Below are 56,666 nucleotides of genomic sequence, written 5' to 3'. Positions count from 1 at the left end.
ACTACGACGACTGGCGCCGCTGACTCGAAGCAACGCCTGAAGGGGGAGGACTGCGTTCCTCCCCCTTCAGGCGTTGCCGCGCGTTGACGGGATAACGCCGAAAAGGCTTACAGCACACCAGCGTCCCGCATCCGAGCGATGCGGGACGCTGGTTTGTGTTCGTGACGCGGGCCCCGTGCACGCGGCACGCGGGCCGTGTCTACGGCGCGGACTCAGAACCGCGGGTGCTCGCCCACCAGCACGGCACGCAGGGCGTCGGAGTCCTTCGCCTTCTTGACGGTGCCCAGCGTCCAGCACTCGATGTGCCGGGCGGTCAGCACGGCCAGCGCGCGGTCCACGTCCTCGGGCGCGACGACGGCGACCATGCCGACGCCCATGTTGAACGTCTTCTCCATCTCGACCCGCTCGACCCGGCCGCGCTGGGCGATCATCTTGAACACCGGCGCCGGGTTCCAGGTGCCGCGGTCCAGCTCGGCCACCATGCCGGCGGGCAGCACCCGGCCGAGGTTCGCGGCCAGCCCGCCGCCGGTGACGTGCGCGAACGTGCGCACGTCGGTCTCGGCGATCAGCGCGAGGCAGTCCTTGGCGTAGATCCGGGTCGGCTCGAGCAGCTCCTCGCCGAGCGTGCGGCCGAACTCCTCGACGTGCCCGGTGAGCGACATCCGGTCGATGTCGAGCAGCACCTTGCGCGCCAGGCTGTAGCCGTTGGAGTGCAGGCCGGACGAGCCCATGGCGATCACCACGTCGCCGGGGCGCACCCGGTCCGGGCCGAGCACCGCGTCGGCCTCGACCACGCCGACGCCGGTCGCGGACAGGTCGTAGTCGTCCGGATCCATCAGGCCCGGGTGTTCGGCGGTCTCGCCGCCGAGCAGGGCGCAACCGGCCCGCACGCAGCCCTCCGCGATGCCGGACACCAGCTCGGCCACCTTCTCCGGAACGACCTTGCCGATGGCGATGTAGTCCTGCAGGAACAGCGGTTCGGCGCCGCACACGACCAGGTCGTCGACGACCATCGCGACCAGGTCGAGGCCGACCGTGTCGTGCTTGTCCATCGCCTGCGCCACCGCGATCTTGGTGCCGACCCCGTCGGTGGACGCGGCGAGTAGGGGTTCGCGGTAGCCGCCCTTCAGCGCGAACAGCCCGGCGAACCCGCCGAGGCCGCCCTGAACCTCGGGACGACTCGCCTTCTTCGCCAATGGCCCGAACAACTCGACTGCGCGGTCACCTGCCTCGATATCCACGCCTGCCGCAGCGTAAGAGGCACCACCACTGGGGGTCTGTTCAGTCATTTTCGGGGAGAGCTCCAAACCGAATCGGCGGATAGATGCCTGCTCACGCTACCGGAGCCGGATAACGGCCTTACAGCTGTCCCGCCTCTCCGCGCCTTTTGCCGGACGTAGGAGCCGCGAGACTTGTCAACCGGGCTTGCCGTAAGTCGGTCGTCCGGTTTGGACGTACCCGACGAGTTACCCATGTCCATACGAAATAACTTGTCACGCTATTTCGTATGGACATCACCCTGCTTACTCGAGCGCCGCGGTCGCGAACAAGGCGGCGCTCTCCGCCCGGCGCCTGCGCTGCTCCACCGGGTCGGGCACCGGTACCGCGGCCACCAGGCGCTGCGTGTACTCCTCGGTGGGCGCGCGCAGGATGCGATCTCGATCGCCCTGCTCGACCACCGCGCCGTTGCGCAGCACCACGATCCGATCGGCCAGCTGGTCGACCACCGCGAGATCGTGGCTGATGAACAGGCAGGCCCACCCGCATTCGCGCTGCAGCTGCCCGAACAACTCGAGCACCGCCGCCTGCACGGAGACGTCGAGCGCGCTGGTCGGCTCGTCGGCGACGAGCAGATCCGGATCCAGGACCAGTGCCCTGGCCAGACTCGCGCGCTGACGCTGGCCGCCCGACAGCTCGTGCGGGTACCGGCGCTCGGTGCCCGCGGGCAGCTGCACGTCGTCGAGCAGTTTGCGCACCCGTGCCTTGATCTCGGCCGAGCTGCCCGTCTTGTGCACGAGCAGCGGCTCAGCGACGCACTCGCCGACGGTGAGCCGCGGGTTGAGCGAGCTGGCCGGATCCTGGAACACAAACCCGAAGCGCCGCCGGATGGGCCGCAGCTTGCGAGCGGACATGCCCGCGATGTCCTGCCCGCGCACCTTGACCACGCCCGAGGTCGGGCGCTGCAGGGCCGCGACGCAGCGGCCGATGGTCGACTTGCCCGAGCCGGATTCGCCTACCAGGCCGAGGGTTTCGCCCAGCCCGATGCACAGGTTCACGTCGTCGACCGCGCGGAACACCGGCCGCCCGAACGAGCCGGGGAACTCCACCACCAGATCGCACACCTCGAGCACCGGCTCGGCGGCCGGGGCCGCCTCCTCGGTCGGGCCGTGCGCCAACTGCTCGGTGCCCAGGTGCGGCACCGCCGCGAGCAGCGCCCTGGTGTAGTCCTGCTTCGGACTGGCGAACAGCTCGTCCACCGGAGCCTGCTCGACCACCTTGCCGTTGCGCATCACCACGACGCGGTCGGCCAGGTCGGCCACCACGCCCATGTTGTGCGTGATCAACACGATGGCGCTGCCGATCCGGTCGCGCAGATCGCGCAGCAGCTCCAGGATCTCCGCCTGCACCGTCACGTCGAGCGCCGTGGTCGGCTCGTCGGCGATGATCACCTTCGGCTCGCAGGCGATGGCGATGGCGATCACCACGCGCTGCTTCTGCCCGCCGGAGAGCTGATGCGGGTAGTAGTTCACCCGATGCTCCGGGTCGGGCAGGCCGACCATGCGCAGCAACTCGATCGCGCGCGCCTTCGCGTCCTTCTTGCTCATCTGCGAGTGTGCGCGCAGCGCCTCGCCGATCTGGAAGCCGACGGTGAACAGCGGGTCGAGCGCGAGGCCCGGCTCCTGGAACACCATCGAGATCGCGCCGCCGCGCAGCGCGGTGAGCTGTCGCTCGTTCATCGAGGTGATGGCCTCGGTGCCGAGGGTGACCAGGCCGCGCACCCGCGCGGTCAGCGGCAACAGCCCCATCGCGGTGCGCGAACTCACCGACTTGCCCGAGCCCGACTCGCCGACGATGGCGAGCACCTCGCCGGGGAACACCTCGTAGGAGACGTCGGTGACCGCGTAGACGGGTCCGGCGTCGGTGGCGAAGGTGACCGACAGCGACTCGATGGACAGCGCCGGACGGCCGCGCTCGGCGACCTCCGGTGACGGGTTACTCATGGTGTCTCCTTGCCCAGATCCACTGGGGACGCGGGCGCTTTCGGGGCGCCGGGCTCGACTTCGCTCGCGTCGGGTTCGGCCGGGACCTCGATGCCCGCGACGGTGATCGCGTCGCCCGGCGCCGCGGCGACGGCGCGACGGGTGCGCAGCACCGGGTTGAGCACCTCGTTGAGGCTCTCCCCCACCAGGGTCATGCCGAGCACCACGAGCACGATGGCGAAGCCGGGGAAGATCCCGGTCCACCAGATGCCGTTGGAGACATCCGAGAGCGCCTTGTTCAGGTCGTAGCCCCATTCGGCGGCCTGGGTCGGCTCGATGCCGAACCCGAGGAAGCCGAGGCCCGCGAGGGTGAGGATGGCCTCGGACCCGTTGAGCGTCACGATCACCGGCAGCGACTGGGTGACGTTGGCGAAGATGTGCCGGAACAGAATTCGCCCCGTCGACGCGCCGGTGACCCGGGCGGCGTCGACGTAGGGTTCGTTCTTCACCGAGACGGTCGCGTTGCGCACCACCCGGAAGTACTGCGGCACGAAGACCGCCGTGATCGCCACCGCCGCGGAGAGCACGCCGCCGAGGCTGGTCGACCGGCCGCCGGCGACCACGATGGACACCACGATCGCGAGCAGCAGCGTCGGGAAGGCGTACATCGCGTCCATGAACAGCACGAGGACCCGGTCGAACCAGCGGCCGAGGTAACCCGACAGCAGGCCGAGCGGCACACCGATGCACAGCGACAGCACCAGCGAGATCGCGATGACGAACAGCGCGGTCCGCGCGCCCCAGATCACCCGGGAGAACACGTCCTCGCCGCGCACCGAGGTGCCGAACCAGTGCTGCGCCGAGGGCGCCTGCTGGCGGACGAAATCGACTCCGTCCGAGGCGCTTTGCGCGAAACCGTAGGGCGCGATCAACGGCGCGAAGATCGCCGCGAGCACGAACACCGCGACCAGCCCCAAGCCGAGCAGCAACGTCGCGCGCTGCAGGCCGGCGGTCATGGAGAACAGTCGCAGGCCCGGTATGCCGCGCCGCGCCGAGGGCGGTATCGGCGGAACGACCGATGGCTCGTTCAACAATTCCGGTGCGGTCATCAGAACCTCACCCTCGGATCGATCAGTGCCACAAGCGTATCCACCAGGAAGCTCATCAGCGCGATGAAGATGGCGATGAACGCGACGATGCCCTGGACCGCGACGAAGTCACGGGCGCCGAGGTAGGTCGCGAGCTGATACCCGAGCCCCTTCCACTCGAAGGTGGTCTCGGTCAGCACCGCGCCGCCGAGCATCATGGCGATCTGCATGCCCATCACGGTGACGATCGGTATCATCGCGTTGCGGAACGCGTGTCGCCCGGTGACCACCCGCCGCGACAGGCCACGGGCCCGCGCGGCGTCCACGTAGTCCGAGCGCAGCGTCTGGATCAGGTTGATCCGCACCAGCCGCAGGAAGATGCCCGCGGTGAGCAGTCCGAGCGCGATGGCCGGCAGCACAGCGTGTTTCAGCACGTCGATGATGTTGCCGGTGTCGCCGTAGAGGAACCCGTCGATCAGCATGATGTTGGTCTTCGGCGAGACGTGCTGCAGCTGCAGTTCGACATTGGTGCTGGCCCTGCCCGCCACCGGCAGCCAGCCCAGCTTCACCGCGAAGATCAGCTTGAGCAGCAGGCCGACGAAGAACACCGGCGCCGCGTAGGCCAGGATGGCGAACAGGCGCAGGCCGGTGTCCGACACCGAATCACGGTGCGTCGCAGCGTATCTGCCGAGCGGGATGCCCACGGCGAAGGCGACGATGAGCGCCCAGAACATCAGCTCGAGCGAGGCGGCGCCGTAGGTGGTGATCACGTCGCTGATCTGCCGATTGTCTTGCGAGCGACCGAAATCCCCGCGCAGCAGCCCGGAGATGTAGTCCCAGTACTGCGACAGGATCGGCCGGTTCAGGCCTGCCGCCTCTTTGCGAATCTCGATCTGCTCCTGGGTCATTCGCCCACCCATGGCCGCGCTGATCGGATCACCGGCCACGCGCATCAGGAAGAAGACGACGGTCGCCAGGATCCACGCGGTCACCGGGATCAGCAGCAGTCGCACGCCCAGGTAGCGCAGCAGCGCGAGCTGACGCGAGTCGCTGCGGCCCTTCCCCGGTCGTGGCACGCCGAAGCGCCGGGCCCGGGCCGGCGCTTGCTTCGTTTCTGGAGCAGCTATCGTCCCGGGCCCGGCTTCGCCGGATGTCACTTGCTCAGCACCGTGTAACGGAACTTGAAGGACGCGTCGAGAGTCTGGTCGACGCCCTGCACGTTCTTGCCTGCGACGGCGATCTGCTTGCCGGACAACAGCGGAAGGATCGGCACATGGTTCTGTGCCAGGTCCACCTGGACCTTCTTGAGTATCTCGAGCCGCTTGTCCTTGTCGGTCGCCGTGGTCTCGGCGAGCAGCTGCTCGGTGATGCTCGGGTTCTCGAAGTGCGACTGCAGGAAGTTGTTCGGCGCGAAGAACGGGGTCAGGTAGTTGTCCGGGTCCGGAAAGTCCGGGAACCAGCCGAAGTGGTAGAGCGGGTAGGAGTCGCGGGCGCGCTCCCGCTGGTAGCTGACCCACTCGGTGGACTGCAGGTTCACCCGGAACAGGCCGCTCGCCTCGAGCTGCGACTTGATCGCCGCGTACTCCTCGGAGCTGCTCGAACCGTAGTGGTCCGGGTTGTACTGCAGGTTCAGCTCGACCGGGGTCGCGACACCGGCGTCGGCGAGGAACTTCGCTGCCTTCTCCTTGCTCGGGTTCGCGCCGTAGATGTCCTTGTACGGCTCGACCGCGCTCGGAACGCCCTGCGGCACCGACGAATACGCGGGCAGGTAGGTGCCCTTGTACACGCCCTCGGCCAGCGCGGCGCGGTCGACGGTGGAGGCGATCGCCTTGCGCACGGCCAGCTTCTGCTCCGGCGTGCCGCCGGGCATGGTGTTCATGTTGAACACGATGTAGCGCAGCTCGCCACCGGGGCCCTCGTGCACGGTGACCTTGCTGTCGCCGCGCAGCGAGCCGATATCGGTCGGCGTGAAGGAGCGGTAACCGACGTCGAGCGACCCGTTCTGCAGGTCGAGCTTCATGTTGTCGGTGGTGGCGTAGTACTTCGTCGACACGGTCTTGGTCTTCGGCGTGCCGAGGATGCCGTTGTAGTCCGCGTACGCCGTGTACTCGACCAGCTTGTTCTTGTCGTAGCTGCTGATGGTGTACGGGCCCGAGTAGCCCTTGTTCTTCACCACGTCCTCGTCGGCCATCACCTTGTCCGGCGAGTAGACCTTCTCGTCGACGATCGGGCCCGCCTGGGTCGGCAGGATGGCCGGGAAGGTCTGGTCGTTGGCGACCTTCAGCACGAAGTTGACCGTGCGGTCGTCCGGGGCCTCGGTCTTGTCGAGGTTGCCGAGCAGCGAGGCGGGGCCGTTCGGATCGTTGATCTTGATCATCCGGTCGAACGAGAACTTGACGCTCTTGGCGGTCAACGGGTTCCCGTTGGCGAACTTCAGGCCCGCCTTCATGGTGCAGGTGTACACCGTGGGGGAGGTGAACTCGCACTTCTCCGCGGCGTCGGGCTTCGGGGTCGCGTCGCCGGGCGCGAAGTTCAAGACGTACTGGTAGAACTGCGTCTCCGCGACCAGGGAGCCGTTGTCGTAGGCGGCCGCCGGGTCGAGCGAGAAGATTTTGTCCGTGGTGCCGGCCACCAGGCCACCACCCTCACCACCGTCACCGGTCCGGCCGGAACCGCAGCCGGCCAAGGCGGACGCCACCAGCGTCGCCAGGCCGACGGCCGCGATGGTTCGCGTCCGGGTCCGGCCCCCAGGTGTTCTAGAAACCAACATCAGGGCCCCACTTCTCGAGCGCCGCACCGCGCTGCCCTGGATCGCAGGGCAGGTGCGGACACAATGAACTTCCGATCTGACGGGCACCGTACCCACGAACCATTTCCGGCACGTTGCGTTTTCACAGAAAAAATCACCGGGGCGTGTCCTGGCGTTGCAAATAGTGCACGCCGGGGGCCAGATCACCGGACGAATGTCCAGGAACGCCTGCGATAGCCGCGTGCGATGTCGCGAGGACGCCATGACACGTCGAGAGACAGAAATCGGTCCGGATCCGCGACGCGCCTGGTCGACCCGCCGCGCGCCTACCGCGCTCGGGCATGAATCGGCGCGCCGGATGGCGTGCGCCGAGGGAAAGAGGTCCGTAGGAGATCCGGACGACAGGGTGTCGGAATTACCGGCACTCGCCGGAACGGCCGCGAATCACGACCGTCCCGTACAGGGTGGCTCAGCGAGTCGAGGACGACTCACCGCGAAGGACGACTCAGCGGATCAAGGACGACTGAGCGCGCTGGCGTTCGCGTTCTCGCCCAGCAGCACGGACTCCGGCCGCCCGGTCAGCATGCCCTCGAGCACGTTCTTGCCGATGGCCGCCTCGGTGGGCAGCGCGATCGGGTAGTCGCCGTCGAAGCAGGCGCAGCACAGCCGCGAGCGCGGCTGCTCGGTGGCCGCGATCATGCCCTCGGTGGAGATGTAGCCGAGGGTGTCCGCGCCGATCGAGCGGCGCACGCCCTCCACCATTTCGAGGAAGGCGGCGGAGTCGTTCTCCGGCCGCTGCGCGGACTCCGCCACCGCATGCTGCCCGGACTCCGCTACTACGTCCTTCAGTCGCTGCGCGGGCTCCGCTCCGGCACCATTGGCGATCAACTCGGCGGGCGAGGCGAAGTCGATGCCGTAGAAGCACGGCCACTTCACCGGCGGCGAGGCGATCCGGACGTGAATCTCCAGCGCGCCCGCCTCCCGCAGCATGCGGATCAGCGCGCGCTGGGTGTTGCCGCGCACGATGGAGTCGTCCACCACGATCAGCCGCTTGCCGCGGATGACCTCACGCAGCGGGTTGAGCTTGAGGCGGATGCCGAGCTGGCGAATGGTCTGGCTCGGCTGAATGAACGTCCGCCCGACGTAGGCGTTCTTCATCAGGCCCTGCCCGTACGGGACGCCCGAACCCTGCGCGTAGCCGACGGCGGCCGGGGTGCCGGACTCGGGCACCGGGATCACCAGATCGGCCTCGACCGGATGCTCCTTGGCGAGCCTGCGGCCGATCTCGACCCTGGTGGCGTGCACCGAACGACCGGAGATGGCGCTGTCCGGCCTGGCCAGGTACACGTACTCGAAGACGCAGCCCTTGGGCTCGGGGTTGGCGAAGCGCATCGAACGCACGCCCTCGGCGTCGATCGCCAGCAGTTCGCCGGGCTCGATCTCCCGGACGAACGCGGCGCCGACGATGTCGAGCGCGGCGGTTTCGCTGGCAACGACCCAGCCACGGTCCAGCCTGCCCAGGCACAGCGGGCGAACGCCGTGCGGGTCGCGCGCGGCATAAAGGGTGTGCTCGTCCATGAAGGTGAGGCAGAACGCGCCCTTCAGCGTCGGCAGCAGCTCCATCGCCGCCTGCTCGATGCTGGAGTCCGCGGAGGCGTGCGCGAGCAGCGCGGTCATCACGTCCGAGTCGGAGGTCGCGGCCATCGGCTGCGGGCGGCCGTTGACCACCGGCGCGCCGATCAGCCCGAGTTCCCTTGCACGGCTTGCCAATTCGGCGGTGTTGACCAGATTGCCGTTGTGGCCCAAGGCAAGTCCGGAGCCGACCGAGGTGGTGCGGAAGATCGGCTGGGCGTTCTCCCAGGTCACGCCGCCGGTGGTGGAGTAGCGGCAGTGCCCGACGGCGATGTGGCCCGGCATGGCGGCCAGCGTCTGCTCGTCGAACACCTGACTGACCAGGCCGAGATCCTTGAAGACCAAGATCTGCGAGCCGTCGGAGACCGCGATGCCCGCCGCCTCCTGACCGCGGTGCTGCAGCGCGTACAAGCCGTAGTACGTGAGCTTCGCCACGTCCTCGCTCGGCGCCCAGACTCCGAACACACCACACTCCTCGCGTGGCTCGTTCTCGACCTGATCGGGGGTGGCTGATGTGCTGTCGATCGGCAGTTCGACCTTGGTCACCGTTTGCTCCCTGTTCGGGCGGGCTGGGGGCACGTTTCATTCTACGGGTGAAACTTCGATCGCGATCACCGCCACCGCATCCGAGTAGCAATCGGATGCGGCGCACGAGCCCGGGCGATCCGGCGGCGACAGCTGTTACGGTGCGAGCCGTGACGACTACCGACAGCGCGGATTCAGGCAGCGGGGCGGGATCGACCACCGGGACACTCCCGCCGCAGCGCAGGCCGTGGGCGCGCATGGTGCTGTTTCCGATGGCCGTGCTCACGCTGCTGACCGCGCTGCTCGGCCTGATGTATCTGGACTACGTCGTCGATCCGGAGAAGAACCTGCACGATTTCCCCATCGCGCTGGTGAACCAGGATGTGGGCGATGTCATCAAGACGGCCGACCGCCAGCAGCAGGTGAACTTCGGCAATCAGATCAGCGACGCCCTGACCAAGGGCGTGCCCTCGGACAAGGTCGACCTGCGGGTGATCAGCATCAGCGAGGCCGAGCGGCAGCTGCAGTCCGGCGAGGTCTACGGCGCACTGGTCATTCCGAGCGACTTCAGTAAGCGGCTGGGCATCCTGGGCGTGGGCAGCGTCATCCCCGGCGAGATGGAGCGCCCGATCATCACCCTGCAGACCAATCCGCGCACCGGCGCCTTCGGCACCCAGATCGTGCTTCGGGTGGGCAACCAGGCGCTGACCGAGGTGAACAAGCAGGTCGGCAAGCAGCTCACCGACCAGGTGACAGAGCAGTTGAAGCCGCAGCCGGGCGGGCCGCCCGCGCCCGAGCTGTCCGGCGCGGCCCGGGTCGCGCTCGCCGATCCGGTGAAAGTCGTTGTCCAGCAGTATCATCCGCTGCCCGACGGCACCGGGCAGGGGCTCAGCGCGTTCTTCTACGCGCTGCTGCTGTTGCTCGCAGGCGTGGTCGGCGCCATGGTGATCCACACGATGATCGACGCGCAGCTCGGCTTCATCCCCACCGAGTACGGGCCGTGGTTCGTGCACTACCCGCCCACGCCGATCTCGCGCTTCCGCACCCTGCTGATCAAGTGGGGCGTCATGGTGGTGACCGCGAACATCGTCTCGGCGGTCTTCCTCAGCGTCGGCCTGGCCCTCGACATGCCGATCGACCATCCGCTGGCCCTGTTCCTCTACAGCGCGCTCGCCATCATCGCCGTCGGCGTCACCGGGCTGTCCACGCTCGCCGCCATCGGCTCCGCGGGCCTGCTGGTGAACCTGATCCTGTTCATCATTCTCGGCCTGCCCTCCTCCGGCGGCACCGTCCCGATCGAGGCGACCCCGCAGTACTTCGGCTGGCTGGCCTCCTTCGAACCGATGCACCAGGTGTTCCTCGGCATTCGCGCCATTCTCTACTTCGACGCGAGCTTCGAGGCCGGGCTCGCGCGCGGCGTGTGGATGGCGGTCATCGGCCTCGGCCTCGGGCTGATCTTCGGCGCGGTCATCACCCGCTTCTACGACCGGAAGGGTCTGCACCGCAGCAACCGCATGGCGGCCTAGGCCCGGTGTCGAAGTCCGGCCGGATGCATCCGGTGGCTGGATCGTCGCCTGGCAAGGCGGAGGAGGAGCCGATACCGGGTTTGTATCGGCGACGACGACAACGCGGCCAGGCGGCGATCCAGCCACCGGAGGCGCCGGATGGGACTTCGACACCGGGCCTAGGTCAGTCGCCGGAGGGGCGCGCGACGGGCAGCCAGCGGGCCACCTCGGCGGCGCGGCTGCCCGACGCGGTGAGCGCGCCGGAGTCGAGTGCGGAGGCGAAATCCAGTAGGCCGGTGGCGAGCAGCAGCCAGGTGCGCGGGTCGGTCTCGACCACGTTCGGCGGGGTGCCCCTGGTGTGCCGCGGCCCCTCGATGCATTGGACCGCGACGAACGGCGGCACCCGCACCTCCACGGAGTGACCGGGGGCCGAGGCCGCCAGGGTGCGGGCGGTCGAGCGCACCGCCGCCGCGAGTTCGGTGCGCGCGGGCGCGTCCACCGAATCGTCTCGCAGCCACTCACTCACCGCATCCACCGCCGACCGCAGCTCGGCCGGGCTCACCGATTGTCGCGCCACCTCGCCGAGATTACCGACCGCCGGCCGCGCGCGCCGACGCGTGCGCACGGTGTGGGTCCGGTCAGTCGCCGAGCCCGCGGCGGATGGCCAGCTCGATCGGCGAGTACGCACCGTCCGGCCGTTCCAGCACGCAGGGGCCGCGCGACAGCAGCGGTGGTTGCGCCAGGAAGCGCGCGGTCCGGCCCCGATGTCGTTGCGCGGCATGGACCAGAAAGGGGTGACACAGGTAGACGTCACCGGCCCGGCCGGTCGCCGCCACCTCGGGCAGGTCGGCGGTCGCGGGCGCGTAGGCGAACTGCGTCAGGTCCGCGCCCGCTTCTCCGAAGGGGGCCAGCAACGAGGGCACCCGCAGGTGCGAACCGACCCGGATTCGGGTCGGCGCGTCGTCGTCGCCGATATCGGAGAACAGGAACAGCATCAGCAGGGCGCGGCCCTTCGAGAAGAGATTCACCCGCCAGGTGAGGTAGTCGCTGGGGTCGTCGCCGGGGAAGCTGACGTCGATATGCCAGCCGTCGTCACCGGGCGCCCCACCGACTGGGAAGCGAATCGGAAAGGTGCCGAGGCTGTTTCGCGGTAGCCAGCGTCCCTGGCCGACAAGTTGGTCGAAGGCCGTCATCAGTGCCGGCGCAGTGGCCGCCCGCGCGAACGGTTCGTCGGCGAAATCGCCGAGCCGAATCACCGGCTGCGTCCACGTCGACCGGTCTTCGGGATCGCACCCGGTCGCGCGCCACAGAATGGCCCGGCCCGCGGCGGCCACCTCGCTCGGAAATGCCTGCTCCACTTTGACGAACCCGTCACTGATGAATGATTCGATCTGACCGTCGTCGAGCATTGGTTCCTTTCGTCGCCCCAACGATGGACGACCGCACGGCCGCAGCGCCACCGATTTTCGGCCACACGCGCGGAACTGGAGACCGGGTTACGGCCCGGCCCAGCGGTTTTCAGTTGGTCTTCGGGGTGGCGCGCATACCGACGTAACAGGCTTCGGTGCCGTCGGCGAGGGTGGCGAAGACCACGGGCATGTAGTCCTCGCTGAAGGAGGGGCCCGCGCCGGAGGCGGCGAAGACGGTCGCGGAGACCGGGGTGAGGTCCATGCTCAGCGGCGGGGACATGTCCTTCATGTCGTCGACGAACTCGTACAGCATGTGCGCGGAGCCGTCGGCCCGCTTGCCGACCGTGATGACCACGCCCGCGCGCCGGTAGGTGCCGATGAACGGATCGATGGCCACCGCGACCGGCGGCTCGGCCGGCGCGAACGCCTCCGGCATCCGGACCCCGGCCAGTTCGGCGAGCAGCTCACGGAACAGCGCGGCGTAAAGTTGGCGCGCGCCACCGCCATTGGTGAGCAGTGCGACGGCGACCCCCGCCTCGGGGATGGCCCGCAGGTAGGCGTATTGGCCGATCGCGGCGCCGTCGTGGCCGAAGCCCTTGATGCCGTTCCAGTCGTACAGGGTCCAGCCGAGGCCCCATCCGTCCGCGCTGACGGTCCACTTGTCCGGCACGTCGATCTCCCGATGCCGCATCGCCGCAACGGCTTCCGGCGAGAGCAGCGCGGTCCCGTCGGCGGCGCGGCCACCGTCGAGATGCATGCGCGCGAACCGCACCATGTCCCCCGCCGAACTGATGACCCGCGCCGCGGGGGCGACCGAGCGCGGCATGATGTCCCACTCCGGCGCCGGATCCGGGTACCGCCCCGGCTCGCCGAGGTGGCTCATCGCGGTACGGAATCTCAGCGCCTGCTCCGGCAGCGTGACCAGGCGTTCGAGGCCGAGCGGCACGGCGAGCAGGTCTCGCACGGCCTCGTCGAAGGTCCGGCCGGTGAGCACCTCGATGATCCGGCCGAGCACGACATAGCCGAGGCTGCCGTAGGACATCGCCGTGCCCGGCTTGCAGTCCAGCGCGACTTCCCTTGCCGCCCTGACGTATTCGGCCAGGCAATCGTCGCCGCGACCGCCGTCGTAGTTGAAGTCGTTGGTGACGCCGCCGGTGTGGCTGAGCAACTGGCGGACGGTGATCTTTTTCGTCGCCTCCTCGTCCGGCGTCGCGAACTCGGGCAGCACGTCGACGACGGGCACGTCGAGGTCGAGCCTGCCCTCGTCGACGAGGCGCATGATCATCGTCGCGGTGTACACCTTGGCGACCGAGCCACACAGGAACACCGAGTCGGTGGTGACCGGAACCTCGGTGCCGCGATGCAATACGCCGCTGGCCATTTCGTACACCTCGCCATCCACCAGGATGGCCAGTGCCGCCCCCGGCACGTGGTGCGCCGCGCGGAGTTCGTCGAGCCGCCGCTGCCACCGCGCCACGGCGAATTCGCGCCCGGCCGAGTCGGCGCCGCCCCACTCCCCCCGCGCCTTCCAGTCACCCTCGGCGCTCCAGCTCACGTTGTTCGACATCGTCTTCTCCTGCTTCGAAACCAGTTACCGCGTACATCGTTCTCGCGTTGCGAACATTGTACTCACAGCGGAACGCTGTGCGCAAGTGGATGGCCTGTATTTCTGTATGCGCTGGTGAAGGGGTTTGCCCAGCGTCGGAATCGACGTAACCGGGCACCTTGCTAGTGAATCCAGCCGACCCGCGTGGGCACGCCCACGCAGATTCGAGCGGGCCTACTTATCGGCGGACTCGATGAGCCGGGCGATGCGGGGCGCGAGTGCGCCGCCCATGTTGACGGCGGCGTGGAGCAAGGCCGGTGCGGTGATGCTCTCGGTACGGCGGCGCAGCCAGCCGAACGCGACGCCGCCCGCCGCCGTGACCGCGACGGTGGCCGGAACGCTGTCGCCGGCGACGCGGGCGGGGTGGACGTGCCAGAGGCCGAAGGCCAGTGCGCCGAGAGCGGTTCCGGCGCGGGAACCGAAAGCGTTGTCCAGCAACGGATTCAAGGTGGCACGGAAGATCATTTCTTCGCTGTAGACCGTGCCGACCGGAATGTGTACCGCGATCCACTCGGCGGGTGCGACCTCCGGGCCGCGATCGGGTACCGCGCGCAAACTTTTCCGCAATGACGGAATAGCAAGGGCCACACCGTATCCCGCTGCTACTAGTGCGGCCGAGACGAGGCCGTACCGAAAGCCCTTCGCGCAGCGCCAATTCGGCGTGCCATGGAAGGCGGCGGCGTATGCGGTGGCGAAGCCGGCGTTGGCGGCGGTCCTGCCGCGGACACCGAGCCCGAGTCCGGGCAGCGCCCAATTGCTCCAGGCCAACGGAAGGCCGACGGCAGCAACGGCTTTCGGAAAGCTACTCATTTGGTCTTCCGCTCGAAGTCCTCGGCCGCGTCGATCTCCGCCCTGATCCGATCCGACAGCCCGGAGTTCCACTCCGGCGGCGCGGCGACGGCGGCCCACCCGTCGAGCACGAGGCTGCCGTAGCGGTGCCCGTGGCCGTCGGTGACGCCCTGCGCGTTGGTGAGATCGGCGGCGACCTGCCAGAAGGTGACGAACGGCCACCAGCGCATCTGCGAGGACACGTCCGCGCCGCGCGGCTCGGACAGCCAATCAGGTTGGGAGAAAATGAGATCGGTCGACCACCAGACGATCGGATCCGACGCGTGCTGCAAGTACGCGATCCGCGGCGGCCGCCACTCGGTGGACGGGCGCGCGAGATCGGCGCTGTCCGAGGCGAATCGCACGACCAGGCCGTCGGCGTACACCGGCTCCACCTCGCGCGAGCCGGGGTCGCGCCGCGACACGAACTGCTTCCACAGGCGATTCGAGTTGGGCGGCCCGACCCACAGCGCGCCGTCCACCTTCGCGCGCAGGTCGGCCAGCCCGTCGAAGGCTGCCTCGGAGCCCTGCGAGCCGAGGCTCTCCCCGTACACCAGCAGCTTCGGCCGCTGCTCGCGCGGCCGCGCGCTCCAGTGCCGGTAGATGGCGTCGAACATCGCCCGGCCCGCCGTCGTCGCCTTGCCGCGGTCCGCGAGGAACGACAGCACGCTGGGCAGGTACGAGTACTGCGAGGCGACGATCGCGCTGTCGCCGCCGTACATGTACTCGATCGCCCCGGCGGCCATGGCGTTCACCCACCCGGTACCGGTGGTGGTCACCACCACCAGCACCTTCCGGTCGAACGCCCCGGTGCGCTCCAGCTCCGCGGCCGCCAGTTCCGCCGGATCCTGGCCCGCCTTCGCCGACTCCAGGCCGACGTAGGCGCGGATCGGCTCGCGGGCGGGCCCGCCGGTCACCTCGCTGATCTTGCTCGCGGTCGGCCCGTGCGAAACGAACCAGCGCCCTTCGTAACCCAGCGTCTCCCACTTCGCCAGCGACGCCGGGCTACCCGAGCGCTCGGGCCGCACCGGCTGGATCGCGTTCGCGGAGGTGTGGTCGTTGCGCACGCTGAACGCCGAGTTCGCGACGGCGAAGAACGCCCGCGAGGCCACGCCGTTGAAGATGGTCACCACCGCCACCACCAGCACGAGGAACCCGGCGGCGGGCGCGAGTTCCCGCGGCACCCGCACCCACCGGTTGAGCAGCCTGGCCAGGAAACGGATGATCTCGCGCACCGTCCGGTACACCGCGACGACGGCCATGCCGACGGACACGCTCAGCAATCCGGTCCGCAGATACGCGGGCGTCGTGGTGCCCTCCATGCCCATCAGCGCGGTGATCTCGCGCTGCCAGCGCGCCGACTGCACGAGCATCAGCGCCGCACCCAGCGCGGCGCTGATCAGGATCGCCGACTTCACCGCATAGCGCACCCAGGTCGGCGGCGGCGGAATCTTGGTGAGCCTGGGCCGCACCCACAGCCGGAACAGCCACTCCAGCACGCAGCCGAGGCCGTAACCGAGCGCGGCGTTGACCCCGCTGATCAGCCCCTGGAACAGCCAGTCACGCGGCAGCAGCGACGGCGTCACCGACAGCGCGAAGAAGATCGTCGCGAAGACCAGCCCGACGTAGTTCAGATCGATGATGTCCTCCGCGCGCCGCACGAGGACGACGCCGCGCGCACGCAGCTTCGTCAAGGTGGAGGCGGTCTGGAGCACGAGAGCTCAGCGCGTGCGGAGGTCGGGCGCCGGCGGCGTCGGCTGGTCCGTAGCGATCATCACCCGAACAGTATGGCGGGCCGGACCGAGCGGCGCGCTCTCGCCCGTGCCCGACGCGGCCGGACGGTCGGCGAAGACAACTACCCACGGCGCTCGAGTAGTTGTACTGGGTTGCGCGCGTACGCATGTCGGCAGACTTTTGCCCATGAGCACTCCCAACGCACAGCCGAGATCGACCTCGGCCTTCATCGCGCAGGCCGCGATCGCGTTCGGCGTCAGCTTCCTCGGGGTCGGCGTCGGCGTCTGTTATCTCCCGCTCGACATGTGGCAGCGCGGTTTTCTCGCGATGTCCCTGCTGTTCCTGGTGACCAGCACCTTCACCCTGGCGAAGGTGGTGCGTGACCAGCACGAGGCCGCGACCGTGCACGGTCGCATCGATCAGGCACGGCTGGAAAAGCTGCTCGCAGAGCACGATCCGTTCAACACCGTGTCCTGACGCGCCTGGGCGGGCCTTGTACACGAGGGGTCCCGGCCCGCCCAGGTCCGCGTCACTTGCGTGAGCGCTCGCGAATCGCGGACTCCGCCAAGTACTTCCGGATTCGATCCGACAGATCCGCCGACCAGTCCGGCGGCTCGGCGAGCGCGGCCCAGGCATCGAGCACCAGCGTGCCGTAGCGGTGGCCGTGGCCGTCGGTGACGCCCTGCGCGTTCGGCAGGTCGGCGGCGACCTGCCAGAACGTGACGATCGGATACCACGCCATGGTCGGCGACACGTCCGGCCCGCGCGGCTCGCGCAGCCAATCCGGCTCCTCGAACAGCAGATCCGGCGACCACCAGACCACCGGATCGGACGCGTGCTGCAGGTAGGCGATACGCGGCGTGAGCCAGGCGCTCGACGGTCGCCACAGGTCGCCGCGACCGTCGGCGAACCGCACCACCAATCCGTCCGCGTAGGTCGGCAGCACCTCGGGCGAGCCGGGGTCGCGCCGCGTGACGAACTCGCGCCACAGCCGATTCGAGTTGGGCGGCCCGACCCACAGCACCCCGTCGGCCCTGGTGCGCAGGTCGGCCAGGCCGGTGAACGCGCCCTCCGAGCCCTGCGCGCCGAGGCTCTCGCCGTAGACGAGCAACTTGGGCCGCGCCTGCGCCGGACGGGCCGACCAGTGCTCATACACCTTGTCGAACACCAGCTTTCCCATCCGCGTCGCCTTCTCCCGGTCCGAGAGGAACGAGAGCACGCTCGGCAGATACGAGTACTGGGTGGCCACGATCGCGGTGTCGCCGCCGTACATCATCTCGACGGACTCGGCGCTGGTCGAGTCGACCCAGCCGGTGCCCGTCGTGGTCACCACTACCAGCGCCTTGCGCTCGAAGGCGCCGGTGCGCTCCAGTTCGGCGACGGCCAGCTCGGCCTGCGCCTCCGGTTCGTCCGCCGACTCCAGGCCGGTGTAGACCCGGATGGGTTCGCGCGCGGGTTTGCCGGTGACCCTGGCGATGTCGGCGGCGGTCGGCACGTACGACACGAACCAGCGGCCCTCCGAGCCGAGCGTCTCCCACTTCGCCAGCGAATCCGGGCTGCCGGACCGTTCCGCGAGACTCGGCTGTACGGCATTGGGCGAGGTGTGGCTGTTGCGCACGCTGAACGCCGAGTTCGCCGCCGCGAAAAAGCCTTTGGCCAGCACGCCGTTGAACAGCGTCACGGCGACGACGGTGACGATCAGGAACCCGATGGGCAGTGCGAACTCGCGCGGGACGCGCACCCGCGCGGTCAGCTCCCCCGCGACCCACCTGACCAGCCACCTGACGACGCGGAACACCCCGATCACCAGGGCGATCACGGCCGCGCTCAGCGCGCCGGTGCGCAGGAAGCCGGTGGTCGTGATGTCGTCCATGCCCATCAGCTCGGTGATCTCGCGCTGCCACCGCGCCGACTGCACGAGCATCACGATCGCGACGACGACGCAGCCGAGCACCACGGCCGCCTTGACCGCCCACGGCACCCACCCGGGCAGCTCGGCGAAAACCCTTGTCACCGAGGCGGGTAACTGGATCCGCGGCCGAATCCACCGGCGGAACAACCACTCCAGCACGCAGCCGACGCCGTAGCCGATGGCCGCGTTGATCCCGCCGACCAGCCCCTCGAACAGCCAATCCCGCGGCAGCAGTGAGGGAGTCAGCGACAACGCGAAGAACAGGGTGGCCACGGCCAGCCCCACATAGTTCGGACGAAAGAAGCGCTCGGCGGCACCGGCAATCCTGCCCGCGCCGCCGCGCTCGGTTACTGAGACCTCTCTAGCCCCAGTCGTTGTCAAACCGCGCTTGCCCCGAACAACTTCGGCAGCGTGCCTTCGTGCGCGGCCCGCAGCTCGTCCATGGGGACGGAGAACTGTCCTTGCACCTCGATGGAGTCAGAACCCTGGTCCACCACGCCGATCCGCGTCCACGGCAGGTCGCGGGCGGTGCACATCTTGGTGAACCGGGTCTCCTCCGAGCGCGGCACCGCGACGAGCACCCGGCCCGCCGATTCGGAGAACAAGGTCACGAACGGGTCGGCGTCCTCGGGAATCAGGACGCGGCAACCGGTTTCGCCCGCCAGCGCGGCCTCGACGACCGTCTGGATCAGGCCGCCCTCCGAGAGGTCGTGCGCGGCGCTGATCATGCCGTCGCGCGAACCGGCGGTGAGCACCTCGGCCAGCAGCTGCTCGCGCGCGAAGTCCACCTTCGGCGGCACGCCGCCGAGGTGATCGTGCACGACCTGCGACCAGATGGAGCCGTCGAACTCGTCGCGAGTGTCGCCGAGCAGGATCAGCGTCTCGCCGGGCTCGAGGCCGAGACCGGTCGGGATGCGCCGGTGCACGTCGTCGATGACGCCGAGCACGCCGACCACCGGGGTGGGCAGGATCGCGGTCTGGCCGGTCTGGTTGTAGAAGCTGACATTGCCGCCGGTGACCGGAATGCCCAGCGCCACACAGCCGTCCGCGAGGCCGCGCACGGCCTGCTGGAACTGCCACATCACGCCGGGATCCTCGGGCGAGCCGAAGTTGAGGCAGTTGGTGACGGCCTTCGGGGTCGCGCCGGTGGTCGCGACGTTGCGGTAGGCCTCGGCCAGCGCGAGCTGCGCGCCGGTGTACGGGTCCAGCTTGGTGTAGCGGCCGGACGCGTCGGTGGCCAGCGCGATGCCGCGGCCGGTCTGCTCGTCGATCCGGATGACGCCCGCGTCCGCGTGCTCGGCCAGCACCGTGTTGCCGCGCACGTAGCGGTCGTACTGCTCGGTGATCCACTTCCGGCTGCACAGCTGCGGGCTGGCCAGCATGCGCAGCAGCGTCTCGCGCAGTTCGTCGCCGGTCTTCGGGCGGGTCAGCTTGTCGGTGCCGTCCGCGATCAGCGCGTCCTGCTCGTCGGGGCGCTGGACCGGGCGCTCGTACACCGGGCCCTCGTGCGCGACGGTGCGCGGCGGCACGTCGACCACGGTCTCACCGTGCCAGGTGACGACGAGCCGGTCGCCGTCGGTGACCTCGCCGATCACGGTGGCCAGGGTGTCCCACTTGCGGCACACCGCCATGAACGCGTCCACGTTCTCGGGGGTGACCACCGCGCACATGCGCTCCTGCGACTCGCTGGAGAGCACCTCGGCCGGGGTCATCCCGGTGGCCCGCATCGGCACCCGGTCGAGCTCGATGTGCATGCCGCCGTCGCCCGCCGCGGCGAGTTCGGAGGTGGCGCAGGACAATCCGGCGCCGCCGAGGTCCTGGATGCCGACCACCAGCTTGGCCGCGTACAGCTCGAGACAGCACTCGATGAGCACCTTCTCGGTGAACGGGTCGCCGACCTGCACGCTGGGCAGCTTTTTCCGTCCGGTGCCCGACTCGTCGCCGGAGAAGGTGTCCGAGGCGAGCACGGAGACGCCGCCGATGCCGTCGAGGCCGGTGCGCGCGCCGAACAGAATGATCTTGTTGCCGGTGCCGGAGGCGAAGGCCAGGTGCAGGTCCTCGACCCGCATCACGCCGGCGCACAACGCGTTGACCAACGGATTGCCCTGGTACGACGCGTCGAACACGGTCTCGCCGCCGATGTTCGGCAGGCCGAGCGAGTTGCCGTAGCCGCCGACGCCGCGCACCACGCCGTCGACCACGCGCCTGGTGTCGGCCGCGTCCGCCGCGCCGAAGCGCAGCTGATCCATCACCGCGATCGGCCGGGCGCCCATCGCCATGATGTCGCGCACGATGCCGCCGACACCGGTCGCCGCGCCCTGATACGGCTCGACGTAGGACGGGTGATTGTGGCTCTCCACCTTGAACGTGACGGCCCAGCCGTCGCCGACGTCGACCACGCCCGCGTTCTCGCCGATGCCCGCCAGCATCGAGGACCGCATCTCCTCGGTGGTGGTCTGGCCGAAGTAACGCAGGTGCACCTTCGAGGACTTGTAGGAGCAGTGCTCGCTCCACATCACCGAGTACATCGCCAGTTCGGCGGCGGTCGGCCTGCGGCCGAGGATTTCCTTGATGCGCGCGTACTCGTCGTCCTTCAGACCCAGCTCTTTATAGGGTTGCGGCACGTCGGGAGTCGCTGCGGCTGCGCTGACGGTGTCGACCTGCGAAGTCACGGGGTATCTGGGTCCTTTCGACATGATCGACCCGGCCATGTCAGGGGCCTTGTGGGGCCGGGAGCGCGAAGCTGGGGATTCGCCTGGAAGTTTAGCCGTGACCGTCGATGGGCAGCGGGGCGCATCGGCCGCGCGCCCGGTTCGCCGGATTCGTGTGCGCCAGGTCACAGCGCGGAACGGAGACGGCGCGCGCCGACGGGGATCACATCACCGCCCACCGATACCCTGGGCCCGTGAACGAACGATCGGGGGTCGCGGATTCCGCTGAGCCGGTTGCCTCGAAGACCCTTAGCGGCGCGTCCGCCGAACCGACCGGGACCGGGCGCGTTCCGCTGTCGCGCGAGCAGCTCCGCTGGCTGCTGGTCGCGATCGGCCTGTTCGCCGTGTCGGCGGCGCTGTCGCTCCTGGTCCACTGGTGGTCGGGCTACATCGACCTGCAGGTCTATCGCAACGGCGCCCGGGTCTGGCTCGACGACGGTGAGCTGTACGGGCCGATGCCGCCCGTCGCCGGCATCGGCCTGCCCTTCACATATCCCCCGCTGGCCGCGCTGTTCTTCGCGCCGCTCGCGCTGCTGCCGCTGCCGGTGGCCGAGGTGCTGGTGCTGGTGACCTCGCTGGCCAGCCTCGGCGCGACGCTGTGGGTGGTGCTCGCCCGGATCCGGCCCGAACTGTCCAAGGTCACCGCGCTGACGATCGTCATCGGCGCGGTCGCGGTGCTGCAGACGTTCGAGCCGCTGCGCCAGACCTTCGGCTTCGGCCAGATCAACCTGGTGCTGATGGCCGCCATCACGCTGGATTGCCTGGTGCGCAAGCCTTTCTGGCCGCGCGGCATGCTGATCGGCATCGCGGTGTCGGTGAAGCTCATCCCCGGCGGTTACCTGCTGTACTTCCTGCTGCGCCGGGACTGGAAGGCGGCCGGCACGCTGGTCGTCTCGGCCATCGGCGCGGTGGGCCTCGGCTTCCTGCTGTTCCCCAGCGACTCGGCCGAGTACTGGTTCCACACCCTCGCCGATACCGGGCGGATCGGGCCGCCGTACTTCGCGGGCAATCAGTCGATCAAGGGCATGATGTTCCGGCTCGGCGTCGCCGACTCGCTGGCGACCGCGCTGTGGATCGCGCTGTCGCTGGTCGCGGTCGCGCTGGCCGCCGTCTGGATGCACCGGCTGATCCAGGCAGGCGCGAATGTCGCCGCGCTGATGGTGAACGCCGCGGCGGTGCTGCTGGTTTCGCCGGTGTCCTGGTCACACCACTGGGTGTGGATCGCGCCCGCGCTGGTGGTGGCGGCCGACGCGATCGTGCGCAACCGCGACGGACGCGCCCGCCGCCCGCTGTTCTCGGCCGCGGTCGGCGCGCTGACCGTCATGTTCATCATCGGACCGCAGTGGCTGCTGCCGCACTCCGCGGACAAGGAGCTCGGCTGGGCCTGGTGGCAGCAGCTCATCGGCAGCAGCTACGTCATCGCCACGCTCGCGGTGTTCGTCGTCGCGGTGGCGACCTATCACCCCGTGACGGCGGGCGTGAGGAAGGCGGCCAGCGCCGCGGCGTAGGCCGGGACATCGGCGGTGCCCATCATTTCGCGCGCCGAGTGCATGGCGAGCTGGGCCGCGCCGACATCGACCGTCGTCATGCCGGTGCCCGCCGCCGTCATCGGGCCGATGGTCGATCCGCACGGCAGGTCGGCGCGGTGGACGTAGCGCTGCAACGGAACTCCCGCCTGCGCGCACGCCAGCGCGAACGCGCCCGCGCCCGCGGCGTCGGTGGCGTAGCGCAGATTCTGGTTGACCTTGAGCACCGGGCCGCCGTTCACCTGGATCCGGTGCGCGGGCTCGTGTCGCTCGGGGTAGTTGGGGTGCGTCGCGTGCGCCATGTCGCCGGACGCGCAGATCGAACCGGCAAGGGCGGCAAAGAATTCGGAGCGGTCGCCGCCGCGCGCGAGCACGATCCGCTCCAGCACGGTGGGCAGCAGATCGGACTGCGCGCCACGATCGGACTGGCTGCCGACCTCCTCGTGATCGAACGTGGCGAACACGGGGATGGCCGCACCCGGCTCGTCCACCGCCGCGAGGAAGGCGTGCAGACCCGCGTAGCAGGTGCCCTGGTTGTCCAGCCGCGGCGCGCTGACCAGATCCTCGTCGCGACCGACGATCCGGCTCGGGGCCAGATCGTGGGTCATCAGCTCCCAGCCGAGCACCGCGGCCGGGTCCACCCCGGCGTGCTCGGCGACGAAGGTCAGGAACGAGCGCGGCTCGCCGCCGACGCCCCACACCGCGTTGACATGCCGCTGCGGATCGAGCGTGACGCCCTTGCGGTCGTCGGACAGGTGGATGGCCAGCTGCGGAACGCGCAGGATCGGCTCGTCGACGCGAATCAGCCGCTCCCGCACCGCGTCTCCGTCGCGCACGCTCAGCCGCCCCGAGAGGCCGAGCTCGCGATCGAGCCAGGAGTTCAGCCACGCGCCCCCGTAGGGCTCGAGCCCGACCAGCTGCCACCCGGCCGACGCCAGATCGGGATGCTGCTTGACGCGCAGATTCGGGCTGTCGGTGTGCGCGCCGACCACCCGGAACGGGGTCACCCCAGCGGCGTCGGCCGTCGCCCACGCGACCAGCGAGCCGCCGCGCACGACGTAGTGCCTGCTCGGTCCGTCCGCCGGCCACGGCGCCGACTCGTCGAGACGGGTGAAGCCGTGCGCGTCCAGCTCGCCGGCCAACGTCCGGCAGACGTGGAACGGCGAGGGCGACTCATCGATGAACGCGCACAACCCGGTGGCCGTGGCTGCGGTGGTGGAAACGGGCATCCTGCGATCCTAGGGGGCGTCGGCGGATCAGCTGGTGCGGACTTTCACGCCCGGATGGTCCCGCAGCACCGGGCCGATCGGCTGACCGAACAGCACCGGCACGTGACCGCAGGTGCCGTCGAGCGGGGTGGTGTTGGAGAGGATGGAGCTGGTGATGCCCACCGCCTCGGTGCCCGCCATGATGGGTCCGCCGCTGTCGCCCGGGTGACCGCACAGGGTGGTGATGAACATGTTGTCCAGCTGCACCGGCGCGTCGGTCTGGCCCGGCTTGCCCTTCACCCTGGCGACCTGGTCGGACGCGAGTATCACGCCACAGGAGTAACCGGAGCGGAACCCGGCCTTGCACACCACGGCCCCCGCGACCGGGTCCGTCGTGCCGGTGATGCGCAGGACACCGCCCGCCTCACCGGGGTTTTCCGACGCCGAGCCGCTGTTGCCGCTCCCGGTATCGAGGAAGGGAGGCACGAAGGACGGGGTGGGCGGCGACAGCTGTCCCGTGGAGACCAGGTTGTTGCGGAAGCGGGGGGCGACCGCGTCGTCGAGGCGCAGGATCCCGTAGTCGTGCGGCGCGAAGCTGGACACCTCGAAGTGGCCGAATTCGTCGCCGAGCCGCGCCTTCTCACCGGGCACATACCGCTTGTCGGACGTACCACGCACCGTGAAGATACGCCCCGGCTCGCCCGTGCGCTTCGACCGCGCGACGACGTTTTCGGGATCGCAATGGCCCGCGGTGATGTTGAGCGCGCTGCCCGCCGCGTCGGTGGCGTTGAAACCGAACGAGCACCGGTGGATCTCGCCGTCGACCTCGAAGGCGTAGGCCTGACCCCCACCGACCACGGGCTCGGCGGGCTCCCCGGCGGCGATGGACTGCACGTCTTCCGCGGCGCTGTCGGGCGACGCCTGCGGCATCGCCGACGCCATCGCCCGAACCAGCCCCGCCTCGATGGGCAGCTGCGTGCCTTCGGCGACTCGCACCACTAATTCGTTTCTCGCCGAGTCGATTCCGTACCCGAATATCGACTCGCCGACCGCGCCGGGCTGCCCGGCGAGCCAGCGTTCGAACCCGGCGCGCCGATCCCGCAGGGTCGCCTCGCTGGCGGCCACCGTTTCGACGGTGAACCCCGCGGCCTCGGCGGTCGCCCGAGCGGGCACGGCACTCACCTCATCGGTGAGCGAGACGATTCCGCGGCCACCGTCCATCCGGACGCCGGCGAAGGCCGCCGGGTGGGCGATCCGGGCGATCTTCGCGTAGTCGGACAGCCGATGCGCCGTGTCGACCCGGCGCGCGTACTCGTCGGCGTCGATGCCCAGGTCCCGCTGCAACGCCTCGACCAGGCGCGGCGGCAGGGGCGGCGGAGCGGCCGAGGCGGGGATGTTGGTCGATCCCGCGGCCAAGGCGGCGCAACACAGCACCAGCACCGCGCGCCGACGCCGTAGCGCGGTGCCGCGACGTCTCGCCGTGCCGAACAGCGGGGAACCGAACGCCATCGAAGAAGCCTCCTGATCGAATTGACAATGGTCCGAACGTCCAATGCGCAAGCGACGTCGGTGTTTTGCTATGCGCGTGTGCTGAGCGCGGTGCGCAGTGAGACACGGCTGCCGGTGAGCAGAACGGCCTTGCCGTAGATCTGCCCGGCCGATCGGGCCACCAGCGCGATGGTCGCCACCATGACGACCAGCGCTGTCGCCATCTGCCAGCCGGGCACCTCGTAGGCCGCCCGCATCGGCATCACCACGGGAGAGAACAGCGGAATCATCGACAGCACAGTCGAAGACGTACCGTGCGGATCCGACGAGACGACGGTCTGCCCGATCAAGTACGCCGCGATCAACACCACGGACACCGGGACCGCGACGGACGCGAGATCCTCCTGACGCGACACCAGCGACGCGGCCGCGGCGACGACGAGGGCGTAGAGGAAGTAGCCGAGCAGATACCACAGCACCGCCCACCCGACGACGCTGCCGACCATCGCCGTCGAGAGCCGCAGCACACCGGTGGTGACCGCGGCGATCGCCCCCGCCGCGGCGATCACCGCCACCTGGATGATCGTCACGATTCCGATGCCGATCACCTTGCCCGCCAAGAGCTCCCACGGACGAACCGTGGCGAGCAGCAGTTCGACGATGCGATTGGCCTTCTCCTCGACCACGCCCTGCCCGGTGAGCTGGATGCTGATCAGCAACATCACGTAGGTGAGCACGCCGATCACCGCGGCCATGCCGACGCGCGCACCGTCGTGATCGGCGGCCGGTCGCAGCGGCCGCACGGCGACCTTCGCGTCGGCGATCGCGCTGTCGACGGCGGCCGGATCCCCGCCGAGCCAGGCGATCTCCCGATGCAGCGCGGCCTGCCGGGCCGCCAGCCCGAAGGTCGTGCGAAGTCCGTCCGGCAGCGCCGATTTCACCACCACCTGCAACTGCCCGTCCGAGAGGCCGACCAGCACGGCCGAGAGATCGTCGGCACGCAGGCGCTGCTCGCCGGCGTCCATGTCGACCAGAACGGTCTCGATCGGCTGGCCGGCGGCCGCGCCCGCGGCGACCAGCACGTCGCGGAACTGAGCCGTATCCGGCGTCAGGCCAACCTTTTTCACGTCGGCGGCGGCGCTTCGATCGATGAAGTGGAACAGCAGAACCGTGCTCACGACGGCCAGCACCAGTACCGCGGTGATCGCGAAGAAGGCTTTCGACCGTACCCGCACGCTGATCTCGCGCGTGGCGACGACGCGAATCGCCTGCGCCGGAAGCAGTCTCGGGTCCTGCACGGGCGTGCTCATGCCGCCGCCCCCGCCGTCGCCTCCCGGAAAAGATCGGTCAAAGTGGGCTGCACACGCGCGAATTCACGCACCGGGCCGGACGCCAGCGCGGTCATCAGCACGAGATGGTCGTCCACGTGGTCATCCAGGCGCAGGATCCATCGGGACGCGTCCCGGCCGTTCACCGAGACCCCGGGCATTCTGGTGATCCAGTCGTCGTTCAGGCCCGGCGCGTCTATCGCGACCAACGCCGGTGCGCGACCCCGTAATTCGTCGACCGTCCCGCAGGCCACTATGGTCCCGTCGCGGACGATCCCGATCCGGTCACACAGGCGCTCGACCAGATCGAGCTGGTGTGAGGAGAACAGCACCGGGCTGCCCTTCACCACACTCCGTTCGCGCAGCACGGCGCCCATCACCTCGACGGCGACGGGATCCAGCCCGGAGAACGGCTCGTCCAGCACGAGCACATCGGGGTCGTGAACGAGCGCCGTCGCCAACTGCACCCGCTGCTGATTGCCGAGGCTGAGCGTCAGTACGTCGTCGTCGGCGCGCTGCGCGATCCCGAGGCGCGACATCCACCGCCGCGCGGCCGCAGACGCCTCGGACCGCGAAAGGCCGTGCAGCCGAGCGAAGTACTGCAGCTGCGCGCCCACCTTCATCCGCGGATACAGCCCCCGCTCCTCCGGCATGTAGCCGATGCGCCGCCGCGTCGCCAAGTCCACCGGCCGCCCGTTCCATCGGACCGCGCCGGAGTCGGCGGCCAGCACGCCCATGACGATCCGCATCGTCGTCGTCTTTCCCGCCCCGTTGGCTCCGACGAAGCCGAACAACTCGCCGGGCCGAACGTCGAACGTCATGTCGGACAACGCGACAACATCCCCGTAACGCTTGGCCAAGCTCGAAATTTCCAACACGGAGTATTCGCACCTTCCACTCGTCGCACGATCGTCCACGCCGATGCGGCCCCACTCCGGCGGTGGATGCCGCTCGAGGCACCGCGTCACCATGCCAGGAAATGTCGTGTGCTGTCGCACAACACACCGTATCGGCCGCTTTTCGCACGGCAGCCCGGCGCAATCGTTTATGCCGCACCAGGTTCCGGTTAATTGCGGGAGCCGTTTCGCGGTCTCGTGCCGGCCACTTTCCCGGATTCACCATTTTTTCGTCACAGTGACGGCTCCGATTCGCAGATTCGGTAATACACAAGAACTTTCGGCGACGCTTCGCGCGTTGCCTTCTCGTACCGGAGAGTTTGTTGAGTACCATCACGGCCGGGTCTCCGACCCGAGAGTCAGCAGAACGCTACGAAGGGTGACTAAATGACGATACGCAAAGGCCGACACCTGATCGCTGCCCTTGCCTTCGGCGGAATCTCCGCCGCCACTGCGTTGTTCGGATCGGGCGCCGCCTCCGCCAGCCTGATCGATGACATGGCGCCCCTGATGACGACGAAATGCTCGTTCACCCAGTTCGATACGGCACTGCGCGACATGGAGCCCGCGGTGGCGGCCAAGCTCGACGCGGATCCGACGCAGAAGGTCATTCTGCAGACAATGCTCGCGCAGCCGTCGTCCCAGCGCCAAGCGGCTTTCGAGATGCTCTCGCAGAACTTCTCGCAGATCACCGCGATGAAAGTGGCCGAAACCACGACCACCGACATCGGTGTCGACGCGAATGCCGACGCACGGGCGGCGATACGCAAAGTCGCGACCGCCTGCGACCGTTATTGAGATAGGACTCCGACGGGTGCCGCCGGTCCGTCCGTTCGACCGCTTACCCGGCCGATGCCGAGCGAGTCCGATATCCCAATCTTTCCGTCTGGACGCGCAATTCGGACATCATGTGCAGAAAGAGCAGATTAAAGTGAGTCGACACGAATTTTGCGACACGCCGGGTCAATGCAGCGTTGAAGATGCCACATGCTTGGCATGATCTCATTTGCTACACCACATCAATCCTCTCAACGAAGGAGCCTTTCGTGCTGCTTTTTGCCACTGTCCCGCTCGGTCTCGGTATCGGCTCTGCTGTTGCCCTCGCGGTGGCCGCTCTCGGCCTGATCTGAGAAGCACAGCCAGTTGCAGCGGCGGGATCTAACACATACCCGGGGAAGGCACGGTTCCGCCTCTGAGTTTCGCGATCCGCTCGAGCGGAGTTTGACGTAATCACGTGTGGCGTCAATGATCTACGATCAATGAGGGAGTAATTCATGCCTCCACTGCTGTTTGCCACCGTCCCATTGGGTATGGGCATCGGTGCTGCTGTCGCCATAATTGTGGCGGCCCTGGGGTTGATCTGAGAAATGCGATCATTCTGCGCAACGTGGAACCAGACGTGGATCTGCAAAGCCAGGGTCCGCAATCTCTGATCGACTACTCGCCTGAATCGAGAAGAAGAATATTCGTGCCGATGTCGGTTACAGTTCTACTTCGGCACGGGCGTCGCCCACCTTCTCGTGCTCGTCTGTCCACCCTCGGCTGACCTAGCTAATCACCGAGTTGGACCCAATGCGGGGCCGAGCGTCTGCAGCCGCTCGGCCCCGCATTTATTGGTCGAAAGCCCGACGCGGCTACCTCAGGCCGGCGACATGCGCAGAACCCCGGCCCACGGCCGACCGCCGGTGTTGCGCGGGTCCGGCTCCATCAGCGCGGACAGTAGGCGCATCTTCAGCGGAAGTCGCCCCGCCTGACGCGCGCGGGTGTACACCGACTCCAGATCCGTTGCCGCCCAGCCACGTTCCTCCAGGTAGGCGATCGGATCGTCCGAGGCGAACCGGAACGGCGCGTTCTCGAACATCGTTCCGTAGGACTTCTCCATGCCGTTCTGCATCGGCGTGTTCATGACATCCACGATCCACCACCCGATATTCGCGGCCCGCAGCGCGCTCGCGAGCTCGCTCACCTGCTCTTGTTCGAGGTATTGGATGAGCCCTTCGGTGATGACGAGCGTGTGGGCCGGGTCCACCACCGCGGTGTCCAGGAAAGAACGCAGGGTCGCCGCGTCGGAGAGGTCGATCTGCTGCCGCTCCAGCCTGCAGGCGGGGATCTCCTCGGTCAGCAGGCGCTCCTTCTCGATGACCAGCCGCGGCAGGTCGGCCTCGATCCAGGTCAGCGTGTCCGGGAGGTCGAGGCGGTACGGGCGGGTGTCGAGCCCGGCCGCGAGATTCAGCACGCGCGTGCAGCCCTGCGCCAGGGAGTCTTGAATGAGGTCGTCGATAATTTTGGTCCGAACGATGACACCCAGCCCGCTCCGTGCTTTCTTCGGCGCCGCCTCGATGATGTGGTAACCACTGGCGCCCGCCATACGGTCGGCGAATGGATCACGGATCAGTGCGTCTTTTCTCGACGATTCTATGGCTCGAAATGCAGCTGCCCATCGCGCCGTGTCGGAAACATCGTTGATCAGGGTCTCTGTAGATACCATGCAGGCAGAATATACGGCCGATATCCCCGTCGATGCGTGGCGCGGCGTGTCCGGCACGGCACATATCAGCGCAATGTCAACAACTATCGGTTCACATTCTCGGCGTAATTTTACTGCGACAAACCCATGCTCTTCGAGAGGAACGGCCAGGACCGTTTGAACTCGTCCTGCCAATAGCCCCAGGAATGCGTGCCCGAGGCGTAGTGGAAGGTCGCCGGAATACCGAGCGAATCCAGCCGCTGCTGCATGTTGCGGGTACAGAAGTTCGTGACGGCCTCGATCACGCCGCCGACGGCGATCTGATTGATCAATGTCTCGACGCCGAGCTGATTGTCGTCCCCGTCGATTTGCGTCCGCCCGCCGCCGAGCTGTTCGGCCCGGCCCGCGACCGTGTCGTATTTGCCGGGACTTCCATCGCCCGAGGACAAGTACAGATCGAGCCCGCGCAGCTTCTCCGCGTTGGTATAGGCGTCGTTCGCCAGCCACTCGGGCGAATCGGGGGGACCCCACATGTTCTCCGCATTGCCCCCGCCCGTGCCGACCACCGACTTCACGAAGGCCGTGCCGAGTTTGTCGCTGGTCTGCGCGCAGCCGCTATAGGCGGCAGCGGCCTTGTAGAGGCCGGGCTTGGCGATGGGCATCGTCAGCACGGTGGTGCCCGCGGTGGAGATTCCCGCGATCGCATTAACACCATTGGCGCCGAGCGCCGCATCGATCAGCGGCGGCAGCTCTTCGGTCAGGTAGGTCTTCCATTTGTTGCGCCCGAGTACCGGATCGTCTTTGATCCAGTCCGCGTAGTAGCTGAACGGCCCGCCCACCGGAATGACGAGGTTGGCGTTCTTGTCCGCCATGAACTTCGGAATATCGGTTTGCACCTGCCACGACGCCAGTCCTTCACCGCCGTCGGCGCCGTTCAGCAGATACAGCGTCGGCCGCGGGCTGGAGGTATCCGCCGGGCGGACGACCTCCACCGGAAAGGTTTTGTCCATTGCCGAGGAGTGCACCTGGAGCCTGATGCTGTGCTCGTCGATCCGCGCGACCTCGGTAATACGCGAACCATCCGCGGATACCGCGTCGGTAGAAATCCGTGGCGCCCCCGGATCCGCTGAAGCCGACACCGCGCCGAATCCGGCGAAAACACCGACAAGCAGTCCCGCGACCGCGGTCCCGGCGACGAACGTTACCCGGGATCGACCTGCTGCGCTTGGGTAAGTCGATTTCATGCGCATCAGCATCGACCATGGTGGTTGCTTATCGAGGCAACGACACACCCGCATGCGACACTGACCATGCATAACCCGGAATCCTTCTGTTCCTGCGGATTTCACCGATTCAGCGCGTACCGGCACGACGCGTTACGGGTCCTATCCGATCGAGAAAGGTGTCGATCGCCGCGTGCGTCTCTCGATCGAGCTGGAGGTGGCGGCCCGTACCGACCACGGCGGACGACGGCGCCACGATCACACCGGAGACGAAGCAGACCGCCACCGCGGCCGTCAGTGCGCCATGCCACGATGAACCCGGCAATCGCACCGGACACCACTTTCCGACTCGGGGAGCTACGCACGTGCGCACCGCAATCGAATTGCTATGACGGTCAGCCACATTCATTCGGCTCGACCGTGCGAAAAGACGATGCGCGTCCGATTGCTCCGTAATATCCGGAAATCGTCGGATGAATTTACTACTCCGGGTTTGCGGAGACGAGTTCGAGTAGCCGCATCAGATCGGAGTAGCGGCGCGCACCTATCCGGGATCGCAGTTCCTGCTCGGCCCGCGCCTCCTCGGCCCGCACCGAGGCGACCAGTTCGGCGCCGAGCCTGCTCAACCCGATCAGGATCCGCCGACGATCGTCCTGCGCGGCGAGCCGAAAGATCAGACCGCGCTCGGCCAGGTAGTCCGCGTGCCGGGTCGCCGACGACGGCGCGAGCTGTGACCTGGTCGCGAGCTCGCTCATGGTGATGCCGGTCTCGCTGGACAGATTCGACAACATCGACCACTGGTCGGGTGTGAGCTGCCTGGCACACAGCGCGGCGTCCAAGTGACGCAGCCAACCGCGCTCCGCGGCACGCAGCGCACCATGCAGCGTCGAATATCCGCTTACAATGGTCGTCATTGTTATTCCTGCCTGCCATAAATTCGCTCTAACGAGAAGAAGAGTACCGAATGCCGGCGTTCGGCGAGAGCCCAGAGGGCACTATCGAGATCCTGAACATAGTCCCGATGCAGGGACCTGGCGGTATCGTGGCTCCCTCCTGCGACGCGGCGATTTCCCTCGCCGTCGCCGAAATCAACCGTGGCACAGGAATTCTCGGACGCGAAATTCGTACTACGAATATCGATGGCGGCCGGCCGCCCCATGAGGTGGCGAACGAGGTCTCCGCGCTGCTCGCGACGGGCATGGTGGACGCGATCACCGGCTGGCACACCTCCGCGGTCCGCCGGGTGGTCGCCAGGGCGGCCGCGAGCCGGGTGCCGTATCTGTTCGCGACCGGGCACGAGGGTCTGCCCGACGAGCTTCCGGGGGTATTGATGCTCGGCGAGCACCCCGCCGGTCAGACACTGCCCGCGCTGCGCTGGCTCGCGCGCGAGCACGGCGTGCGGCGCTGGGCGATCATCGGCAACGACTACATCTGGCCGAGGGAGTCGGTCAAGGCGATCCGCAACAGCCTCGCCGACCCTGGCGACATCGTGCTGGAGCGGTACGTGCCGCTCGGCGCACCCGATTTCGGCGACTTCCTGTCGCACCCCGCGCTGGACAAGGCCGACGGCGTTGTGATCTTGATGGTCGGCGCGGACGTGTCCCGGTTCAACCGGCAGTTCGCCGCGACCGGACGCGCGGCCGAACAACTGCGGATCAGCCCCGCCGCCGACGAGAACGTGCTGCTGGCCGCCGGTCCGGGCGCCAACCACAACTTCTACGTCGCGTCCAGCTTCTTCATCGATGAGCAGTCGCCGGACGGCCGCAGCCGGGTCGATCGCTATCGCAGGCTGCACGGCGAATTCGCGCCCGCGCTGACCAGTTTCAGCAATATGACCTACGAGGCCGTCCACACGCTGGCCGGGCTCGCGCACGCGGTCGGCTCGCTGCGGGTACCCGACGTGCTCGGCGCGATCGATCACGGCGTGCTGCTGGAGACGCCCGGCGGGCCCCGCGCCTTCCAGGGCAACCAGGCCATCCAGCACGGCTATATCGCCCGCGCGAACGGAGTCGAGTTCGACATCGTCGCCAGAATCACTTGAGCCGCACGCCCTTTCGTGCCCGAGGGCAGAAAGAACATGCGGCTCAGGCGATTACGCGGAGACCAGGGTGTCCAGCACCGAGAGGAACAGGCCGAGCCCGTCGTCGCTCGGCCCGGTGAGCGCCTCGGTCGCGTGTTCGGGATGCGGCATGAGGCCGACGACGCGGCCGTCGGCGGAGGCGATGCCCGCGATGCCGCGCTGCGAGCCGTTCGGGTTGTCGCCCGCGTAGCGGAAGACCACCCGGCCCTCGCCCTCCAACTCGTCGAGCACGGCGGTCGAGGCCTGGAAGCGGCCCTCGCCGGACTTCAACGGGACCAGGATCTGAGCGCCGGGCTCGTACCGCGAGGTCCACGCCGTCGAGGCCGACTCGACCCGCAGCCACTCGTCGCGGCAGATGAAGTGCAGCCCCTCGTTGCGGGTGAGCGCGCCGGGCAGCAACCCGGCCTCGCACAGCACCTGGAAGCCGTTGCAGATGCCGAGCACCGGCAGGCCGTTGCGCGCGCCGCGCACGACCTCGCCCATCACCGGCGCGAACCGGGCGATGGCGCCGGCGCGCAGGTAGTCACCGTAGGAGAAGCCGCCGGGCACGATCACGGCGTCGACCTGCTTCAGGTCGGCGTCGGCGTGCCACAGGTCGACCGCTTCGGCGCCGGCCAGGCGGACCGCCCGCGCCGCGTCGACATCGTCGAGCGTGCCCGGAAACGTGATGACTCCGATACGGGCGGTCATGGCAGGCGGGTCACCTTCCACTCCTCGATGACGGTGTTGCACAGCAGCGACTCCGCGATCTGCTCGAGCTCGGCGTCACCGACACTGTCGTCGACGTCGAGTTCGAATCGCTTGCCCTGCCGTACATCCGAGATGCCCTCGAATCCCAGGCGGGGGAGCGCGCCGACGATGGCCTGTCCCTGGGGGTCCAGGATCTCGGCCTTCGGCATCACCTCGACCACGACTCGTGCCACGCGTTGCTCCTCATGTGGTGGTGGGGGGTTACTTGAGCAGCGTAGTTGTGCTCGTTGCCCGCGGCGTCCGCGGGGTCGGCCAAATCTCGCCGCGCGTGCCCCGGCTCCGCCCCCGGCAATAGCATGGCGGAATGCGCATAGCTCACTTCGGCCACTCCTGTCTGCTCGTCGAGCTCAACGGCAAGAAGGTGCTGTTCGACCCGGGCACCTTCTCGCACGGTTTCGAGGGGCTCACCGACCTGGACGCCATCGCGATCACCCACCAGCATCCCGACCACATCGATCCGAACCGGATCGAGGCCCTGATCGACGCCAACCCCGACGCCCGGCTGCTGTCGGATCCGCAGACCGCGCAGCAGCGCGGCGGCCGGTGGGAGGCGGTGCACGCGGGCAACGTGCTCGACCTCGGCGAGCTGCGGATCACCGGCGGCGGCGGTCGGCACGCGGTGATCCACCCGGAACTCCCGGTGGTCGACAACACCGTGTTCCAGCTGGGCACCGCCGACGATCCGGCGCAGCTGGTGCACCCCGGCGACTCGCTGTGGGTGCCGCCGGTCCGCGTCGGCGTGCTCGCGCTCCCCTCGGTCGCGCCGTGGATGAAGATCAGCGAGGCGGTGGACTACCTGCGCGCGGTGTCGCCGCGCAGCGCCCTGCCCATCCACTACGGGATCATCGCGCCGGAGGCGCAGGGCGTCTACTTCGGCCGGCTTTCCGAGATGGGGCCCGCCGGAACGGAATTCACCGTCATCGAGCCGGAAGACCAGCGGGAGTTCTGAGTTATCCGGGCGACTTGCTCGACCGCTCGGCGTAGCTCGACAGGAACAGGGCTTCGGCCAGCGCCATATGCTCGATCTCGGCGGGATCCACGCTCTCGTTGGGGGCGTGGATCAGGCACGCCGGCTCCTCGACGCCGAGCAGCATGATCTCGGCGTCGGGGTAGGTGTCGGCGAAGACGTTGCACAGCGGAATCGACCCGCCCTGCCCCTGCGTCGTGGCGGGGCGACCGTACGACGCCGCCAGCGCGGCCTCCATCGCGGCGCGCGCCGGGCCGCCGGTGCGGGAGCGGAACGGCGCGCCGGTGCCCTCCAGTTCGACGGTGAGCTCGGCCTGCCACGGCGTGTTCGCCTCGAGGTGCGCGACCAGCGCCTTGCGTGCCTGCTCCGGGTCCGTGCCGGGCGGAATGCGCAGGTTGAGTCTGGCGCGCGCGGAGGCCTGGACGGCCGCGGCCGAGCCGACCACCGGCGGGGCGTCGATGCCGAGCACGGTCAAAGCCGGTCGCGCCCAGAGCATGTCGGAGACGGTGCCGTCGCCCAGCAGCTCGACCTCGCCCAGCACGCCCGCGTCGGTGCGGAACTGCTCCGGCGGGTACTGCACGCCGGTCCAGCGCTGATCGTTGGGCAGCCCGGCCACCGTGGTGTTGCCGTGCTCGTCGCGCAGCGTGGCGAGCAGGTGGATCAGCGCGGCGAGCGCGTCCGGGGCCGCGCCGCCGAACATGCCGGAATGCAAAGAGCTGGCGAGGGTTCGGACGGTGACGACGACATTCACGTTGCCGCGCAACGTCTCCGTCAGCGTCGGCACGCCCGCGGCGAAGTTTCCGCAGTCCCCGATCAGGATGGCGTCGGCCCGCAAGAGGTCCGGGTTGGCCTCGACGAAGCGCTCCAGCCCGCCGGTGCCCTGCTCCTCGGAGCCCTCGGCGACCACCATGACGCCGAGCGGCAGTTCCGGACCCAGTGCGCGCAGCGCGGTCAGGTGCATCACGATATTGCCCTTGCAGTCGGCGCTGCCCCGGCCGTACCAGCGGCCGTCCTGCTCGGTCAGCTCCCACACCGGCGTGCGCCAGGCCGCGCTGTCCAGCGGCGGCTGCACGTCGTAGTGGCAGTACAGCAGGACCGTCGGCGCTCCGGGCGGCGCCGGGCGCGCGGCGATGACGGCCTTGCTGCCGTCCGGGGTCTCGTGCAGCCCGGCCCTGGTCAGCCCGGCCGCGACGAACGCGTCCGCCACCCACTGCGCCGCCCGCTCACACTCCGACGGCGGGAACTGGCGCGCGTCGGCCACCGACTTGAACGAAACCAGCTGCGTCAGATCGGTTTTCGCCTGCGGCATGAGCGCGGCCACCTTCGCGCGCAGCTCGGCGGTGCGGGAATCGTCGGTCATTGCCAGCGCCTCACTTCTTCGTGTCGTCGCGCCCCATGTCGCGCACCCGGATGTCAGGCCTGCCGAGCGCACTCCGGCGCCCCGGCTGGTTCAACACGTGAAATCTAGTCGACCGTGCAGTCCGTGTCGCCCGACTTACCGGCGTGCGTCGCCCGCCTACGCCATTCACGAGCGGCGGCGCCGGCTGCCCGCAGCAGCACTGGTCAGCTGCGGGCAGTCCCCGGTCGGCACGCGGCAGCGCTTGTCGGTACCCGGCAGCACCGGTCGGCGCGCGACAGTGCCGGGCGACGCGCGGCGGCACCGGCCAGCACGCAGCAATACCGGGCGATGCGTGGCAGTGCCGGGCGATGCGCAGCAGTACTGGTCGATGCGCGGCAGCACCGGTCCGCGCGTGGCAGTGCCGGGCGACGCAAGGCAGCGCCGATCGGTGCGTAGCAATGCCGATCGGTGCGCGGCAGCACCGTGCGATACACAGCAGTCCCGGTCGGCACGCGACAGCACTGGCCGGGCGGCACTCGGCGGTACGGTCGATACCTCGGCAGCACCGGGCAGCGGACGGCAGGGCCCGTCGGTGCCTGGCAGCACCCACAGTGTCGTCGACGCGCGGCAATACCAGTCCGCGTGTGGCAGCGCCGTTCGTGCCTGGCGGCGCACCGCGGCATGTGGCAGAGCCTGTCGGCTCGCGGCGGACTAGGCCGCGCGTGCGATGGCGGGTGGCTCCCAGCGGTAGACGGCGCCGGTCGCGCCGTGGAACAGGGCCAGGTCGACGGCGTCGAGCATGGCTTGGCGGGGGCCGGAACGTTCTAGTTGCGCGGCCGATACCGCGAGGCGGAGCAGGCCGCCGCGGCGTGCGGTTCGCGCGGCGCCCATCACCAGCGCCCGGCACCACCAGGGTTCGGCGCGGAAGCCCTCGCCGATGCCGTACACCCGAACCTTCTGCGCCACATTGTGTTCCAGGTCCAGGATGGAGGTCAGCCCGAGTGCGACCCGGAAGCCGACCTCGGGCAGCGCCTCGATCGCGCCCGCGGACGCGTCCCAGCGCGGCGCCGCGAACAGCCGGGTACGCAGCTCCACCCGCTCCATCACCCGATCCGCCGCGGTGAGCCGCAGCCGCGCCTCATGCCTTGGCAGCGTGGCGAATTCGGCCCTGCGCGACTTGGTCGCCGCCTGGTCGTAGCCGTGCAACACGATCGCGTCGCCGCGGGCCCGGCGCCCGCGCAGCCACGCCTGCGTCGCGGGATCCTCGACCAGCCGGTACTTGCCCTTCAGCCGGGGCGCGACGAGCAGCGACAGCGGCACACCGCGCCGGTCCATCTCGGCGGCGAACTCGATCGCCGCGTTCCGAGTGGTGTCCCTGATCCCGGAGACCGATACGACCAGCTCAGCGTTCATGAACCAACGGTGCCAGGGCCAGATGTACTCGGCGTGCTGGCCGGGTGACGGCGCGACGAACACCGCCGCACATATTCTCGCGAAATCCGCTTCCGCGTTGTGCCTACACGTTGTACTCTCGTGTAGGTACGTATCCGGGTGCGGCACTCGCCGATTCAACCCGTGGGACTCCCGATCGAGGGGAGATTATTCGAATGCGGACTGTTTCTGTCAGAGAGTTCTCTTACAACCCGAGCGCGATACTTGCCGAAGTGGAGCAGGGGGAAACGATCGAAGTGACCAAGCACGGTAAAACCATTGCGATTCTCGCGCCGCCAGCCGACGAGATGAGCACCTACGACAGGCTGGTGGCACACGGAGTGATCATCCCGCCGCCGGGCGGTGCGAAGACCGTCGGCGAGATGCTCGACCATTTCGACAATTTATACAAGGACGTGAAAGTCGACCACGTAGCCGGCGATGCAGCGTGGGGACGACGAAAAAAGGAGGAAGAACAGCGAGAAGATTTGCTACGACGGCTCGGGCGTGGAGAGGATCCATGGGAGGCCAACCGAGCAGCGTACGGCGACGAGCCGAATGAGCCGGAGCAGTGATCCTCTACCTGGACGCATCCGCGATCGTTACCGAGACGACCGGACGGCCGCCCGCACGGGCGCTCAGTGCGTACATGAAGCGAAACCTGTCTGCCAGATTGGCCACCAGTGTTATCGGATTTGTCGAATCAGTACGCGGATGCGCCGATTACGGTGACTACCCCGGCCTGATGCGAGATCTGGATAACCGGTACGCGAAAATTCCGGTGACGGATCGCATTTGCGACCTTGCCACGTACTTGCCTCGACGGATGAAGTCTGCGGACGCGATTCACCTGGCCAGTGCAATGCAACTGGAGCGAGAGCTACTCGCATTGGTCACCTACGACGACCAGATGGCGGATGTTGCCCACCAACTAGGGCTGCCAGTCGCGATGCCCGGCAAGGAATAGCTTGCATTCCTGTCGAATGCCCGTGATAGAGAGGATTTGAGCGTGAACGGGAGGTCGGTTACCCGAAACCGACCTCCCGCCACCGGTTTATGCGTCGGCCAACCCCACCCGATCCAGCACCCACGCGTACTCGAACGCGACTTCCTTCCACTTCTCGTACCGCCCGCTCACACCACCGTGCCCCGCGCTCATCTCGGTCTTCAACAGCAGCTGCGAGTCACCTGTCTTGGTGGCACGCAGTTTCGCCACCCATTTGGCGGGCTCGACGTAGAGCACGCGGGTGTCGTTGAGGCTGGTGATGGCGAGGATGGCCGGGTAGTCCTTGGCCTCGATGTTCTCGTACGGCGCGTACGACTTCATGTAGTCGTAGATGTCCTTGTCCGCCAACGGGTTACCCCACTCGTCCCACTCGATGACGGTCAGCGGCAGCGACGGATCGAGGATCGAGGTGAGCGGGTCGACGAACGGAACATTGGCCAGGATGCCCGCGAACAGCTCGGGCGCCAGGTTCGCCACCGCACCCATCAGCAGCCCGCCCGCGCTGCCGCCGTCGGCGATCAACCGGTCCGCGGCGGTCTTACCGGTGTCGATCAAATGCCTTGCGCACGAGACGAAGTCGGTGAAGGTGTTCTTCTTGGTGAGCGTTTTGCCGTTCTCGTACCACAGCCGCCCCATCTCGCCGCCGCCGCGCACGTGCGCGACCGCGAACACCATGCCGCGATCCAGCAGCGACAACCGCGAAACGGAGAAGGAGGGATCCATGCTCGCCTCGTAGGAGCCGTACCCGTAGAGCAGCAGCGGCTTCGGCGAATCCACCGCCAGCCCCTTCTTCCACACCAGCGAGATCGGGATGCGGGTGCCGTCCTCGGCGACCGCCCAGTCCCGGTGCTGCTCATAGTCGTTCGCGTCGTACCCGCCCAGCACCGGCTGCTCCTTGCGCAGCAGCAGATCGCCGGTGGCCGGCACATAGTCGAAGACCTGCATCGGCGTGATGAACGAGGTCAGCCCGATGCGCAGGGTCGGCTGCGCCCATTCGGGATTCGCGCCCGCGCCGACCGCGAACAGTTCCAGGTCGAACTCGAGCTCGTGCCGCTCGCCGTACCCGCTCTCGGTGAGCGACCAGACCGCGACCCGGGTCAGCGCCTCTCGCCGGTAGCTCAGCACCAGGTGGTCGGCGTAGGCGTCGACGTCCTCGAGCCGCACGTCGTCGCGGTGCTCGATCAGCAGCGTCTGGTCCGACGGATCGGCGACCGGGGCGTCGGCGAGCACGAAGTTCTCCGCCTTCACCCCGTCCACCACGTCGTTGTGCAGGATCAGGAACCGGTCCTCGCCGGCGACCACCGCGTGCTCGGCCGAGTACTCGACCCCCTCGCGGCGCGGCAGGATGACCCGGAACTCGCCCTCGGGATCGTCGGATTCGAGCACCCAGCCCTCGGTGGTGATCTTGGAACCGACCCAGATCATCAGGTACTTCTCCGAGCGGGTGGAGGTGATGCTCACCCAGTAGCGCTCGTCGGGCTCGTGGAACACCTTCACGTCCGAGTCGGACGGGCTGCCGAGGCGGTGCCGCCATACGGTGTCGGGCCGCCAGGACTCGTCCACGGTCTGGTAGAAGACGTGGGTGCCGTCCAGCGACCAGGTCGCGCCGGGTGCCGTCTCGGCGATCTCGTCGGGCAACATCTCGCCGGTGCGCAAGTCCTTGAAGCGCAGCACATATCGCTCGTCGCCGACGGTGTCCACGGAGTAGGCGAGCAGGTTGCCGTCGTGGCTGAGCGAGAACGCGCCGAGCGCGAAGAAGTCGTGCCCCTCGGCGACCTCGTTGCTGTCCAGCAGTATCTGCTCGCCGGGGACCTCGGTGCCCGCCTCCAGTCGCGGCGGGGTCCAGGCGTCGATGCCGTCGGCGTCGGCGTCGATCGGACACCGGCAGTGCACGCCGTACTGTTTGCCCTCGAAGCTGCGCGAGTAATACCAGTAGTCGCCCATCCTGGTGGGCACGGACAGGTCCGTCTCCTGCGTGCGGCGCTTGATCTCGTCGAAGATCGAGTCGCGCAGCGCGGCCAGGTGCGCGGTCTGCGCCTCGGTGTAGGCGTTCTCCGCCGCTAGGTAGGAGATGACCTCCGGGTTCTCCTTGTCGCGCAGCCACTCGTACTCGTCGACGAACGTGTCGCCGTGGTGCACACGCTCGGTGGGCACCGTCTTGGCGATCGGTGCCGTCACTCCGTCGAGGTCTGAGATCGTTCCGGTACCGCTGTCGAGAGCCATGGGCTCCACCGTAGCGGCGCGGACCTCTCCCGTCCCGCCAGGACCCGGCTACCGCGCCGCGCGCGCCGGATTCGTGTCCTAGGCCCTACTTCTTCGCCGGCGGCTCGATACCGGAGGCGGCTCGGATGACCCCGTCGAGCACCTCGCGGGTGCGGTCCAGGTCCCGCATGGCCTGCTCGATCCGTTCGCGTTCCTCGGTGAGCTTCTCCACCAGGAACGGCGTGGCGGTCGCGTTCGGGGTGCCGTCGACGTCGTGGATGCACGGCAGCAGCTCGCCGACGGTCGCGCTGTGCAGACCCGCGGCGAACATCTCCTGGATGCGCCGGACCCGGTCGACGGCCGACTCCGCGTACTCGCGCTGTCCGCCGGAGGTCCGCTCCGCGGTGAGCAGGCCCTTGGCTTCGTAGTACCGCAGCGACCGGACGCTGACCCCGGTCCGCTCGGCCAGTTCACCGATGCGCACGATCTCTCCTTGACCTGACACTGATGTCAGGTTTTACGGTACAGGAATGCTGCTGCTGACCGAATACCCGAATTACCTACGCCCCCTGCCCAATCGGATCGTCATGTCACCGATGACCCGGTTGCGCTCGCTGCCGGACGGCTCGCCCACCGCCGACGTCGCCGACTACTACGCCCAGCGGGCCACGGCCGGGCTCATCCTCACCGAGGGCATCTGGCCCCATTCGACCGGGCAGAGCGAGGCGTGGGTGCCCGGTCTGCAAACGGAACGGCATGTCGCGGCGTGGCGGCGGGTCACCGAGGCCGTGCACGCACACGGCGGACGGATCTTCGCGCAGCTGATGCACGGCGGACGCAAAGGCCACCCCCTCGCCAGAATCGACGGTTCGTGGCCGGCCGGTCCGTCGGCGGTACTGGACGACGATCGCCTGCGCCTGATCGACGGCGGCAAAGGCGAGCCGATCACCCCGGCGGTCATGAGCCACGCCGACATCGCCGCGGCCGTCGAGCACCACGCGGCCGCCGCCCGCAACGCGATCGATGCGGGCTTCGACGGCGTCGAGATCCACGGCGCCAACAGCTATCTCGTGCATCAGTTCCTCGCCGACAACACCAACCTGCGCACCGACGAGTTCGGCGGGTCGATCGAGAATCGCATGCGCGTGCCGCTGGCGATCGTCGATGCCGTGACCGCCGCGATCGGCGCGCACCGTACCGGGATCCGCCTGTCCCCCGGCAACCCTCAGTTCAATATGTTCGAAGCCGACCCCGCCCCGCTCTACCGCACGCTGGTCACCGAGCTGGACCGCCGCGGCCTCGCGCACCTGCACCTCACCGACGACGACACCTACCCCGCGCTGGCCGACCTTCGGCCGCGCTGGCACGGCACCCTCATCGCCAACGTCGGCGAGAACCGCGCGCCGACCACGGCCGAGGCCGCCGAGCGGGTGCTGCGCGCCGGTCAGGCCGATCTCGTGTCCTTCGGCCGCGCGTTCATCGCGAACCCCGACCTCGTGTACCGCATCACCCACGACCTACCGCTCGCCTCGATCCGTGAGGATGTGCTCTACGGCCGCACCGCCGAGGGGTACAGCGACTATCCACAGTGGCAACCCAGCGAGGTGCATGCCCGCTGACCGTCCGCCAGATCAGGATTCGTCCCCACCGGAGCCTCGGGGTTCATCCGCAGCCGCACCTCGGATGAACCCGTGGCATCACGCCTCGAGCAGCTTCACCTTCTTGTTGGCGCGTTCGGCGAGGACCGCTCCGCCCGCGGCCAGCACGACGAGCACCGCGAGCTGACCGCCCCAACCGCCCGGCACCCAGTCGAGCAGGCCCCAGACCTGGGACTTGCGGTGATCGATGAGCAGGCGGATGACGGCCTGGGCCGAGGCGACCATCAAGACCATGCCGACGATCTGCAGGCCGACCCACACGTTCTTGCCCATCACACTCTCCATTCCGATATTGCCTGGTTAGCGACGTTTCTCATGGTTGTCCCGAGGGTGGTCGTCGCGCATCGGCCATCGGTCGAGAGCCGCTTCATCCTTTGGTCGATCCGAATTCGCCCCGCAGGCCGATGCGGGCGCGCGCGGGCGTTGCCTACAGTCGCCTCATGTCCACCGCACCCCCGTCGTCGGCGCCGCCGCTGGGCCTGTGGTCGCACGCCTGGCGCGTGGCCGCGGTCATCGGCATCGGCCTGGTGGCGTGGTCGAGCACCAGGGCGGAGATGGCGCCGCTCGACGGTGCGCTGCTGACCTGGTTCACCCTCGGTGATCCCCTGCTCGGGGTGGTCTGCCTGCTGCTCACGCTGCTGCGGCGCCGGTACCCGGTGGCCATCGCGGCGATCGTGACGGTGGCGTCCACCGCGTCGGTCAGCGCCAACGGCTCGGCGGCCCTGGTGCTGTGCTCGCTGGCCACCCGGCGGCGCTACCCCGAGACGATCTCGCTCGCCATCGTCAGCATCGGCACCGGTCTGCTCACCGACAGCCTGCTCTACCCGAAGCAGCCCGGCCTGCAACCGGCCTGGTACGGGCCGTCGGTGCTCACGGCCTGCATCGCCGCCATCGTCGCCATCGGCTTCGCGGTCGGGGCGCGACGAGATCTGGTGTGGTCTTTACGCTCTCGCGCCGAGACCGCCGAGCGGGAGCAGCACGCCAGAGCCGCCGAGGCGCGCCTGCTGGAACGCAACCGCATCGCGCGGGAGATGCACGACGTGCTGGCGCACCGGATCTCGGTGGTCGCCATGCACGCCGGCGCCCTCGGTTTCCGCACCGATCTGTCCAGGGAGCAGACCACCGCGACGGCGAAGACCATCGCCGAGAACGCCCATCTCGCGCTCCAGGAACTGCGCGAGGTGCTCGGCGTGCTGCGCGCCGGCGACGACGCGCTGACCGACGCTCCGGAACCGCCGCAGCCGACGCTCGCCGACCTCGCCCGGCTCGTCGACGAGGCACGCTCGACGGGGATGGACGTGTCGATCACCGACACGACCACCGCAGACCTGCCGGCGACCAGCGCGCGCACCGCGTACCGCATCGCCCAGGAGGGACTCACCAACGCGCGCAAGCACTCTCCCGGCGCGGCGGTTCGCGTGCGCATCGACGGCGGGCCGGGGCAGGACTTGATCGTCGACGTCGGCAACTCCGCGCCGCGGCAGCCGGGCCTGGCCCTGCCGTCGTCGGGCTACGGCCTGCTCGGCCTGGCCGAACGAGCCGAATTGGTCGGCGGCACATTGACTTACGGCCCCGACCCGGTCGGCGGCTATCGGCTGCGGGCCGTGCTGCCGTGGCCCGCGGCAACCGCGAAGAGCGACCGGTGAGCGCACGCATCCGCGTGGTCGTCGTCGACGACGAGCCGTTGGCGCGTTCGGCGCTCACGCTGATCCTCGGCGGCGACCCGGAGCTGGAGCTGGTCGGCGAGGCGGCCGACGGTGAGCAGGCGCTCGCGGTGATCGCCGAGCAGTCGCCCGACATCGTGCTGATGGACATTCGCATGCCGGTGCGCGACGGGCTCGACGCCACCCGCGAACTGCTGAGCCGGGCCGACCCGCCCCGCGTTCTCGTGCTCACCACGTTCGACGCCGACGATATGGTGTTGCGCGCGTTGCGGATCGGGGCGCACGGATTCCTGCTCAAGGACACTCCGCCCGCCGACATCGTCGCCGCGGTCAAACAGGTGGCGGCGGGTCGGCCGATGCTGTCGCCGAGCGTCACCGCGCAACTCATCTCGGTGGCCACCGCGCGTCCGAGCGAGGACGACGCGGCGCGCGAACGGGCCCGCAGCGCCCTCGCCTCCTTGACCGAGCGCGAACGCGATGTCGCCGAGGCCATCGGCCGCGGCCTGTCCAACTCCGATATCGCCAAGGAGATGCACCTGAGCATCGCCACCGTGAAGTCCTACACCAGCAGGTTGCTCACCAAGCTCGACGCCGAGAACCGGGTGCAGATCGCGATCGTCGTGCTGAACGCGGGGCGCGGTCGGAGTTGAGGCCCTCGGCTCGATGCTTTCCTCGCCGGGCCCCAAGGCTCAATCGCCCAGCGCGCCCCGGATCGATCCGGCGAGGTAGTCCAGATCGGCTCGCCGCGGACTGGTCGGCCGCCCCCGCAACCCGAACCCGTCCCCCGGCGTCCGCGGAATCACGTGCAGGTGCACATGAAACACCTCCTGCCCCGCCGTCACCCCGTCGGCGAGAAAGAAATTCACCCCGTCGCACCCCACCTCACTCGCCCGCAACGCCGCAGCCAACCGCTGCCCTACCTGAAACAGCTTCCCCCCGACCACCGGATCCAACTCCGCGAGACTCCGCGCCGCCACCTTCGGCACCACCAGCAGATGCCCCGGCGTCATGGGCCGAATGTCCATGAACGCCAGCACATCATCGTCCTCATACACCCGGCTGGCCTCCGCCCGCCCGGCAATGATGTCCCCGAAAATCGTGTACGGATTCACCCCGAAACCCTAACGCGCCCAGCCACTCCGCTCTGCGACAAAATCGCTACCCACCCGCGCGCCGCACCGCCATACTGACCACAGCTCCCGGCACTAGCGGGGAGAAGTGGGCCCGGGTCCTGGCCGGACGACCAGCATCCGGGCCCGCCGCGTCGGCAAGACAACGCAGCACCGCAAAGACATAGCCACCGAACACCGAATGCAGTACCCTTGAGCCAGCTCCCGGCACTAGCTGGGAGAAGTGGACCCGGCTCCTCTCCGGACGGTGAGCAGTCGGGTTTCGCGCTGTTCAGGGCAGTTCCGCTACGTCGTAGACATCCCGCACCAGCGGCGCGACCATCGCCTTCCATGCCCCACCGGCACCGAACGCCCAGGCGACCGCGTCCGGCCACCACAGGCACGGCTCACAGTGCGGCGGCATGTGGACGTACGGAAGCTCCGCCGATGCTTTGCGCAGCACCCCAGCGATACAGTGGCGGTCACGCTGGTCCTGGCTCTCCCGCGACTCGACCACCAGCCGGCCCGCCCGCGCATCGATCAGGTATGTCACCAAGCGGGCCATGCACTCGTCGCGAACGCGAACCTCGGCCCCTCGCCCGACGAACATCGCCACACGAACGCCGTCGCATCGCGCCATGGCGGCGAGGATCAACCGCCGCCGACCGTCCGGCTCCTTGGCAAAGTGCCAGCGCCGTTGGCCGGGCAGGCAGAGACCACGGACGAGCGATCGCGCGTGCGTCAGCCGCTCGGGCGGAATGAGCGCGGCACACAGCAGATATCGGTCGCGGCGAATCGACTCGTCCACGAACGCGTGAATGGGCACCCCGGGACGATACCGCTGGGCTATGACACCTGCTGTGCACTTCGCGGCGAGATCGCCGCAGCCCCTACAGGATTGGTGACGGGGTGTAGTTGGCGGCGGTGGGGTTCTGGTCCACCAGTTTCTGGACGGCGGCTACGACATCGGAGACCTGGGCTTCGGCCGCGCCGACGAAGGCGGACTTGTCGGCGAGGGCGGCGTCGAGGGCCGGACGGTCGAGCGGAAGGCGGGGGTCGGCGGCGAGCCGGTCGAGCAGGTCGGGTTCGCGGCCCTGTTCGCGCATCGCGAGGGCGACGGCGACGGCGTGTTCCTTGATGACCTCGTGGGCGGTCTCGCGGCCGACGCCGGCGCGGACGGCGGCCATGAGAATGCGGGTGGTGGCGAGGAACGGCAGGTAACGGTCCAGTTCGCGGGCGATGACGGCGGGGTAGGCGCCGAACTCCGCGAGCACGGTGAGGAAGGTCTCCATCATGCCGTCGATGGCGAAGAACGCGTCGGGCAGCGCGACCCGGCGGACCACCGAGCAGAACACGTCGCCCTCGTTCCACTGCGCGCCGGCCAGTTCGGCGGCCATCGAGGCGTAGCCGCGCAGCACCACCTGCAGGCCGTTGACCCGCTCGCAGGAGCGGGTGTTCATCTTGTGCGGCATGGCCGAGCTGCCCACCTGACCGGGCTGGAAGCCCTCGGTGACCAGCTCGTTTCCGGCCATCAGCCGGATGGTGTGGGCGAATGACGACGGACCGGCGCCCACCTGGACCAGCGCGGAGAGCACGTCGTGATCGAGCGAGCGCGGATAGACCTGGCCGACGCTGGTGAGCACGGTCGCGAAGCCCAGATGCCGGGCGACCTGCTGCTCCAGTTTCGACAGCTTGGCCGGGTCGCCGCCGAGCAGGTCGAGCATGTCCTGCGCGGTACCCATCGGGCCCTTGATGCCGCGCAGCGGGTAACGGTCGATCAGCTCACGCAGCCGGGTCAGCGCGATCAACAACTCGTCGGCGGCCGAGGCGAACCGCTTGCCGAGGGTGGTGGCCTGCGCGGCCACATTGTGCGAGCGTCCCGCCATCACCAGCGTCTGGTACTCGGCGGCCCGCTCGGTGAGCCGGGCCGCGATCGCGACGCCGTGCGCGTGCACGTGCTCGAGGGAGAGCCGGATCTGCAGCTGCTCAACGTTTTCGGTGAGGTCGCGGCTGGTCATGCCCTTGTGCACGTGCTCGTGCCCGGCCAGCGCGTTGAACTCCTCGATGCGCGCCTTGACGTCGTGCCGGGTGACCCGCTCGCGCTCGGCGATCGAGGCCAGGTCGACCTGGTCGATCACCCGCTCGTAGTCGGCGAGCACACCGTCGGGCAGATCGATGCCGAGCTCCGACTGGGCCCGCAGCACCTCCAGCCAGAGTCGCCGCTCGAGCACGATCTTGTGCTCGGGCGACCACAGCCGAACCAGTTCAGGACTGGCATACCGAGTGGCGAGAACATTCGGGACAAGGGTCACGACTCCACCTCGCTGACGCTCGGCTCCGTCGTGCCCCTGGGCACTGTGTCTATGGTTCCCTCGCTGCGCTCGCTCACGTCTCGTCAGTCTAGTGCGCGAAACCGATCCACCTGCTGGGGCGTCGGCGGTGCGACGATGTCGATGACCTCGAGCAGCGCGCCGCGGGCCATGCGGCGCGGCTCCGGCTCCATCTCGGTGAGGGCCGCGACGACCGCGCCGTCGACCACCGCGACCAGCCTGCGCAGTTGTTCCGGGCGGACCAGGCGGTCGGAGCGGCGCAGCACGTCGGCGAGCAACTCGTCGAGCTGAGCTCGCAGGCGTAACTGCACTTCCCGGAGCTCGGGGTGCCGCGCGGACGCCACCGATCGCTCGTAGCGGGCGATCAACTGCCCGCGCGCGCCGTCGTCGTGCCAGTGCCCGTCGGTCCCGACCAGCAGATCGAGGACCAGATCGACGGTCGCCTCCGCGCCGCGGCGGCGGTGACTCACCTCGCCGACCCGGCGGCGCATCGCGTCGAGCTCCACATTGCCGCTGAATTCGACCGCGCGCGCGATCAGGTCCTCCAGCGATTCGAAGTAGTAGGTGGTCGACGCCAGCGGAAGGTCCGCGCGGGTCGCGACCGACCGGTGCCGCACCGCCTCGAACCCGCCTTCGAGCAACAACTCGGCGGCGGCGGCTACCAAAGCCTGGCGACGCCGTTCGCCTTTCGGGGTCGTCGCGGTGATCACCGTGCCATCGTGCCAGTCGTCATCAGTTCTTCCAGGGGAAATCAGCGAGGAAAAGCAACCATCGATGTTTTACCGTATCCGCGCGGCCACGGTGCCGAACTGCGGAAAGTTGTTGTCGTACACGACTATCGAATACCGAGATAGTGCCCTAGACGAACCAGCGCCTCCTCGATGTCCGCGGTGGCGCCCGCGAACGAGAAGCGAACTGTCCGGTTCCCGTGCACGGTGTCGAAGTCGATGCCGGGAGCGAGCGCGACGCCGGTGTGGTCGAGCACCTCGGCGCACCACTTACGTGCGTCGTCGGTGAGGTGGCCGATGTCGGCGTAGGCATAGAACGCCCCGTCCGCGGGGGCCAGGTCGGTGATGCCGAGACGCGGCAGTCCGTCGAGCAGCAAACGCCGATTCGTCGCGTAACGACGCACGTGGCCGTCGAGCTCGGCCTTGGCCTCGGCGCCGAACGCGTGCAGCGCGGCGTACTGCGAGATCGCGGGCGGGCACACGGTGAGGTTGGAGGCCAGCCGCTGCAGCGCGGGCCGCAATCCGCTCGGCGCCAGCATCCAGCCGAGCCGCCAGCCGGTCATCGAGAAGTACTTGGACACCGAGCCGATGACGACCGATTCGCGGGAGGTCTCCCAGGCCGAGGAGGTTCCAGTGTCCGAGCTGCCGTAGGTGATGCCGTGGTAGATCTCGTCGGAGATGAGCAGCGTGCCGTGGGCGTCGCACCAGCGGGCCAGCGCGGCGAGTTCGGCCGGGGCGATCATGGTGCCGGTCGGGTTGGCCGGGCTCGCGACCACCAGCCCCGCGGGCGGTTGCGGCAGCGCCTCCAGCATGGCGACCGTCGGCTGGAATCTCGTCTCCGCGCCGCAATCCAGCTCCACCACGCGACAGCCGAGCGCGGTGAGCGTGTTTCGGTAGGCGGGGTAGCCGGGGCGCGCGACCACCACGGTGTCGCCGGGGTCGAAGGCGGCCAGGAAGATCAGCGAGAACGCGCCGGACGAACCGGTCGTGATCACCACGTCGTCCGGGTCGACGGCGTAGCCGTAGGTCTCGGTGTGGTGCCGGGCGATCGCCTCGCGCAGCGGCAGGATGCCGAAAGTCTCTGTGTAGCCGAGCAATTCGGCCTCGATCGCCGCCATGGTCGCGCGCAGCACCGGCGCGGGCGCCGGCGTCGACGGCTGTCCCGCGGCGAGCACGAGCACGTCGCCGTGCGTCCGCGCCCGTTGCGCGGCAGCTTTCCAGACGTCCATCACGTAGAAAGGTGGAATGGTCGACCGGCGAGATTCTCTGGACACCCGTCAGACGGTAGACGGTGTCGCGCGGCGACATCTCGCGGACGGTCGGCTTTCGTCTCGCCCGGCAGACTTCGCCTCGACGCACCGTGCGCACCTGCCGTGCGCGCCCCTCCCGCCGGGGTTATGGTCGGCTTGATGCTCGAGAATGCTCGACGAGCCGGACTCGACCGGGTGCGCGGAGTGGGTGGCATCGGGGTCATTCCGCCGGACTGGCGTGCCCGGCTGCGGGACCGACCGGCACGCGGCCTGCGGGCCTCGCTCGATCGGCGCGGCGTCCAGGACCTGCTGCGACGACGCCCCGATCCGCGGGAACTGTGGCAGCGGCGCTCCGAGCTGCGCGCCAAGTGGGACAAGCGCCCCGACCGCGACGAATTGCTCGCGCTGCTGCGCAAGCATCGGGTGCTGCTCGCCGGCCTGGCCGTGACCGCCGTCTTCGCCGCGGGCGACGCCTCCATCGCGGGCGCGATCAGCGACCGGACCCCGGACCCGGACCACGCGCAACGCGTCGCGGTCGCCTATCCATTGCAGGTGCAGTCGACCCCGCCGTCGGTGCGCCGCTACCTGAACGCCATCGCCAACGGTGAACGCCTGCGCGAAGAGGCCGTGGTCGCCGCGGCCGCACGCGCCACGCTCGAGCGCGCCAAGGCGGAGGCCGCCGCCGCGGCCGCCGGGGAGTGGCAGCCGTGGATGGGCGGCACGGCGACGACCACGCCCGGCACGGTCCTACCCGGCATCGGCGAGTTCGTCATGCCCGCCCGCGGCACCTTCACCTCCGGATTCGGTTCGCGCTGGGGCACTTTCCACAACGGCATCGACATCGCGGGCCCGATCGGCACCCCGATCTACGCCGTCGCCAACGGCACCGTCATCGACGCGGGCCCCGCCGAGGGCTTCGGGCTCTGGGTGCGCATCCGCCACGACGACGGCAGCATCACCGTGTACGGCCACATGTACGACTTCTTCGTCTCCCGCGGCGAACGCGTGCCGGCCGGTATGCAGATCGCCCGCATGGGCAACCGCGGCGACTCCACCGGGCCGCACCTGCACTTCGAGGTGATCGTCAACGGTCAGCACATCGACCCTCAGCAGTGGCTGGCTTTACACGGCCTGAACTTCGGCTGACGGTCGAGAAGCTCAGCCCAGCACGGTGAGTGACTCAGCTCCTCGTGTCACCGTCGGCCGTCGACGAGACCGCCACGGCCTCCGCGTCGCGTTCCTGACGAGCCGGGATCTCGATGCGGTTTTCAACGGCGGCGAGCCCGATATCGGTGCGGTAGTGGCTGCCCGGCAGCTTGATCGAGGCGATGCGCTCGTAGGCGTTCGTCCGGGCCTCGGCGAGATCGGCGCCGACACCGACCACATTGAGCACCCGCCCGCCCGCGGACACCAGGGTGCCGTCCTCGCGCAGCGCGGTTCCGGCGTGCAGCACCGCGGCGGACTCGTCGCCCGAGCCCTCGCCCGCACCGGTGATGACGTCGCCGATGCGCGGGCGGCCGGGGTAGTTCTCGGCGGCGATCACCACGGTGATGGCCGAGCCGTCGCGCCAGCGCGGCGGGGCGACCTCGGCGAGCGTGCCGGTGGCCGTGGCGTTGAGCAGTTCGCCGAGCGGGCTCTCCAGCAGGGCGAGCACGGCCTGGGTCTCGGGATCGCCGAAGCGGCAGTTGAATTCGACGACCGCCGGGCCCTCGGAGCCCATCGCGAGCCCGGCGTAGAGCAGGCCGGAGAATCCGCTGTCGCGGCGAACCAGTTCGGCCGCAACGGGTTTCACCACATCGTCGACGATCGCGGTGACCGCGTCCTCAGGCAGCCACGGCAGCGGCGTGTAGGCGCCCATGCCGCCGGTGTTCGGGCCGGTGTCCCCGTCGCCCACCCGCTTGTGATCCTGCGCGGGCAGCAGCGGCACCACCGTCTCGCCGTCGACGAGGCAGAACAGCGAGACCTCCGGCCCGTCCAGGAATGACTCCAGCAGTACCGGATGCCCCTGCTCCAGCAGTTCGGCGCCGTGGTCGCGGGCCGCGGAACGGTCGGCGGTGACCACCACGCCCTTGCCCGCGGCGAGTCCGTCGTCCTTCACCACCCAGGTCGGCCCGAAGCGGTCCAGCTCGGCGTCGAGGTCGGCCGGGTTGTCCACGATCTCGCTGTGCGCGGTACGCACCCCGGCGGCCGCCATCACGTCCTTGGCGAAGGCCTTCGAACCCTCGATCCGCGCGGCCGCGGCGGACGGTCCGAAGCAGGCGAATCCCGCCGCCCGCACCGCGTCGGCCACGCCGAGCACCAGCGGCACCTCGGGCCCGATCACCACGAGATCGGCCGCCGTGTCGGTGGCCAGCGCGACCACCGCCTCCGCCGAGCACGGATCGACCGGCCTGGTCTGCGCGTGCTGCGCGATGCCCGCGTTGCCGGGAGCGGCGACGACCGCGCTCACCGCGGGGTCGCGGCGCAGCGCCGAGACGAGGGCATGTTCACGGGCTCCGGAACCGATGACGAGTACGCGCACGGCAGACAGCTTAGGTGAAGCCCCATCGACGACCTGCGGTCACTCGTGAACAGCAGACGACCATCGAATATCGGTCTCGCGACATGGATGATGGAAAGGGATGGTCCTGGCATTCCGCGACCGGGCCACGCCACCCACACCGCGCGAAGGATGTGCACACGATGGGTTTGATCGACGGACTGATGGGCAACGCCGGGCGGATCGATCCCGGCCGGGCACAACAGGAATACGCGAAACTCATGGGCGAGGGTGAACAGATCTACGCCGCGTACCTGCTGGTGCGCGACGCCATCCTGTTCACCAACCGGCGCCTGATCCTGGTCGACAAACAGGGCATGACCGGCCGCAAGGTCAGCTATCACAGCGTGCCCTACCGGGCGATCACCCACTTCTCGGTGGAGACCGCGGGCACCTTCGACCTGGATGCCGAGCTCTGCATCTGGATCTCCGGAAACCCCGAGCCGCTGCAGAAGCGGTTCAACCGCCAGGTCGACATCTACGAGGTCCAGGGCATCCTGTCGCATTTCGCGGCGGTGTGACCGCGAAAGCGCCTGCGTCGCTTACCCCTTCCGCGCCGCGACGACCACCGGGCGCACCTTGGTGAGCAGCAGCTCGAGGAACTGCTCCGGCTGCCAGAACGACGCGAAATGCGTCGCGTCGGTGATCAGCGCGAACTCCTTGTGCGGCGCCTGGACGTCGTCGAAGTAGCGACGGGCGCGCGGGGCGGGCGTCAGGCTGTCGTGCTCGCCTTGAAAGATGAAGAACGGCAAGTCGAATCGTGTTCCGTCACGCCACGCGTCGAAATGCACGGACTCGACCCCGACGCGCTCGGAGAACTTCATGCCGTCCGCGCCCGCCTTCAGATCACGCAGCCGGTGCCGCGGGGAGAACCACATCGCGGGCAAGATCAATTTCTTGAACATGGTGGCGACGAACGGATCGGCACTCGCCGTCAGCTTGGCGTTCAGTCCCCAGTCCGCGGCCGTCCAGGTTGTCGGATCCGCGCCCATCCGCTCGAGTTTCGCCGCGGCGGAGCCCTTGCCGCTCGAACGCAGCCTGCGCACCGTCTCATGGAACGCGATGTCGTCGGGCTCACCGCCGCAGACGTTCTGGTCGGTGCCCACATAGGCCGAGTACAGCTCGGGGTGCTCGCGCGCCAGGCGCAGGCCGAAGACCGAGCCGAACGAGTTGCCCAGGAGGATCACCTCATTCGTGCGCAGCCGCTCCCGCACATAGCCGGTGACCTCCACCGCGTCGGCGAGCAACTGATCGAAGCAGACCGTGCCCTGCTCGCCGCGGCCGAAAGTCTTTCCCGCGCCGCGCATATCCCAGCGCACGACGGTGAAGTGACGCTCCCACGCCCTGGTTCGATGCGCGAAATAGGTGTTCGTCGCGCCCGGGCCGCCGTGCAGGTCGAGCAGGACCGGGTTGGCCGTGTCCTCGCCGCGGATCTCGATCCACTGCTCGATGCCGCCGATTCGCACGAAGCCGGACTCGTCGATGCCGTTCGGGGTGTCGATCCGCAGTTCGGCCGCGGCTTTGCGGCGCCGTAGTTGGCGATGCCCGAACAAAGCCGCCGGTGCGGCGGAGACGGCGGTGGCGAGGGCGAGCGCGATCATGCTGAGATCCTAATTGTGTCTGCTGGAAACTAATATGCGTACGATAGACACAGTTTCGGGTTCCCGCAACACCTCGCCGAGCATCGACACCGACCGGCCGCCGGAGCCCTCGGCGCGTAGCCTGCGAAACATGGCTTCCGTCTTCAGCAAGATCATCGCCGGTGAGATCCCAGGTCGATTCGTTTGGGAGGACGACGAATTCGTCGGTTTCCTCACCATCGCACCGGTCACCCCCGGGCACACCCTCGTCGTGCCCCGCAAGGAGATCGATCAGTGGCAGGACGTCGACCCCGACACCTTCGCCCGCCTCACCGGCACCGCCCAGAAGATCGGCCGAGCAGTGCGCGCGGCTTGGGACGCTCCCCGCGCCGGCCTCCTCATCGCCGGCCTAGAAGTCCCCCACCTGCACGTCCACGTCTTCCCCGCCTTCACCATGGGCGACTTCGACATCTCCGGCGCCGACCCCAACCCGAGTGCCGAGTCGTTGGACGAGGCCCAAGCCAAAATCAAGCAGGCCCTCCGCGACCTCGGCCACGGAGCCAACGTCCCGGACTGAGCCGTCAAGGGTGGTCACGCGGGGACGCGCAGAGCAACGTCCTGCGTCCCCGCGTGCATACCGTTCTCTTAGGACGGGTTGCGATCCTTGCGTGAGCCATCCGGATTCCGCGGCACATCGTCATTGTTGAAATCGTCGTCCCCGAATCGACTCGACAGATGCAGTCGTTTCTCCGGCGGACCCGCGGCACGCTTCGCATTGAACTCATCGAACATCGCGTCGACAGCGTCCTTCTCCTCTTGACTGAGCGGCGCAAAACCCTCTTCCTCAGGTGTCGAAACCCGCCGCCCCTTGTAGTACTCGGCCATTACCCACCCGACGCGGTCGAGCCGAGCGCGACGCTGTCAAGGGCGACAACGTACGGCGCGTCGGTCTTCTCGGCCTCGCGTAGCTCGTCGGTGGTGGTCACGCGGGGACTCCTCGCCGTTTCTGCGTGCACACCGTTACTAGTCACCCTCCTGGGTCGGGTTGCGATCCTTACGTGAGCCGTCCGGGTTACGCGGCACATCCTCGTCGTTGAAGTCGTCGTCACCGAATCGGCTGGACAGGTGAATGCGCTTCTCGGGCGGGACCGCATTCCGGCGCGCATTGAATTCGGCAACCGTTGCCAACGTTTCCGCGATCTCTTCCTCAGTCAGCGGCGGTAAACCATCTTCTTCGCGAGTCGAGATGCGTCTTCCTTTGTAGTACTCGGCCATTACCCACCCGACGCGGTCGAGCCGAGCGCGACGCTGTCAAGGGCCACAACGTACGGTGCGTCGCCGCCGGCTTCGGGGCATAGCTCCTCGGTGATGGTCACGCGTCGGCCGCCCCCTTCCCGTCCTCCACCAGATTCCCGTGCTGGTCGAACCATTGCCCCTTGCGGTAGGTCCAGCCCTCCCACTCGGTACCGTCCAGGTCATCGGAGAATCGTCCGCCGAACCCCGCTGGCATGACCCCCTCCGGGGGCGGTGCGGCCGCGCGAATGTCGGCGTCGAATTGGGCCAGAATCGCCCTGTTGCGAGCGACCTCCTCCGGGGTCGGCATTTTCATTCCGGCCGCTTCGGCCTCTTCGCGGGTATAAAAAATCTTCCCGCCTACTTCTCTCGGCATTATGCCCTCCCTTGCATTTCCCAGCTCTCAGCGCGCGCAGATCCTCGTCGATGTACTCGGCCTCGGGGGCGATCACGTCTTGGAACGCGACGGCGGCGGCCTCGAGAATCGCGGGGAATCCGGCCGCGCCCGCGGAGTTCTTCGCCGCGTCCCAGGCCAGGCCGGCATTGCTGATCATCGTCGCATTGCCGTCGGGAACGGTGAGGCCGATCTTCTCGACCAGGCCGAGTCCTTCGTCCACCAAACCTTGGCCGGGGCCGCCGGCCGAGGGCAGCGGCACCCGGCACACCAATACCGGGTACATGGGGTTCGGTGGTTTCACCGGAGCGGGCCCGGCGTCGATGGTGGCGGCGTGCTCGCTCAGGGCCCGCTGATAGCCCATCTCGTTGAGCACGATCGCGTAGGTGTGCGCGGCGGTCGCTACCTTCTCCACCATTTTGAGGATCTCGGCGGCGCGCCGGTCGTAGGTTTTGGCCCATTCGATGGCGTCGGTGTAGCTGCCCGCCATGTGGTTGGCTTTCGCCAGCTCGGGCCAGCGCGCGTCGACATCGGCCCACCAGGCCTGCGCACCAGCCGCAAGCTTGGCCGCGGTGTCGTAGTAGACGTTGGTGTCGACGTCGAGAACCGTGCCGGTCACTGCCCGCTCCGGCCGAGCATCGAAAGATTCGCGGCGGTGCCTGCGTCGTAGGACGAAAGCGCCGCGGCCGCTGCTGTTTTCACCTTCGCCAGTTCGCCGTGGATCATCGCCGCGGCCGTGATCCATTGAGCGTGAGTGGCGGCGTGCGCATCGGCCGCCGCGCCGGACCAGTCGCGCTGCACGACCGCGATGCGTTCTTCCAACTCACGTAGCAACTCCTCGACAAACCCGTTCAGACTTTCGAGCTGAGCCGTGACGGTGTCCAGGTGTGCCAGGTCGACACGGTATTGATCAGTCATCCCTGTTGTCCCCCAGTGCTTTCAGGGAAGGTCGAGCGAGCTGACGGTCGTCGCTGTGGTCGTATCGGTGGCTTGATTGCGATCGACCACGACGCCGAGGAGATCGGCCATGTCGGCGAGCGCTTCGAACACCGCGAGCGCCGCACGATGGGTTTCGTCCCACGCGCCGGCATAGGCGGTGGCCGCGGTGCCGTGCCGGCTCGACATGAGACCATCGACCTCAACCGAGCCGCGGCGCAGGCCATCTATCAGGGCTTGCGCTGTCTGCTGCACATAGCGACCCGCGTCGGTCACCGAGTCGGGGACCAAAGCGAAGGTGGGATATGCTGCGGGCGTGCCGGTCACCGGACGGCTCGCTGCAATGGGGGCGGCGAGTAATTCATGGTCGCTACT

At 68.5% G+C, this 56,666-nt stretch carries 55 protein-coding genes (1 of these 55 cut by a window edge); 15 read left to right on the top strand and 40 right to left on the bottom strand.

Annotation, left to right across the window (positions count from 1 at the left end):
- Positions 1-23, top strand: the final stretch of a protein-coding gene (locus tag ON39_RS03560) for a DUF3073 domain-containing protein (RefSeq protein ID WP_040730777.1). The gene continues 184 nt to the left of window position 1, outside the view; 23 of the gene's 207 nt are visible here — the last part of the coding sequence; the start codon falls outside the window, past its left edge; it ends in the stop codon at positions 21-23.
- 189 nt (positions 24-212) lie between these two features.
- Here ON39_RS03560 and purM read toward each other — a convergent pair whose 3' ends face one another.
- The 6 genes from purM to purF all read right to left on the bottom strand — a co-directional run bounded on the left by purM (position 213) and on the right by purF (position 9,215).
- Positions 213-1,289, bottom strand: coding sequence for a phosphoribosylformylglycinamidine cyclo-ligase (purM, locus tag ON39_RS03555; protein ID WP_040730775.1), 1,077 nt, complete (start codon positions 1,287-1,289; stop codon positions 213-215).
- A 234-nt stretch (positions 1,290-1,523) separates the two neighbouring features.
- Positions 1,524-3,221, bottom strand: a complete 1,698-nt coding sequence (locus ON39_RS03550) for an ABC transporter ATP-binding protein (protein WP_051186259.1) — start codon at positions 3,219-3,221, stop codon at positions 1,524-1,526.
- Entirely contained in the window at positions 3,218-4,216 is a 999-nt protein-coding gene (locus ON39_RS03545; protein ID WP_083894219.1) for an ABC transporter permease, read from the bottom strand. Before ON39_RS03545 ends, ON39_RS03550 begins: the two co-directional genes overlap by 4 nt.
- Positions 4,217-4,308: 92 nt before the next feature.
- The gene (locus ON39_RS03540; protein WP_040730848.1) at positions 4,309-5,319 is read right to left on the bottom strand and encodes an ABC transporter permease; all 1,011 of its coding nucleotides are present in this window, start codon (positions 5,317-5,319) and stop codon (positions 4,309-4,311) included.
- 122 nt (positions 5,320-5,441) lie between these two features.
- Entirely contained in the window at positions 5,442-7,058 is a 1,617-nt protein-coding gene (locus ON39_RS03535) for an ABC transporter substrate-binding protein (RefSeq protein WP_083894216.1), read from the bottom strand.
- Positions 7,059-7,550: 492 nt separating this feature from the next.
- A complete protein-coding gene (gene purF / locus ON39_RS03530; RefSeq protein ID WP_040730773.1) occupies positions 7,551-9,215 on the bottom strand; it encodes an amidophosphoribosyltransferase in 1,665 nt (554 codons plus the stop codon).
- A gap of 236 nt (positions 9,216-9,451) precedes the next feature.
- Here purF and ON39_RS03525 point away from each other — a divergent pair, with 236 nt between their 5' ends.
- A complete protein-coding gene (locus tag ON39_RS03525) occupies positions 9,452-10,720 on the top strand; it encodes a YhgE/Pip domain-containing protein (RefSeq protein ID WP_040730770.1) in 1,269 nt (422 codons plus the stop codon).
- 163 nt (positions 10,721-10,883) lie between these two features.
- Here the strand turns inward: ON39_RS03525 and ON39_RS03520 are convergent, their stop codons facing one another.
- The 5 genes from ON39_RS03520 to ON39_RS03500 form a co-directional block, all read right to left on the bottom strand.
- Positions 10,884-11,276, bottom strand: a complete 393-nt coding sequence (locus ON39_RS03520) for a sterol carrier family protein (protein WP_040730843.1) — start codon at positions 11,274-11,276, stop codon at positions 10,884-10,886.
- A gap of 61 nt (positions 11,277-11,337) precedes the next feature.
- Entirely contained in the window at positions 11,338-12,108 is a 771-nt protein-coding gene (locus ON39_RS03515) for a phytanoyl-CoA dioxygenase family protein (protein ID WP_040730767.1), read from the bottom strand.
- 109 nt (positions 12,109-12,217) lie between these two features.
- Positions 12,218-13,675, bottom strand: coding sequence for a serine hydrolase domain-containing protein (locus tag ON39_RS03510; protein WP_040730764.1), 1,458 nt, complete (start codon positions 13,673-13,675; stop codon positions 12,218-12,220).
- Positions 13,676-13,888: 213 nt separating this feature from the next.
- Positions 13,889-14,524 carry a CPBP family intramembrane glutamic endopeptidase gene (locus tag ON39_RS03505; RefSeq protein WP_040730762.1) on the bottom strand — a complete coding sequence of 212 codons (636 nt, stop codon included), beginning with the start codon at positions 14,522-14,524 and terminating at the stop codon, positions 13,889-13,891.
- Positions 14,521-16,227: an alpha/beta hydrolase gene (locus tag ON39_RS03500; RefSeq protein ID WP_246002867.1), complete on the bottom strand. Its 1,707-nt coding sequence runs from the start codon at positions 16,225-16,227 to the stop codon at positions 14,521-14,523. Before ON39_RS03500 ends, ON39_RS03505 begins: the two co-directional genes overlap by 4 nt.
- 235 nt (positions 16,228-16,462) lie before the next feature.
- Between ON39_RS03500 and ON39_RS03495 the strand changes: the two genes are divergently transcribed.
- A complete protein-coding gene (locus tag ON39_RS03495) occupies positions 16,463-16,753 on the top strand; it encodes a YiaA/YiaB family inner membrane protein (protein ID WP_040730756.1) in 291 nt (96 codons plus the stop codon).
- A gap of 52 nt (positions 16,754-16,805) precedes the next feature.
- On the opposite strand, the gene ON39_RS03490 is transcribed toward ON39_RS03495, so the two are convergent.
- Together ON39_RS03490 and purL are read right to left on the bottom strand one after the other, a co-directional pair.
- Entirely contained in the window at positions 16,806-18,461 is a 1,656-nt protein-coding gene (locus tag ON39_RS03490) for an alpha/beta hydrolase (RefSeq protein WP_373283659.1), read from the bottom strand.
- A gap of 104 nt (positions 18,462-18,565) precedes the next feature.
- Positions 18,566-20,884, bottom strand: a complete 2,319-nt coding sequence (gene purL, locus ON39_RS03485; RefSeq protein ID WP_174412494.1) for a phosphoribosylformylglycinamidine synthase subunit PurL — start codon at positions 20,882-20,884, stop codon at positions 18,566-18,568.
- 209 nt (positions 20,885-21,093) lie between these two features.
- Here purL and ON39_RS03480 point away from each other — a divergent pair, with 209 nt between their 5' ends.
- Complete coding sequence (locus ON39_RS03480; protein WP_051186263.1) at positions 21,094-22,407, top strand: glycosyltransferase 87 family protein; 1,314 nt, start codon at positions 21,094-21,096, stop codon at positions 22,405-22,407.
- Here the strand turns inward: ON39_RS03480 and ON39_RS03475 are convergent.
- The 4 genes from ON39_RS03475 to ON39_RS03460 form a co-directional block, all read right to left on the bottom strand.
- Positions 22,359-23,654, bottom strand: coding sequence for a M18 family aminopeptidase (locus tag ON39_RS03475; RefSeq protein ID WP_040730750.1), 1,296 nt, complete (start codon positions 23,652-23,654; stop codon positions 22,359-22,361). The two genes, ON39_RS03480 and ON39_RS03475, sit on opposite strands and share 49 nt — an antisense overlap.
- 27 nt (positions 23,655-23,681) lie before the next feature.
- Entirely contained in the window at positions 23,682-25,142 is a 1,461-nt protein-coding gene (locus tag ON39_RS03470) for a S1 family peptidase (protein WP_040730747.1), read from the bottom strand.
- A 68-nt stretch (positions 25,143-25,210) separates the two neighbouring features.
- Positions 25,211-26,431: an ABC transporter permease gene (locus tag ON39_RS03465; protein ID WP_051186257.1), complete on the bottom strand. Its 1,221-nt coding sequence runs from the start codon at positions 26,429-26,431 to the stop codon at positions 25,211-25,213.
- Positions 26,428-27,270, bottom strand: a complete 843-nt coding sequence (locus ON39_RS03460) for an ABC transporter ATP-binding protein (protein ID WP_246002869.1) — start codon at positions 27,268-27,270, stop codon at positions 26,428-26,430. The genes ON39_RS03465 and ON39_RS03460 overlap by 4 nt, the downstream gene beginning before the upstream one ends.
- A 462-nt stretch (positions 27,271-27,732) precedes the next feature.
- On the opposite strand from ON39_RS03460, the gene ON39_RS03455 reads away from it, so the two are divergent.
- The gene (locus ON39_RS03455; RefSeq protein WP_051186256.1) at positions 27,733-28,143 is read left to right on the top strand and encodes a hypothetical protein; all 411 of its coding nucleotides are present in this window, start codon (positions 27,733-27,735) and stop codon (positions 28,141-28,143) included.
- Positions 28,144-28,984: 841 nt separating this feature from the next.
- On the opposite strand, the gene ON39_RS03450 is transcribed toward ON39_RS03455, so the two are convergent.
- The 3 genes from ON39_RS03450 to ON39_RS03440 all read right to left on the bottom strand — a co-directional run bounded on the left by ON39_RS03450 (position 28,985) and on the right by ON39_RS03440 (position 31,949).
- Entirely contained in the window at positions 28,985-29,833 is an 849-nt protein-coding gene (locus ON39_RS03450) for a class I SAM-dependent methyltransferase (protein ID WP_040730745.1), read from the bottom strand.
- A 110-nt stretch (positions 29,834-29,943) separates the two neighbouring features.
- Complete coding sequence (locus ON39_RS03445) at positions 29,944-31,062, bottom strand: alpha/beta hydrolase (RefSeq protein WP_373283660.1); 1,119 nt, start codon at positions 31,060-31,062, stop codon at positions 29,944-29,946.
- 455 nt (positions 31,063-31,517) lie between these two features.
- The gene (locus ON39_RS03440) at positions 31,518-31,949 is read right to left on the bottom strand and encodes a MarR family winged helix-turn-helix transcriptional regulator (protein WP_040730743.1); all 432 of its coding nucleotides are present in this window, start codon (positions 31,947-31,949) and stop codon (positions 31,518-31,520) included.
- Between the two features lie 50 nt (positions 31,950-31,999).
- Between ON39_RS03440 and ON39_RS03435 the strand changes: the two genes are divergently transcribed.
- The gene (locus ON39_RS03435; RefSeq protein WP_040730740.1) at positions 32,000-33,076 is read left to right on the top strand and encodes a substrate-binding domain-containing protein; all 1,077 of its coding nucleotides are present in this window, start codon (positions 32,000-32,002) and stop codon (positions 33,074-33,076) included.
- Between the two features lie 51 nt (positions 33,077-33,127).
- Here the strand turns inward: ON39_RS03435 and purQ are convergent, their stop codons facing one another.
- On the bottom strand, positions 33,128-33,805 hold the full coding sequence (gene purQ / locus ON39_RS03430; RefSeq protein ID WP_040730737.1) for a phosphoribosylformylglycinamidine synthase subunit PurQ: 678 nt from the start codon (positions 33,803-33,805) through the stop codon (positions 33,128-33,130).
- Positions 33,802-34,038 carry a phosphoribosylformylglycinamidine synthase subunit PurS gene (gene purS / locus ON39_RS03425; protein ID WP_040730735.1) on the bottom strand — a complete coding sequence of 79 codons (237 nt, stop codon included), beginning with the start codon at positions 34,036-34,038 and terminating at the stop codon, positions 33,802-33,804. Before purS ends, purQ begins: the two co-directional genes overlap by 4 nt.
- Positions 34,039-34,169: 131 nt before the next feature.
- On the opposite strand from purS, the gene ON39_RS03420 reads away from it, so the two are divergent.
- Positions 34,170-34,814: an MBL fold metallo-hydrolase gene (locus ON39_RS03420; RefSeq protein ID WP_040730733.1), complete on the top strand. Its 645-nt coding sequence runs from the start codon at positions 34,170-34,172 to the stop codon at positions 34,812-34,814.
- Between the two features lies 1 nt (position 34,815).
- On the opposite strand, the gene ON39_RS03415 is transcribed toward ON39_RS03420, so the two are convergent.
- Complete coding sequence (locus ON39_RS03415) at positions 34,816-36,192, bottom strand: dipeptidase (protein WP_040730731.1); 1,377 nt, start codon at positions 36,190-36,192, stop codon at positions 34,816-34,818.
- 690 nt (positions 36,193-36,882) lie between these two features.
- Complete coding sequence (locus tag ON39_RS03410) at positions 36,883-37,584, bottom strand: DUF2334 domain-containing protein (RefSeq protein ID WP_040730833.1); 702 nt, start codon at positions 37,582-37,584, stop codon at positions 36,883-36,885.
- Positions 37,585-37,778: 194 nt separating this feature from the next.
- Between ON39_RS03410 and ON39_RS03405 the strand changes: the two genes are divergently transcribed.
- On the top strand, positions 37,779-38,177 hold the full coding sequence (locus ON39_RS03405; protein WP_083894214.1) for a type II toxin-antitoxin system Phd/YefM family antitoxin: 399 nt from the start codon (positions 37,779-37,781) through the stop codon (positions 38,175-38,177).
- Entirely contained in the window at positions 38,174-38,569 is a 396-nt protein-coding gene (locus tag ON39_RS03400) for a type II toxin-antitoxin system VapC family toxin (RefSeq protein ID WP_051186255.1), read from the top strand. Before ON39_RS03405 ends, ON39_RS03400 begins: the two co-directional genes overlap by 4 nt.
- An 87-nt stretch (positions 38,570-38,656) precedes the next feature.
- On the opposite strand, the gene ON39_RS03395 is transcribed toward ON39_RS03400, so the two are convergent.
- Positions 38,657-40,831 carry a S9 family peptidase gene (locus ON39_RS03395; protein ID WP_040730727.1) on the bottom strand — a complete coding sequence of 725 codons (2,175 nt, stop codon included), beginning with the start codon at positions 40,829-40,831 and terminating at the stop codon, positions 38,657-38,659.
- Between the two features lie 85 nt (positions 40,832-40,916).
- A complete protein-coding gene (locus tag ON39_RS03390) occupies positions 40,917-41,294 on the bottom strand; it encodes a MerR family transcriptional regulator (protein ID WP_040730725.1) in 378 nt (125 codons plus the stop codon).
- A gap of 46 nt (positions 41,295-41,340) precedes the next feature.
- Here ON39_RS03390 and ON39_RS03385 point away from each other — a divergent pair, with 46 nt between their 5' ends.
- Positions 41,341-42,429: an alkene reductase gene (locus tag ON39_RS03385; RefSeq protein ID WP_040730722.1), complete on the top strand. Its 1,089-nt coding sequence runs from the start codon at positions 41,341-41,343 to the stop codon at positions 42,427-42,429.
- 78 nt (positions 42,430-42,507) lie between these two features.
- Here ON39_RS03385 and ON39_RS03380 read toward each other — a convergent pair whose 3' ends face one another.
- Positions 42,508-42,741 (bottom strand): hypothetical protein, encoded by a 234-nt coding sequence (locus ON39_RS03380; RefSeq protein ID WP_040730828.1) that lies wholly within the window; start codon positions 42,739-42,741, stop codon positions 42,508-42,510.
- A 167-nt stretch (positions 42,742-42,908) separates the two neighbouring features.
- Between ON39_RS03380 and ON39_RS03375 the strand changes: the two genes are divergently transcribed.
- Both ON39_RS03375 and ON39_RS03370 read left to right on the top strand, forming a co-directional pair.
- Complete coding sequence (locus ON39_RS03375; RefSeq protein ID WP_040730825.1) at positions 42,909-44,114, top strand: sensor histidine kinase; 1,206 nt, start codon at positions 42,909-42,911, stop codon at positions 44,112-44,114.
- Positions 44,111-44,782 carry a response regulator gene (locus tag ON39_RS03370; protein WP_040730823.1) on the top strand — a complete coding sequence of 224 codons (672 nt, stop codon included), beginning with the start codon at positions 44,111-44,113 and terminating at the stop codon, positions 44,780-44,782. The genes ON39_RS03375 and ON39_RS03370 overlap by 4 nt, the downstream gene beginning before the upstream one ends.
- 39 nt (positions 44,783-44,821) lie before the next feature.
- On the opposite strand, the gene ON39_RS03365 is transcribed toward ON39_RS03370, so the two are convergent.
- From ON39_RS03365 to ON39_RS03345, 5 genes are all read right to left on the bottom strand, one after another.
- Positions 44,822-45,244: an HIT family protein gene (locus tag ON39_RS03365; RefSeq protein ID WP_040730720.1), complete on the bottom strand. Its 423-nt coding sequence runs from the start codon at positions 45,242-45,244 to the stop codon at positions 44,822-44,824.
- Positions 45,245-45,533: 289 nt separating this feature from the next.
- Positions 45,534-46,067 carry a hypothetical protein gene (locus ON39_RS03360; RefSeq protein ID WP_040730717.1) on the bottom strand — a complete coding sequence of 178 codons (534 nt, stop codon included), beginning with the start codon at positions 46,065-46,067 and terminating at the stop codon, positions 45,534-45,536.
- A gap of 64 nt (positions 46,068-46,131) precedes the next feature.
- On the bottom strand, positions 46,132-47,553 hold the full coding sequence (purB, locus tag ON39_RS03355; RefSeq protein ID WP_040730714.1) for an adenylosuccinate lyase: 1,422 nt from the start codon (positions 47,551-47,553) through the stop codon (positions 46,132-46,134).
- 83 nt (positions 47,554-47,636) lie between these two features.
- Positions 47,637-48,281 carry a TetR/AcrR family transcriptional regulator gene (locus ON39_RS03350; RefSeq protein WP_040730712.1) on the bottom strand — a complete coding sequence of 215 codons (645 nt, stop codon included), beginning with the start codon at positions 48,279-48,281 and terminating at the stop codon, positions 47,637-47,639.
- Positions 48,282-48,406: 125 nt separating this feature from the next.
- On the bottom strand, positions 48,407-49,573 hold the full coding sequence (locus ON39_RS03345) for a pyridoxal phosphate-dependent aminotransferase (protein ID WP_040730709.1): 1,167 nt from the start codon (positions 49,571-49,573) through the stop codon (positions 48,407-48,409).
- A 135-nt stretch (positions 49,574-49,708) separates the two neighbouring features.
- Here ON39_RS03345 and ON39_RS03340 point away from each other — a divergent pair, with 135 nt between their 5' ends.
- The gene (locus tag ON39_RS03340) at positions 49,709-50,695 is read left to right on the top strand and encodes a M23 family metallopeptidase (RefSeq protein ID WP_040730820.1); all 987 of its coding nucleotides are present in this window, start codon (positions 49,709-49,711) and stop codon (positions 50,693-50,695) included.
- A 34-nt stretch (positions 50,696-50,729) separates the two neighbouring features.
- Here ON39_RS03340 and purD read toward each other — a convergent pair whose 3' ends face one another.
- Positions 50,730-52,070, bottom strand: a complete 1,341-nt coding sequence (gene purD, locus ON39_RS03335; protein ID WP_246002859.1) for a phosphoribosylamine--glycine ligase — start codon at positions 52,068-52,070, stop codon at positions 50,730-50,732.
- A gap of 161 nt (positions 52,071-52,231) precedes the next feature.
- Here purD and ON39_RS03330 point away from each other — a divergent pair, with 161 nt between their 5' ends.
- Positions 52,232-52,609 carry a PH domain-containing protein gene (locus tag ON39_RS03330; RefSeq protein WP_040730814.1) on the top strand — a complete coding sequence of 126 codons (378 nt, stop codon included), beginning with the start codon at positions 52,232-52,234 and terminating at the stop codon, positions 52,607-52,609.
- A gap of 21 nt (positions 52,610-52,630) precedes the next feature.
- On the opposite strand, the gene ON39_RS03325 is transcribed toward ON39_RS03330, so the two are convergent.
- Complete coding sequence (locus ON39_RS03325) at positions 52,631-53,689, bottom strand: alpha/beta fold hydrolase (RefSeq protein ID WP_040730706.1); 1,059 nt, start codon at positions 53,687-53,689, stop codon at positions 52,631-52,633.
- A 130-nt stretch (positions 53,690-53,819) separates the two neighbouring features.
- Here ON39_RS03325 and ON39_RS03320 point away from each other — a divergent pair, with 130 nt between their 5' ends.
- Positions 53,820-54,245, top strand: coding sequence for an HIT family protein (locus tag ON39_RS03320; protein WP_040730703.1), 426 nt, complete (start codon positions 53,820-53,822; stop codon positions 54,243-54,245).
- A gap of 68 nt (positions 54,246-54,313) precedes the next feature.
- Here the strand turns inward: ON39_RS03320 and ON39_RS03315 are convergent, their stop codons facing one another.
- The 6 genes from ON39_RS03315 to ON39_RS03295 all read right to left on the bottom strand — a co-directional run bounded on the left by ON39_RS03315 (position 54,314) and on the right by ON39_RS03295 (position 56,618).
- Positions 54,314-54,553: a hypothetical protein gene (locus tag ON39_RS03315; RefSeq protein ID WP_040730700.1), complete on the bottom strand. Its 240-nt coding sequence runs from the start codon at positions 54,551-54,553 to the stop codon at positions 54,314-54,316.
- Between the two features lie 138 nt (positions 54,554-54,691).
- Entirely contained in the window at positions 54,692-54,943 is a 252-nt protein-coding gene (locus tag ON39_RS03310) for a hypothetical protein (protein ID WP_040730697.1), read from the bottom strand.
- Positions 54,944-55,040: 97 nt separating this feature from the next.
- Complete coding sequence (locus ON39_RS48395) at positions 55,041-55,178, bottom strand: hypothetical protein (protein ID WP_157195400.1); 138 nt, start codon at positions 55,176-55,178, stop codon at positions 55,041-55,043.
- Positions 55,144-55,974: a hypothetical protein gene (locus tag ON39_RS45585; protein ID WP_051186253.1), complete on the bottom strand. Its 831-nt coding sequence runs from the start codon at positions 55,972-55,974 to the stop codon at positions 55,144-55,146. Before ON39_RS45585 ends, ON39_RS48395 begins: the two co-directional genes overlap by 35 nt.
- On the bottom strand, positions 55,971-56,273 hold the full coding sequence (locus ON39_RS03300; protein WP_040730694.1) for a WXG100 family type VII secretion target: 303 nt from the start codon (positions 56,271-56,273) through the stop codon (positions 55,971-55,973). The genes ON39_RS45585 and ON39_RS03300 overlap by 4 nt, the downstream gene beginning before the upstream one ends.
- 21 nt (positions 56,274-56,294) lie before the next feature.
- The gene (locus ON39_RS03295) at positions 56,295-56,618 is read right to left on the bottom strand and encodes a WXG100 family type VII secretion target (RefSeq protein ID WP_157195399.1); all 324 of its coding nucleotides are present in this window, start codon (positions 56,616-56,618) and stop codon (positions 56,295-56,297) included.
- Positions 56,619-56,666 lie beyond the last annotated feature (48 nt).

It is taken from the genome of Nocardia tenerifensis NBRC 101015, from assembly GCF_000308715.1.
Lineage (GTDB): Bacteria > Actinomycetota > Actinomycetes > Mycobacteriales > Mycobacteriaceae > Nocardia > Nocardia tenerifensis.
Note: the sequence above shows the minus strand (reverse complement) of the source record. Positions and strands in the feature narration are given on the sequence as shown.

Excerpts from the sequence above, each read along its gene's own strand:
- purM (WP_040730775.1), bottom strand. The coding sequence starts at position 1,289 with ATGACTGAACAGACCCCCAGTGGTGGTGCCTCTTACGCTGCGGCAGGC.
- ON39_RS03550 (WP_051186259.1), bottom strand. The coding sequence starts at position 3,221 with ATGAGTAACCCGTCACCGGAGGTCGCCGAGCGCGGCCGTCCGGCGCTG.
- ON39_RS03545 (WP_083894219.1), bottom strand. The coding sequence starts at position 4,216 with ATGACCGCCGGCCTGCAGCGCGCGACGTTGCTGCTCGGCTTGGGGCTG.
- ON39_RS03535 (WP_083894216.1), bottom strand. The coding sequence starts at position 7,058 with ATGTTGGTTTCTAGAACACCTGGGGGCCGGACCCGGACGCGAACCATC.
- ON39_RS03525 (WP_040730770.1), top strand. The coding sequence starts at position 9,452 with ATGGTGCTGTTTCCGATGGCCGTGCTCACGCTGCTGACCGCGCTGCTC.
- ON39_RS03515 (WP_040730767.1), bottom strand. The coding sequence starts at position 12,108 with ATGCTCGACGACGGTCAGATCGAATCATTCATCAGTGACGGGTTCGTC.
- ON39_RS03510 (WP_040730764.1), bottom strand. The coding sequence starts at position 13,675 with ATGTCGAACAACGTGAGCTGGAGCGCCGAGGGTGACTGGAAGGCGCGG.
- ON39_RS03505 (WP_040730762.1), bottom strand. The coding sequence starts at position 14,524 with ATGAGTAGCTTTCCGAAAGCCGTTGCTGCCGTCGGCCTTCCGTTGGCC.
- ON39_RS03495 (WP_040730756.1), top strand. The coding sequence starts at position 16,463 with ATGAGCACTCCCAACGCACAGCCGAGATCGACCTCGGCCTTCATCGCG.
- purL (WP_174412494.1), bottom strand. The coding sequence starts at position 20,884 with ATGTCGAAAGGACCCAGATACCCCGTGACTTCGCAGGTCGACACCGTC.
- ON39_RS03475 (WP_040730750.1), bottom strand. The coding sequence starts at position 23,654 with ATGCCCGTTTCCACCACCGCAGCCACGGCCACCGGGTTGTGCGCGTTC.
- ON39_RS03470 (WP_040730747.1), bottom strand. The coding sequence starts at position 25,142 with ATGGCGTTCGGTTCCCCGCTGTTCGGCACGGCGAGACGTCGCGGCACC.
- ON39_RS03465 (WP_051186257.1), bottom strand. The coding sequence starts at position 26,431 with ATGAGCACGCCCGTGCAGGACCCGAGACTGCTTCCGGCGCAGGCGATT.
- ON39_RS03460 (WP_246002869.1), bottom strand. The coding sequence starts at position 27,270 with ATGACGTTCGACGTTCGGCCCGGCGAGTTGTTCGGCTTCGTCGGAGCC.
- ON39_RS03455 (WP_051186256.1), top strand. The coding sequence starts at position 27,733 with ATGACGATACGCAAAGGCCGACACCTGATCGCTGCCCTTGCCTTCGGC.
- ON39_RS03450 (WP_040730745.1), bottom strand. The coding sequence starts at position 29,833 with ATGGTATCTACAGAGACCCTGATCAACGATGTTTCCGACACGGCGCGA.
- ON39_RS03445 (WP_373283660.1), bottom strand. The coding sequence starts at position 31,062 with ATGCGCATGAAATCGACTTACCCAAGCGCAGCAGGTCGATCCCGGGTA.
- ON39_RS03440 (WP_040730743.1), bottom strand. The coding sequence starts at position 31,949 with ATGACGACCATTGTAAGCGGATATTCGACGCTGCATGGTGCGCTGCGT.
- ON39_RS03435 (WP_040730740.1), top strand. The coding sequence starts at position 32,000 with ATGCCGGCGTTCGGCGAGAGCCCAGAGGGCACTATCGAGATCCTGAAC.
- purQ (WP_040730737.1), bottom strand. The coding sequence starts at position 33,805 with ATGACCGCCCGTATCGGAGTCATCACGTTTCCGGGCACGCTCGACGAT.
- ON39_RS03420 (WP_040730733.1), top strand. The coding sequence starts at position 34,170 with ATGCGCATAGCTCACTTCGGCCACTCCTGTCTGCTCGTCGAGCTCAAC.
- ON39_RS03415 (WP_040730731.1), bottom strand. The coding sequence starts at position 36,192 with ATGACCGACGATTCCCGCACCGCCGAGCTGCGCGCGAAGGTGGCCGCG.
- ON39_RS03410 (WP_040730833.1), bottom strand. The coding sequence starts at position 37,584 with ATGAACGCTGAGCTGGTCGTATCGGTCTCCGGGATCAGGGACACCACT.
- ON39_RS03405 (WP_083894214.1), top strand. The coding sequence starts at position 37,779 with ATGCGGACTGTTTCTGTCAGAGAGTTCTCTTACAACCCGAGCGCGATA.
- ON39_RS03395 (WP_040730727.1), bottom strand. The coding sequence starts at position 40,831 with ATGGCTCTCGACAGCGGTACCGGAACGATCTCAGACCTCGACGGAGTG.
- ON39_RS03385 (WP_040730722.1), top strand. The coding sequence starts at position 41,341 with ATGCTGCTGCTGACCGAATACCCGAATTACCTACGCCCCCTGCCCAAT.
- ON39_RS03380 (WP_040730828.1), bottom strand. The coding sequence starts at position 42,741 with ATGGGCAAGAACGTGTGGGTCGGCCTGCAGATCGTCGGCATGGTCTTG.
- ON39_RS03375 (WP_040730825.1), top strand. The coding sequence starts at position 42,909 with ATGTCCACCGCACCCCCGTCGTCGGCGCCGCCGCTGGGCCTGTGGTCG.
- ON39_RS03340 (WP_040730820.1), top strand. The coding sequence starts at position 49,709 with ATGCTCGAGAATGCTCGACGAGCCGGACTCGACCGGGTGCGCGGAGTG.
- ON39_RS03330 (WP_040730814.1), top strand. The coding sequence starts at position 52,232 with ATGGGTTTGATCGACGGACTGATGGGCAACGCCGGGCGGATCGATCCC.
- ON39_RS03325 (WP_040730706.1), bottom strand. The coding sequence starts at position 53,689 with ATGATCGCGCTCGCCCTCGCCACCGCCGTCTCCGCCGCACCGGCGGCT.
- ON39_RS03320 (WP_040730703.1), top strand. The coding sequence starts at position 53,820 with ATGGCTTCCGTCTTCAGCAAGATCATCGCCGGTGAGATCCCAGGTCGA.
- ON39_RS03315 (WP_040730700.1), bottom strand. The coding sequence starts at position 54,553 with ATGGCCGAGTACTACAAGGGGCGGCGGGTTTCGACACCTGAGGAAGAG.
- ON39_RS03310 (WP_040730697.1), bottom strand. The coding sequence starts at position 54,943 with ATGGCCGAGTACTACAAAGGAAGACGCATCTCGACTCGCGAAGAAGAT.
- ON39_RS48395 (WP_157195400.1), bottom strand. The coding sequence starts at position 55,178 with ATGCCAGCGGGGTTCGGCGGACGATTCTCCGATGACCTGGACGGTACC.
- ON39_RS03300 (WP_040730694.1), bottom strand. The coding sequence starts at position 56,273 with ATGACTGATCAATACCGTGTCGACCTGGCACACCTGGACACCGTCACG.